General features: G+C 73.6%; 54 protein-coding genes (2 of these 54 cut by a window edge). 28 read left to right on the top strand and 26 right to left on the bottom strand.

Features of this window, described 5'->3' with window-relative positions; genetic code table 11:
- A protein-coding gene (locus LCN96_RS38435; RefSeq protein ID WP_225267339.1) for a S8 family serine peptidase crosses the window boundary here: on the top strand, positions 1-1,163 show its 3' portion. Its footprint begins 313 nt before the window's first position; the window shows 1,163 of its 1,476 coding nt (coding positions 314-1,476); its start codon lies beyond the left edge, outside the window; its stop codon occupies positions 1,161-1,163.
- Between the two features lie 72 nt (positions 1,164-1,235).
- Here LCN96_RS38435 and LCN96_RS38440 read toward each other — a convergent pair whose 3' ends face one another.
- Positions 1,236-2,432 carry an SGNH/GDSL hydrolase family protein gene (locus LCN96_RS38440; protein WP_225267340.1) on the bottom strand — a complete coding sequence of 399 codons (1,197 nt, stop codon included), beginning with the start codon at positions 2,430-2,432 and terminating at the stop codon, positions 1,236-1,238.
- Between the two features lie 140 nt (positions 2,433-2,572).
- On the opposite strand from LCN96_RS38440, the gene LCN96_RS38445 reads away from it, so the two are divergent.
- The 3 genes from LCN96_RS38445 (at position 2,573) to LCN96_RS38455 (ending at position 6,517) form a co-directional block, all read left to right on the top strand.
- Positions 2,573-3,220: a TetR/AcrR family transcriptional regulator gene (locus tag LCN96_RS38445; protein ID WP_225267341.1), complete on the top strand. Its 648-nt coding sequence runs from the start codon at positions 2,573-2,575 to the stop codon at positions 3,218-3,220.
- 50 nt (positions 3,221-3,270) lie between these two features.
- Positions 3,271-5,373 (top strand): SpoIIE family protein phosphatase, encoded by a 2,103-nt coding sequence (locus LCN96_RS38450; protein WP_225267342.1) that lies wholly within the window; start codon positions 3,271-3,273, stop codon positions 5,371-5,373.
- A 91-nt stretch (positions 5,374-5,464) separates the two neighbouring features.
- Complete coding sequence (locus LCN96_RS38455) at positions 5,465-6,517, top strand: DUF3558 domain-containing protein (protein WP_225267343.1); 1,053 nt, start codon at positions 5,465-5,467, stop codon at positions 6,515-6,517.
- A gap of 142 nt (positions 6,518-6,659) precedes the next feature.
- Here the strand turns inward: LCN96_RS38455 and LCN96_RS38460 are convergent, their stop codons facing one another.
- The 6 genes from LCN96_RS38460 to LCN96_RS38485 form a co-directional block, all read right to left on the bottom strand.
- Complete coding sequence (locus LCN96_RS38460) at positions 6,660-7,052, bottom strand: VOC family protein (protein ID WP_225267344.1); 393 nt, start codon at positions 7,050-7,052, stop codon at positions 6,660-6,662.
- A 176-nt stretch (positions 7,053-7,228) separates the two neighbouring features.
- The gene (gene secD / locus LCN96_RS38465) at positions 7,229-9,475 is read right to left on the bottom strand and encodes a protein translocase subunit SecD (protein ID WP_225267345.1); all 2,247 of its coding nucleotides are present in this window, start codon (positions 9,473-9,475) and stop codon (positions 7,229-7,231) included.
- 40 nt (positions 9,476-9,515) lie between these two features.
- On the bottom strand, positions 9,516-9,920 hold the full coding sequence (locus tag LCN96_RS38470) for a hypothetical protein (protein WP_225267346.1): 405 nt from the start codon (positions 9,918-9,920) through the stop codon (positions 9,516-9,518).
- A 59-nt stretch (positions 9,921-9,979) separates the two neighbouring features.
- On the bottom strand, positions 9,980-11,275 hold the full coding sequence (locus LCN96_RS38475) for a BtrH N-terminal domain-containing protein (RefSeq protein WP_225267347.1): 1,296 nt from the start codon (positions 11,273-11,275) through the stop codon (positions 9,980-9,982).
- A gap of 223 nt (positions 11,276-11,498) precedes the next feature.
- Positions 11,499-12,038, bottom strand: a complete 540-nt coding sequence (locus LCN96_RS38480; protein ID WP_225267348.1) for a dihydrofolate reductase family protein — start codon at positions 12,036-12,038, stop codon at positions 11,499-11,501.
- A 79-nt stretch (positions 12,039-12,117) separates the two neighbouring features.
- Positions 12,118-12,843, bottom strand: a complete 726-nt coding sequence (locus LCN96_RS38485) for a class I SAM-dependent methyltransferase (protein ID WP_225267349.1) — start codon at positions 12,841-12,843, stop codon at positions 12,118-12,120.
- Between the two features lie 110 nt (positions 12,844-12,953).
- On the opposite strand from LCN96_RS38485, the gene LCN96_RS38490 reads away from it, so the two are divergent.
- The gene (locus LCN96_RS38490; protein ID WP_225267350.1) at positions 12,954-13,841 is read left to right on the top strand and encodes a sigma-70 family RNA polymerase sigma factor; all 888 of its coding nucleotides are present in this window, start codon (positions 12,954-12,956) and stop codon (positions 13,839-13,841) included.
- Positions 13,842-13,850: 9 nt separating this feature from the next.
- Here the strand turns inward: LCN96_RS38490 and LCN96_RS38495 are convergent, their stop codons facing one another.
- Together LCN96_RS38495 and LCN96_RS38500 are read right to left on the bottom strand one after the other, a co-directional pair.
- Positions 13,851-14,552 (bottom strand): response regulator, encoded by a 702-nt coding sequence (locus tag LCN96_RS38495; protein ID WP_225267351.1) that lies wholly within the window; start codon positions 14,550-14,552, stop codon positions 13,851-13,853.
- Complete coding sequence (locus LCN96_RS38500) at positions 14,549-15,781, bottom strand: sensor histidine kinase (protein ID WP_225267352.1); 1,233 nt, start codon at positions 15,779-15,781, stop codon at positions 14,549-14,551. Before LCN96_RS38500 ends, LCN96_RS38495 begins: the two co-directional genes overlap by 4 nt.
- A gap of 160 nt (positions 15,782-15,941) precedes the next feature.
- Here LCN96_RS38500 and LCN96_RS38505 point away from each other — a divergent pair, with 160 nt between their 5' ends.
- The 3 genes from LCN96_RS38505 (at position 15,942) to LCN96_RS38515 (ending at position 19,173) form a co-directional block, all read left to right on the top strand.
- Entirely contained in the window at positions 15,942-16,589 is a 648-nt protein-coding gene (locus LCN96_RS38505; RefSeq protein ID WP_225267353.1) for a hypothetical protein, read from the top strand.
- A gap of 403 nt (positions 16,590-16,992) precedes the next feature.
- Positions 16,993-18,489, top strand: coding sequence for a PhoX family protein (locus LCN96_RS38510; protein ID WP_225267354.1), 1,497 nt, complete (start codon positions 16,993-16,995; stop codon positions 18,487-18,489).
- A 258-nt stretch (positions 18,490-18,747) separates the two neighbouring features.
- Complete coding sequence (locus LCN96_RS38515) at positions 18,748-19,173, top strand: hypothetical protein (RefSeq protein WP_225267355.1); 426 nt, start codon at positions 18,748-18,750, stop codon at positions 19,171-19,173.
- Between the two features lie 7 nt (positions 19,174-19,180).
- On the opposite strand, the gene LCN96_RS38520 is transcribed toward LCN96_RS38515, so the two are convergent.
- Both LCN96_RS38520 and LCN96_RS38525 read right to left on the bottom strand, forming a co-directional pair.
- A complete protein-coding gene (locus LCN96_RS38520; RefSeq protein WP_225267356.1) occupies positions 19,181-19,825 on the bottom strand; it encodes a nucleoside/nucleotide kinase family protein in 645 nt (214 codons plus the stop codon).
- Between the two features lie 42 nt (positions 19,826-19,867).
- Positions 19,868-20,068, bottom strand: a complete 201-nt coding sequence (locus LCN96_RS38525; protein WP_225267357.1) for a ferredoxin — start codon at positions 20,066-20,068, stop codon at positions 19,868-19,870.
- 22 nt (positions 20,069-20,090) lie between these two features.
- Here LCN96_RS38525 and argG point away from each other — a divergent pair, with 22 nt between their 5' ends.
- The 3 genes from argG to LCN96_RS38540 all read left to right on the top strand — a co-directional run bounded on the left by argG (position 20,091) and on the right by LCN96_RS38540 (position 23,166).
- Entirely contained in the window at positions 20,091-21,542 is a 1,452-nt protein-coding gene (argG, locus tag LCN96_RS38530) for an argininosuccinate synthase (protein ID WP_225267358.1), read from the top strand.
- Positions 21,543-21,845: 303 nt separating this feature from the next.
- Complete coding sequence (locus LCN96_RS38535; RefSeq protein ID WP_225267359.1) at positions 21,846-22,652, top strand: SAM-dependent methyltransferase; 807 nt, start codon at positions 21,846-21,848, stop codon at positions 22,650-22,652.
- 85 nt (positions 22,653-22,737) lie between these two features.
- A complete protein-coding gene (locus tag LCN96_RS38540) occupies positions 22,738-23,166 on the top strand; it encodes an ATP-binding protein (RefSeq protein ID WP_225267360.1) in 429 nt (142 codons plus the stop codon).
- A gap of 32 nt (positions 23,167-23,198) precedes the next feature.
- Here LCN96_RS38540 and LCN96_RS38545 read toward each other — a convergent pair whose 3' ends face one another.
- Complete coding sequence (locus tag LCN96_RS38545) at positions 23,199-23,729, bottom strand: MarR family winged helix-turn-helix transcriptional regulator (protein WP_225267361.1); 531 nt, start codon at positions 23,727-23,729, stop codon at positions 23,199-23,201.
- 71 nt (positions 23,730-23,800) lie between these two features.
- Between LCN96_RS38545 and LCN96_RS38550 the strand changes: the two genes are divergently transcribed.
- The 5 genes from LCN96_RS38550 (at position 23,801) to LCN96_RS38570 (ending at position 29,146) form a co-directional block, all read left to right on the top strand.
- Positions 23,801-24,967 (top strand): flavin-dependent oxidoreductase, encoded by a 1,167-nt coding sequence (locus LCN96_RS38550; protein WP_225267362.1) that lies wholly within the window; start codon positions 23,801-23,803, stop codon positions 24,965-24,967.
- Positions 24,964-25,416, top strand: coding sequence for a DUF3237 domain-containing protein (locus tag LCN96_RS38555; RefSeq protein ID WP_225267363.1), 453 nt, complete (start codon positions 24,964-24,966; stop codon positions 25,414-25,416). Before LCN96_RS38550 ends, LCN96_RS38555 begins: the two co-directional genes overlap by 4 nt.
- A gap of 19 nt (positions 25,417-25,435) precedes the next feature.
- Positions 25,436-27,037 (top strand): CocE/NonD family hydrolase, encoded by a 1,602-nt coding sequence (locus LCN96_RS38560; RefSeq protein ID WP_225267364.1) that lies wholly within the window; start codon positions 25,436-25,438, stop codon positions 27,035-27,037.
- Positions 27,038-27,260: 223 nt separating this feature from the next.
- Positions 27,261-27,971, top strand: coding sequence for a sulfotransferase family protein (locus tag LCN96_RS38565; RefSeq protein WP_225267365.1), 711 nt, complete (start codon positions 27,261-27,263; stop codon positions 27,969-27,971).
- The gene (locus tag LCN96_RS38570; protein WP_225267366.1) at positions 27,968-29,146 is read left to right on the top strand and encodes a glycosyltransferase family 4 protein; all 1,179 of its coding nucleotides are present in this window, start codon (positions 27,968-27,970) and stop codon (positions 29,144-29,146) included. The genes LCN96_RS38565 and LCN96_RS38570 overlap by 4 nt, the downstream gene beginning before the upstream one ends.
- Positions 29,147-29,197: 51 nt before the next feature.
- Here the strand turns inward: LCN96_RS38570 and LCN96_RS38575 are convergent, their stop codons facing one another.
- The 4 genes from LCN96_RS38575 to LCN96_RS38590 are packed head-to-tail and all read right to left on the bottom strand — an operon-like array spanning position 29,198 to position 33,232.
- A complete protein-coding gene (locus LCN96_RS38575) occupies positions 29,198-30,472 on the bottom strand; it encodes an FAD-dependent oxidoreductase (protein ID WP_225267367.1) in 1,275 nt (424 codons plus the stop codon).
- 29 nt (positions 30,473-30,501) lie between these two features.
- Positions 30,502-31,245, bottom strand: coding sequence for a maleylpyruvate isomerase family mycothiol-dependent enzyme (locus LCN96_RS38580; protein WP_225267368.1), 744 nt, complete (start codon positions 31,243-31,245; stop codon positions 30,502-30,504).
- A complete protein-coding gene (locus LCN96_RS38585; RefSeq protein WP_225267369.1) occupies positions 31,245-32,087 on the bottom strand; it encodes a fumarylacetoacetate hydrolase family protein in 843 nt (280 codons plus the stop codon). The genes LCN96_RS38580 and LCN96_RS38585 overlap by 1 nt, the downstream gene beginning before the upstream one ends.
- Complete coding sequence (locus LCN96_RS38590; protein WP_225267370.1) at positions 32,084-33,232, bottom strand: cupin domain-containing protein; 1,149 nt, start codon at positions 33,230-33,232, stop codon at positions 32,084-32,086. Before LCN96_RS38590 ends, LCN96_RS38585 begins: the two co-directional genes overlap by 4 nt.
- A gap of 75 nt (positions 33,233-33,307) precedes the next feature.
- Here LCN96_RS38590 and LCN96_RS38595 point away from each other — a divergent pair, with 75 nt between their 5' ends.
- Positions 33,308-34,075, top strand: a complete 768-nt coding sequence (locus tag LCN96_RS38595; RefSeq protein WP_225267371.1) for an IclR family transcriptional regulator — start codon at positions 33,308-33,310, stop codon at positions 34,073-34,075.
- An 89-nt stretch (positions 34,076-34,164) separates the two neighbouring features.
- Complete coding sequence (locus LCN96_RS38600; RefSeq protein WP_225267372.1) at positions 34,165-34,443, top strand: hypothetical protein; 279 nt, start codon at positions 34,165-34,167, stop codon at positions 34,441-34,443.
- Positions 34,444-34,512: 69 nt separating this feature from the next.
- On the opposite strand, the gene LCN96_RS38605 is transcribed toward LCN96_RS38600, so the two are convergent.
- The gene (locus LCN96_RS38605) at positions 34,513-35,070 is read right to left on the bottom strand and encodes a CGNR zinc finger domain-containing protein (RefSeq protein ID WP_225267373.1); all 558 of its coding nucleotides are present in this window, start codon (positions 35,068-35,070) and stop codon (positions 34,513-34,515) included.
- A gap of 120 nt (positions 35,071-35,190) precedes the next feature.
- Here LCN96_RS38605 and LCN96_RS38610 point away from each other — a divergent pair, with 120 nt between their 5' ends.
- Entirely contained in the window at positions 35,191-36,189 is a 999-nt protein-coding gene (locus LCN96_RS38610) for a nucleoside hydrolase (RefSeq protein ID WP_225267374.1), read from the top strand.
- Between the two features lie 98 nt (positions 36,190-36,287).
- Here the strand turns inward: LCN96_RS38610 and pip are convergent, their stop codons facing one another.
- The gene (gene pip / locus LCN96_RS38615; RefSeq protein WP_225267375.1) at positions 36,288-37,238 is read right to left on the bottom strand and encodes a prolyl aminopeptidase; all 951 of its coding nucleotides are present in this window, start codon (positions 37,236-37,238) and stop codon (positions 36,288-36,290) included.
- Positions 37,239-37,768: 530 nt separating this feature from the next.
- On the opposite strand from pip, the gene LCN96_RS38620 reads away from it, so the two are divergent.
- Positions 37,769-38,698, top strand: coding sequence for a helix-turn-helix transcriptional regulator (locus tag LCN96_RS38620; protein ID WP_225267376.1), 930 nt, complete (start codon positions 37,769-37,771; stop codon positions 38,696-38,698).
- 11 nt (positions 38,699-38,709) lie between these two features.
- Positions 38,710-40,032, top strand: coding sequence for an NADH-quinone oxidoreductase subunit NuoH (nuoH, locus tag LCN96_RS38625; RefSeq protein ID WP_225267377.1), 1,323 nt, complete (start codon positions 38,710-38,712; stop codon positions 40,030-40,032).
- A gap of 10 nt (positions 40,033-40,042) precedes the next feature.
- On the opposite strand, the gene LCN96_RS38630 is transcribed toward nuoH, so the two are convergent.
- Both LCN96_RS38630 and LCN96_RS38635 read right to left on the bottom strand, forming a co-directional pair.
- Positions 40,043-40,759 (bottom strand): phosphonatase-like hydrolase, encoded by a 717-nt coding sequence (locus LCN96_RS38630; protein ID WP_225267378.1) that lies wholly within the window; start codon positions 40,757-40,759, stop codon positions 40,043-40,045.
- Positions 40,756-41,535 (bottom strand): GntR family transcriptional regulator, encoded by a 780-nt coding sequence (locus tag LCN96_RS38635; protein ID WP_225267379.1) that lies wholly within the window; start codon positions 41,533-41,535, stop codon positions 40,756-40,758. Before LCN96_RS38635 ends, LCN96_RS38630 begins: the two co-directional genes overlap by 4 nt.
- A gap of 154 nt (positions 41,536-41,689) precedes the next feature.
- Here LCN96_RS38635 and LCN96_RS38640 point away from each other — a divergent pair, with 154 nt between their 5' ends.
- From LCN96_RS38640 to phnE, 4 genes are read left to right on the top strand one after another with little or no spacing between them, the layout of a single operon-like run.
- On the top strand, positions 41,690-42,823 hold the full coding sequence (locus tag LCN96_RS38640) for a TIGR03364 family FAD-dependent oxidoreductase (protein ID WP_225267380.1): 1,134 nt from the start codon (positions 41,690-41,692) through the stop codon (positions 42,821-42,823).
- Between the two features lie 37 nt (positions 42,824-42,860).
- Complete coding sequence (locus LCN96_RS38645; protein WP_225267381.1) at positions 42,861-43,769, top strand: phosphate/phosphite/phosphonate ABC transporter substrate-binding protein; 909 nt, start codon at positions 42,861-42,863, stop codon at positions 43,767-43,769.
- Between the two features lie 2 nt (positions 43,770-43,771).
- Positions 43,772-44,704 carry a phosphonate ABC transporter ATP-binding protein gene (locus LCN96_RS38650; protein WP_225267382.1) on the top strand — a complete coding sequence of 311 codons (933 nt, stop codon included), beginning with the start codon at positions 43,772-43,774 and terminating at the stop codon, positions 44,702-44,704.
- Positions 44,701-45,531: a phosphonate ABC transporter, permease protein PhnE gene (gene phnE, locus LCN96_RS38655; RefSeq protein ID WP_225267383.1), complete on the top strand. Its 831-nt coding sequence runs from the start codon at positions 44,701-44,703 to the stop codon at positions 45,529-45,531. Before LCN96_RS38650 ends, phnE begins: the two co-directional genes overlap by 4 nt.
- Positions 45,532-45,535: 4 nt before the next feature.
- Here the strand turns inward: phnE and LCN96_RS38660 are convergent, their stop codons facing one another.
- Complete coding sequence (locus LCN96_RS38660; protein WP_225267384.1) at positions 45,536-46,534, bottom strand: LysR family transcriptional regulator; 999 nt, start codon at positions 46,532-46,534, stop codon at positions 45,536-45,538.
- Positions 46,535-46,655: 121 nt separating this feature from the next.
- Between LCN96_RS38660 and LCN96_RS38665 the strand changes: the two genes are divergently transcribed.
- The gene (locus LCN96_RS38665; protein ID WP_225267385.1) at positions 46,656-47,342 is read left to right on the top strand and encodes an MBL fold metallo-hydrolase; all 687 of its coding nucleotides are present in this window, start codon (positions 46,656-46,658) and stop codon (positions 47,340-47,342) included.
- Positions 47,339-47,749 carry a helix-turn-helix domain-containing protein gene (locus LCN96_RS38670; protein WP_225267386.1) on the top strand — a complete coding sequence of 137 codons (411 nt, stop codon included), beginning with the start codon at positions 47,339-47,341 and terminating at the stop codon, positions 47,747-47,749. The genes LCN96_RS38665 and LCN96_RS38670 overlap by 4 nt, the downstream gene beginning before the upstream one ends.
- Here LCN96_RS38670 and LCN96_RS38675 read toward each other — a convergent pair.
- From LCN96_RS38675 to LCN96_RS38695, 4 genes are all read right to left on the bottom strand, one after another.
- A complete protein-coding gene (locus LCN96_RS38675) occupies positions 47,716-50,496 on the bottom strand; it encodes a helix-turn-helix transcriptional regulator (protein WP_225267387.1) in 2,781 nt (926 codons plus the stop codon). The genes LCN96_RS38670 and LCN96_RS38675 overlap by 34 nt on opposite strands.
- A gap of 462 nt (positions 50,497-50,958) precedes the next feature.
- A complete protein-coding gene (locus LCN96_RS38685) occupies positions 50,959-51,624 on the bottom strand; it encodes a response regulator transcription factor (RefSeq protein WP_225267388.1) in 666 nt (221 codons plus the stop codon).
- Positions 51,621-52,796 (bottom strand): sensor histidine kinase, encoded by a 1,176-nt coding sequence (locus LCN96_RS38690; RefSeq protein ID WP_225267389.1) that lies wholly within the window; start codon positions 52,794-52,796, stop codon positions 51,621-51,623. Before LCN96_RS38690 ends, LCN96_RS38685 begins: the two co-directional genes overlap by 4 nt.
- Positions 52,797-52,856: 60 nt before the next feature.
- On the bottom strand, positions 52,857-53,267 hold the full coding sequence (locus LCN96_RS38695) for a hypothetical protein (RefSeq protein WP_225267390.1): 411 nt from the start codon (positions 53,265-53,267) through the stop codon (positions 52,857-52,859).
- 308 nt (positions 53,268-53,575) lie between these two features.
- Between LCN96_RS38695 and LCN96_RS38700 the strand changes: the two genes are divergently transcribed.
- Positions 53,576-55,003 carry an MFS transporter gene (locus LCN96_RS38700; protein WP_225267391.1) on the top strand — a complete coding sequence of 476 codons (1,428 nt, stop codon included), beginning with the start codon at positions 53,576-53,578 and terminating at the stop codon, positions 55,001-55,003.
- Positions 55,004-55,007: 4 nt separating this feature from the next.
- Here LCN96_RS38700 and LCN96_RS38705 read toward each other — a convergent pair whose 3' ends face one another.
- Positions 55,008-55,747, bottom strand: partial view of an ABC transporter substrate-binding protein gene (locus tag LCN96_RS38705; RefSeq protein ID WP_225267392.1) — the 3' portion only. The gene runs 340 nt beyond the window's last position; the window shows 740 of its 1,080 coding nt (coding positions 341-1,080); the start codon falls outside the window, past its right edge; it ends in the stop codon at positions 55,008-55,010.

The raw sequence follows: 55,747 nt of genomic DNA on the forward strand, positions 1-55,747 counted from the left end.
CGGGCGCCCAGGTGCCCTATCTCGCGCACGTCAGCGGCGAGCCGTTCACGATGCCGCAGGACCTGGAGCCCTACATCGAGCGCGCCTACCCGCAGCCTCCCCCGCGCTTCTTCGCCTCGCCCATCCCGCCCCGGGTGAGCTACCACCACCTGCGCGTCCCCGACGACGTGGCGCTCCTGCTGCGCGCGCACCCGCTGCACGACCGCGGCGTCACCGGCAGGGGCGTGCTGGTCGCGATGCCGGACACCGGCTTCTACCGGCACCCCTTCTACGACCACCACGGCTACAACTACAACGCCACCCTCGCCCCCGACGCGACCCGGGTGCAGCACGACGAGCACGGGCACGGCACCGCCGAGGCGGCCAACATCTTCGCCTGTGCCCGCGACATCGACTTCGTCGGCGTCAAGATGGGCGCCAACGCCACGCTCGCGTTCAAGGCCGCCTCCGACCTCGCGCCGGCCGTCATCACGAACAGCTGGGGCTACCACCTGCCCGGCCTGGACACGCTGCCGAACTTCCTGCGCCCGCTGGAGCTGGCGGTCATCGAGGCGGTCCGCGAGCGCGGCATCACCGTCTGCTTCTCCGCGGGCAACGGGCACGTCGCCTTCCCCGGCATGATGCCGGACGTGATCTCCGTCGGCGGGGTCTTCGTGGACGAGACGCCGGTCAACGGGGAGTTCAGGCTGGAGGCCTCCGACTACGCCAGCAGCTTCGACAGCCTCATCTACGCCGGGCGGCACGTGCCCGACGTGTGCGGCCTGGTGGGCAAGGCGCCGCGGGCGATCTACATCATGCTGCCCGTCGAGCCGGGTGACGAGATCGACACCAGCCTGGCGGGGCCCGGCTACCCGGCCAAGGACGGCACGGCGCCCGACGACGGGTGGAGCGTGATCAGCGGCACCAGCGCCGCCTCGCCGCAGGTGGCCGGGGTGTGCGCGCTGCTCAAGCAGGTCCAGCCGGGGCTCTCGCCCGCCCTGGTCAAGGCCGTGCTCAAGGCGTCGGCCCGCGACTGCGCCGAGGGCAAGAGCGCGATGGGGCAGGTGGCCGGCGACGGCTACGACGGGCCCACCGGGGCGGGGCTGGTGAACGCCGAGGCGGCCTACCGGCTGGCCCGCTCGGTCGCCCCGCGCAACCCGCACCCCTTCCCGCCGCTGCGCTGACCGGCGGCCCCGGCCCCGCGCCCGTCCCGGCGGGCGCGCGGCCGGGCCAGCCGAACAGGGTGAGCGGCCCGGCTAGCCGAACAGGGTGAGCGGGACGGCCTCGGCCAGCACCCGGTACCCGGCCGGGCTCAGGTGCAGGTGGTCGCCCTCGTCGTAGGCCCCCGCCAGCCGCCGGGGCGCGGCGGGGTCACGGACCGCCCGGTCGAAGTCGATCACCGCGTCGTACGTGCCCGACTCGCGGATCCACGCGTTGACCGCCTGCCTGGCCGCCTCCCGGTGCCCCTCGGGGTCGTCGTAGGGATCGTTCCCGCCGAACGGCGTCAGCGTGGCCCCGTACACGACCAGGTCACGGGCGCGGGCGCGGACGGCGATCTGCTCGTAGCCGGCGAGCAGCCGCTCCACCACCTCCCGCTGGCCCGCCGGGGTGGCCGGCGCGGTGCCGAGGTCGTTCACGCCCTCGAAGACGAGCAGCCAGCGAACGGCGCTCTGGGCCAGCACGTCGCGGTCCAGCCGGGCCAGCGCGCTCGGGCCGAGCCCGTCGTTCAGCACCCGGTTGCCGCCGGCGCCCTGGTTGGCGACGGCGATGCCCGGCGGGAGCCGGTCGAAGAGCCGGTCGGGCCAGCGGTCGTTGCCGTTGGTGGTGGAGCCCCGGCCGTCGGTGAGCGAGTCGCCCAGCAGGACGAGCGTCGCCGCGCCGGGCTCGGCCCACACCTCGGCGCCGCTGAGGAGGTACCAGTGGTCGACCGGGGTGGCGGCGGGCAGGTCGGCGGCGTGCACGTGGTCGCCGGTGGCCAGGTGGGAGGTGGTCCTGGAGCCGGGGTGCGAGGTGAGCGCGGAGGAGGTCAGGCCGTCGGCGAGGTGGACGGTCACCGTCAGCACCGTGCCGGGGGCCACGTCCAGCTCCAGGGGGTCCGACACGACGTGCGCCCCGGCCGGCACGACGGTGGCGGCACGGCCGGAGAACGTCACAGGCCGGGAGGTCTCCGGCCGGATGCCGCTCACCCCCGCCGCCCCGTCGCGCGGGAGCGCCACGGCCATCCGGGTGATCGGCAGCGGCACGTCCCCGAACGCGTTCGACAGGCGCAGCCGCAGCCGCCGGCCGCCCAGCGTCACGCGCAGCGTCTGCCGCAGCGTGGTGTCCGCCAGGACCAGCCCCTCCTTGGTGTACGGCGGGGGCGGCATGTTGTCCGGCTCGGTGAGCTGCGGCATCGCCGTCCACGTGGTGACCCAGCGGCCGATCGGAGTGCTGGACGGAGGGGACACGGGCATGAGGGCGGCTCCACGGATAGGCGAAACTTTCGGCACGATAGCGAACGTTTCGCACCTCCTTTTCGGCGGGTCGCGGTTTTTACCGGCGCTTGTCGATCAAGTCATAGGTCCGGCGCCCCTTCCCGCCTAGGGTCGCCACCATGGACTCTGCAGACGGCGACGGGCGGGAGCTGATACTGCGGACCGCCACCAGGCTGTTCGCCGCGCTCGGCTACGACAGCTCCTCCGTCGTGCAGGTCGCCGAGGCGGCCGGGGTGAGCCAGGAGAAGCTCGCCGCCCACTTCGCCACCAAGCGTGAGCTGTACCTGGCGGTCATGGAGCAGTCGCGCCACCTGCTGGCGGAGGCCATCACACCGCGCGTGGACGCGCTGATGGCGGCCCCGGTGGAGCGGCGGGCCCGCGCGCTGCACGACTTCATCGACGGCTATCTCGACTTCTGCGTGGACCATCCGGAGATGCCCGCGCTGTGGATGCACCGCTGGCTGTCCGACGCGAGCGACATCGTGGACCTGGAGGCCGAGAACGCCCAGCCGCTGACGCAGTACGTCGTGGAGGGCGTGGACACGCTGGCGGAGCCGGCCGGCATGGACCCGCTGCACACCACGTACACGATGATCTACTGCATCCACGGCTTCGTGCTCGGCGGGGTGCTGGGCGGCGGCGGCCACCGGTGCGGCGCCGAGGACCAGCGCCAGTTGCGGCGCTTCCGCGCGCACCTGCACCAGCTGCTCGGGCGCGCGCTGGGCCTGCCCGACGAGCGGGCCGAGGAGCCCGCACCCAGCCGGTAAATTGGCGGAACGTAACCAAATCACTACACTTCTGCGTGTAATCTGCCCGTATGGGAGGTTTCGGCTCGTCCCGTCTGGACGAGCTGCTGATCGACACCGTCACCGCCACCGGCGCGCACATCGGCGCCACCTACCTCCTGGACGACAGCGGCCAGGTCCTGCAGATGGCCGCCGAGGTCGGGCTGCCCGCGCCGATCGCCCGCGCGTGGGCCAGGGTCAGGACCAAGGACCCGGTGCCGATCGCCGTGGCGGTCCGCGAGCGGCGGCTCATCTGGATCAGCGGGCGCCAGCACCTGGCCCGCGAGTTCCCGGCGGCGGCGCTGGCCCTGCCGTACCCGTTCGCCGCCGCCCTGTCCCCCATCTGCGCCGACGGAGAGGTGCGCGGCGGGTTCATGCTGCTGTGGCCCGCCGGGCGTACGCCCGAGCTGACCCCGCGCCGCCGCGACCTGCTCGACAGGACCTGCGCCACGATCGGCGAGCTGCTGCGTGCGGCGGACCGGCGGGGGCGGCCGATCAGGGCGGACAACCAGCCGCGCCTGCTCGGCCCCCGGCCCGTGCGCGAGACGGACCCGCGGGCCGACCTGGTCGCGCTGGAGTGCCTGAACCGGCTGCCCGAGGGCTACTGCATGCTGGACGTGGAGGGCCGCGCGACGCTGGTCAGCGCGCCGGCCGCCGACCTGCTCGGGGTGGCGCCGGCCGAGCTGCTCGGCAAGCGCCTGTGGGAGGTGCTGCCGTGGCTGGCCAGCCCCGAGTACGAGGACCGCTACCGCGCCGCGGTCATCGGCCGGCAGATCACCCAGTTCGTCGGCCGCAACCCGGCCGGGCGGCGGCTGTCGTTCTGGTTGTATCCCGGCCTGTCCGGCATCACCCTGCGCATCACCCCCGGCGCCGTGTCGCGCGGCCTCGCGCCCGACCCCGTCACCGGCGGCGACCGGACGCTGCGGGTCATCGCCGTGCACGAGATCCTGAACCTGGCCACCGCGCTCGCCCGGGCGGTCACCGCGCAGGAGGTGCTCGACCTGGTCGCCGACCACGTCATGCCCGTCTACGACGTGCAGGCGCTGGCCATCCTCACCGAGGCGGGCGGGCGGCTGCGGGTGGCCGCCTCACGCGGCTACAGCCGGCAGGCCGTCGACGAGTTCGACGGCCGCCCCGTCATCCCGGCCGCGCCCGCCGACCGGCTGTCCGACGCGGCCGAGCCGGCCTTCTTCTCCACCTGGGACCAGCTGCGCGCCGCCTACCCCGACGCGATCCGCTCCGACGGCATGTCCGCCTGGGCGTTCCTGCCCCTGGTCACCTCAGGACAGCCGATCGGCACCTGCATCCTCGCCTACGACCGGCCGCACCGGTTCGGCACCGACGAGCGGGCCACGCTCACCGCGCTCACCGGGCTGATCGCCCAGGCCTTCGAGCGCGCCCGGCTCTACGACGTCAAGCACCAGCTCGCCCAGTGCCTGCAGTCCAGCCTGCTGCCGCACACGCTGCCACGGATCCCCGGCCTGGAGGTGGCCGCCCGTTACGTGCCCGCCACCCCCGGCATGGACATCGGCGGCGACTTCTACGACCTGATCCGCGTCGGCGACACCCTGGCCGCGGCCGTCATCGGCGACGTGCAGGGCCACGACGTGACCGCCGCCGCGCTCATGGGCCAGGTGCGCACCGCCGTCCGCGCGCACGCCGCGGCCGGCGGCAGCGCCGGCGACGTGCTGGCGCACACCAACCGGCTGCTCGTCGAGCTGGCGCCCGACCGCTTCACCAGTTGCCTGTACGTCAGCTTCGACCTGCGCCGGCACACCGCCTGCGTGGCCAGCGCGGGGCACCCGCCACCGGTGCTGGGCAGGCCGGGCGCCCCGGCCAGGATCGTGGCCACCTCGCCCGGCCTGCTGCTCGGCATCGACCCGGACGCCGAGTACGCCACCACGGACCTGCCCATGGAGCCCGGCTCGGTGCTGGCCCTCTACACCGACGGGCTCATCGAGGAGCCGGGCCGCGACCTGGGCGACGCCATCGCCGCCCTGGCCGCCCGCTTCGACCCCGCGCCCGGCCAGTCCCTTGACGACCTGGCGGAGGCGCTCGTCGAGCCGGCCGCGATCGAACGGCGCACGGACGACATCGCGGTCCTGCTCCTGCGCGACACGTCCGGCGGTCCCTGATCAGCGCCGGGCCGCCGGACGACAGCGACGCCATGCAGACAGTCCCGGCGAAACGCTGCGTGTTCGACCCGTCACTCACTAGATTCGGGTGGTGCTCTTCCTGCGACCCAGGTGGCGACGGCCCGTAGGCGAGCGCGGCCGGCGGGCGCGGGTCGTCATGGTGGCCGCGCTCGCCGCCATGCTGACGACCGTGGTCGCGGCCGTGCCGGTCATCGCGCTGTGGGCCTGGAACGGTGACCGGTCACCGCAAGCGCAGGGTGCGCGGAGCGTACGCACCGCGAAGGGCACGCCACCTGCCACCCGCGATCCGATCGGCGACCGGCGCACCGCCGACCCCTGCGCGCTGCTGCGCCCCGCCGCGCTCGGCCGGTTCGGCCGCACGGAGCTGGACCCCGACTACGGCAACTTCGACCGCTGCGACGTCCTCGTCACGCCCCCGTCCGACCCGGTCGTGGACGTGAAGGTGGACCTCGACCTCGACCCCCCGCCGGAGCAGGCGAAGCCGGCCAGGACCACGGGCGTCGTCGCGGTGGTCGAGGAGCCGGTCGAGAGCCACGCCTGCGACCGCACGCTGATCATCGACGGCGTCACCGACATGACGATCACGGTCACGGCCAAGCGCGACGACGACGGCCGGACCCCGCTGTGCCCCATCGCCGACGCCGCCACCGCTGAGGCCGTGCGCACGCTGAACCGGGGCCCGCTGGCCCGCCGCTCCCCCGGCCCGCACGCCGAGTCGCTGGCGCAGGAGGACGCGTGCACACTGCTGCCCGCCAGGGCGCTGGAGACCGTGCCCGGCATCGACGCCGCCGACCCCGATCGCGGCTACGGCGGCTGGGGTTGTGAGTGGGGCAGCACCACCAGCGACCTGTGGCTGGACCTGTGGTTCGACCGGGGTGAGCCACCGGACGCGGCGGGCGGGACGGCCACGCGGCTCAACGGCTTGCCCGCCTTCGTCCGGCCGGAGGCGGAGGGCGAGGAGACGTGCCTGGTGGAGGTGGTGCACCGCACCTACCCCGCCGGGCGCGGCCGGACCGCCGAGACCCTGCGGCTCCTGGTGGGCGGGTCCCGCCCGCCGGATCCGCTGTGCCGGATGGCCACCCGGCTCGCCGGCTTCGCCACGGCCGAGCTGACCCGCGCGTGAGGGCGCCCGAGGTCGGCTGCGGCGAGCATCGCCGTGGGGCCCGCACCGCCGTGGGGCCCGCAGGCCGCGCCAGAGGGCGCGCAGGATCGCCCAGTCGTGGTCCACGGCCAGGATGCGGTGAGCGCTCATGGGCGGGCTCCGGTCAGCGGGGGTCGCGGCGCAGCGGGTGGTCGGCCGGGACCTGGACCAGCACGATGCGGTGGCCGTCTGGGTCGGCGATCCACGCCTCGATCAACCCCCACGGCTCCTGGCGGGCCTCGCGCAGCACGGTGACGCCCGCCCTGCGCAACCGCTCCTCCTCGTACGCCACGTCGCGCACCTGCATCCACAACCGGATCCCCGGCGCGGCCCGCTCCTGCTCGGGGGCGGACCCGGACAGCTCCAGGAACCCCTGGCCCAGGAAGAAGACGACACCGGGGTGGTCGGGCGGGCCGAACTCGCGGTAGACGGCCAGCCCGAGGGTCTCCGCGTAGAAACGGCGGCTGCGCGTGGGGTCACGGGGACGCAACAGCACGCGGCTGCTCAGCACCTCCATGCCGGACCTGTTCCCCGCGCCGGGTGGCGGAAGCCCTCGGATCGGAAAAGCCCGGGATCCGAAAGATCGACCGACCGGATGGCGGTGCCCGGCCCCCCCGCCGCAGGGTGGCAGGAGGCCGGGCCGCCGTCACCCGACGACTTCCCGGTCGCGCGGCCCGCGGGCGGGAGCCGCCGTCACACGACGGCTCCCGAGCCGCGCGGCTCGCGGACGGGCCGGCGTGGCTCGGCCGGTTCGGGGGCCGGGCGGCGGTCGAAGCGGCCGAGCTGGATCGCCGCGGGCCCGGCCACGAACGCGGACGACAGGGTGCCGGTCACGATCCCGGCGACCAGCGCGATCGCGAAGTCCCGCAGCGAGTCGCCGCCGAAGGCCATGAGCGCGAGCAGGATGAACAGCGCGCCGAGGCCGGTGTTCACGGTGCGCGGCATGGTCTGCAGGATCGCGCCGTTCACGGCCGCCGCGAGCGGCTCGCCGCGCCGGGCCGCCCACAGCTCCCTGACCCGGTCGAACACCACCACCTTGTCGTTCACCGAGTAGCCGACGATGGTCAGCATCGCGGCCAGGAACACGCCGTCGATCGGCTTGCCGAGCCAGGCGAACATGCCCGCCACCACGACCACGTCCACCAGCAGCGCCAGCACCGTCGCGGCGCCGAACGTCCACCGGAACCGGATCGCGAGGTAGAGCAGTTGCAGGGCCACGGCCACGCCGAGCGCGACGAGCGCGTTGCGGCGCAGCTCCTCGCCCAGGCTGGGGCCGATGAACTCCTCGCTGCGCTTGGTCACCTCGCCCGCCTCGGCCTCCAGGGCCTGCTCGATCCTGGCGACCTCGTCGAGGCCGAGCCGCGCGGCGCGGACGGAGACGCCGTCGTCGCCCGCCTGCACCACCGCCGTGGGGAACCCGGCCCGCGCGACCGCCTCCCCCGCCGCCTCGGCGGAGACCGGCCTGGAGGTGGCGAACTCGACGAGCCGGCCGCCGGTGAACTCGACGCCGAAGTTCAGCCCGCGCGTCACGAGCCCGGCGGCGGCGACCACCGCCAGCCCGCCAGCGACGGCCAGCCACAGCTTCGGCCGCCGCATCAGCCGCGGGTTCCTACGGGTCAGCCAGGTCCTGACCGAGCCGGCGGAGCCGAGCCCCGACAGGCGCGGCCCGACCCGGCCCATGACGGCCTGGGTGAGCACGCGGGTGATGAGCATGGCCGAGACGAGCGAGGCCAGCACGCCGACGGCCAGCGTCACGCCGAAGCCCTTGACCGGCCCGGAGGCCAGCCAGAACAGCAGGCCCGCGGCGATCAGGGTGGTGACGTTGGAGTCGGCGATCGCGCTCCAGGCGTGCTTGAACCCCCGGTCGAGCGCCCTGCGCAGGCCCCGGCCCGGCGCCTGCTGGTACTCCTCCCTGGCCCGCTCGAAGACCAGCACGTTGGCGTCGATGGCCATGCCGATGGCCAGCACGAACCCGGCCAGCCCCGGCAGCGTGAAGGTCGCGCCCATCGCCACCAGCGCCGCGTACGAGATGACGCCGTAGCACAGCAGGGCGAGCACAGACAGCAGCCCGGCCAGCCGGTAGACGGCCACGATGAACACCGCGGTCAGGATCAGCCCGGCGATCGCGGCCTTGGCGCTGGCGTCGATGGCCGCCGCGCCGAGCGTCGGGCCGACCGTGCGCTGCTCGACCAGGTCGAGCGGGACCGGCAGCGCGCCGCCCTTGATCAGCACGGCCAGGTCGCGCGCCTCCTCGTGCGTGTAGGAGCCGGTGATCTGGGCGCTGCCGCCGGGGATCCCGGCCCCGCACGCGATCGAGGGGTCCACCGGCGGCGAGGAGATGACCTGCCCGTCGAGGGCGATGGCGATCCGGCGCCGGGGGTCGTCCTGCGGGTGGCAGGCCGCGTCCGCCGTGAGCTTGCGCCAGGGCGCCTCCTCGCGGAAGTCGAGGCTCACCCACCAGCCGGGGCCGCGCTGGGGGTCGCTCTGCTCGGCGGCGTCCCGCACGCCGTCGCCGGTGATGACGGCGGGGCCCAGCTTGAGCAGCCCGCCGTTCTCGTCGCGCACCGCCGACGTGTCGCCGGGCTCGGCGGCGCCGAGCACGGAATGGAAGGCGAGCTGCGCGGTACGGCCGATGACCTCGGCGGCCTGCCTCGGGTCGAGCACGCCGGGCAGCTCGACGATGATCCGCCGCTCGCCGGAGCGGACCAGGGTGGGATCGACGACGCCGAGCGCGTCCGCCCGCTGGCGCAGCACGTCCAGCGCGCGGTCGGTGGCGGCGGCGTCGGCCTGGACGGTGGGCGAGCTCTTGGACTCGAAGACGAGCTGGGTGCCGCCGCGCAGGTCCAGCCCCAGGCGGGGCGCGGTGGCGAGGGTGACGATTAAGGAGATGACGATGACGGCGCACGCCGTCACCGCACGCCAGAACGGCGCACGGAACATGGAAGCCTCCACAGGCTTGAGAAATCAGGAAAAGGGATCTTCAGTGCCCTGTGGAGGGAGGGGCCCGGGCCGCCGACGCCAGCGGGCGGCGTGCCACGGGGGCGTCGAGGGGCGGCTCGGGGACGACGGCGGCCCACGCGGGCCGCGCGCCTGGCGGCTCGGCCGCGAGCGCGGCGGCCGTGCCCGTCGCGCCGCCCTGGCCGGGCCAGGCCCGCATCTCCGGGGCGGGCAGCGGGAGCTGCCTGGCCCCGGAGTGGTGCTGCTCGGCCCGCCAGACGGCGGCGTGAACGGCGGTTACCTGCTGGGCGGCGGCCTGCGCGGGCGCGCTGACGGGCAGGAACCACGACAGCAGAAGCAGCAGGACGGCAGGCAACCCTGCTCGCGATGCGGCGGGGAGCCGGGAGGGCAGCGGTGCGGGCGGCCCGGCGGGCAGCCTTGCGCGCATGTCGCCCCCTCCCCTTCGAGCCTCCCACCCTACTAGCGGCCCGGCGGCGCAGGGGCCGGTCAGGTGACGAGGGCGGCGAGCCGGGCGATCGACGCGCGCTCGGCCTCATGGATGGCGGCCACCCGCTCGCTGAGCGCGGCGAACAGCGGCCCCGTGTCGCCGGAGGCCGCCAGGCGGGAGTTGGCCGCGGCACGCGCCGCCCACAGCTCCCCGGCCGCCCGCGCCGCCTCCGCCTCGCCTGCGCTGCCGTCCGCCATGACGCTCTCCTTGATCGCGGCGGTCAGCTCCCGGATCCGGCCCAGCTCCGGCACGTCCGCCGGCAGCGCCGCCTCGGCCAGGTCGTGCCACAGGCCGTGGATCTCCCTGAACCGCCCGGCCAGCTCCGCCAGCGCGGGCCGGTCCAGCAGGGCGGCGGCCTCGTCGAGCGCGTCGGCGAACAGGTCGCGCAGGTTCCCGCCGTCCATGCCCACCGGCTCGGCCCCCTCCCAGATCGACAGGAGGGCGTCCGCCAGCCCGCGCCCGTCGGCGAACACCTTCGGCCACGCCTTGGCGTTGCGCGGGTCCACCAGCAGCCGCGCCCACTTGCGCCAGGCCGGCAGCGAGAAGGAGTCGGAGGCGGCCGACAGGTGCGCGGCGCAGTCACGAAGCCCGTCGAGGGCGGCCGCGGCCAGCGTCGCCTCGCCCGGCTTGGCGTCGCCGAGCACGTGCAGCGCGTTGCGGTAGGAGCCCACCCTGGCCCGCGCGGCGTCGAACCGCTCGCGGGGCACGCTGATCGGCGCCCTGCCGCGGTCGTCCACCAGCACCGCGTCCCCGTCGCGCCGGTAGGCGACCACCGGATGGCCGCCGTGCCCGTCCAGCGCCTGCGGCAGGTGCCAGTAGCCCAGGTGGTAGCGGTCGGGCAGGACCACGCACGGCCGCCCCGCGTCCAGCTCGGCGGCCAGCCGGTCGCTGGCGCCGCGCGTGCCGGACGTGCGGTGCTCCGCGTACGGCACCCCGAGCCGGCCGAGCGTCTTGGCCATCCACCGGTCGTGGTACTGCCACTGGTTGCGGAACCCGAGCACCACGCACCGGGAGCCGTCGTGCTGGAACTCCCACAGGATGTACCCGGCGCCGATCCCGCCGCCCGCCAGGAACACCATCGGCTCGGAGACGTCCAGCCCCTGGTTGGCGAGCACCGCGGCGATGGCGGCGCTGGACGGGTGCCGCCCGCCGGTGAAGCGCCAGCCGCCGTCGGCGGGCTGCTCGGGGCCTCCCGCGACGGGGCCGACGACGTGGTGGCGGGCCGTGGTGTAGCTCTCGCCCGTCTTGGCCATGCGGGCCCTGATGCGGGTCTTGAGCTGCTTCTTGCTGGTCATGTACGGCTCTTCCCGCGGCCATCGCCACGACCCCGGCCCACGCCCGCGGCCCGTGGCGGCCGCGCGGGGATCGCCGGCCGGTCGACTACGGGCTCCCGAGGCGCGAGCTGTCCCCTTTGCCTCCGCGTGCGGCGGGCCGCGTGGGGACCCGCTCTGGAGGTTCGGCGGGAGAGTGCCGCCGGTGCTGCGGATGCTAGTACACCGGCGCCCCCCGGCGGAATCCCTACGCCTTGGGCCCGTAGGTCAGGACGATGATGCCCGACTTGAAGCGGGTGGTCTCCAGCAGCTCGAAGTGGGTGAGGTCGAGGCCGTCGAGCAGCCGGCCGCCGCCGCCCGCGACGACGGGGAACACCCACAGGTGCAGCTCGTCGATCAGCTTGTTCGCGATCAGCGTGCGGTCGAGCGTGCCGCTGCCGTACTTGAGGATGCTCTGGCCCGGCTGCCGCTTCAGCTCCGCGACGGCGGTGGCCACGTCACCCTCGATCAGGTTGCCGTTCCACGCGCCGGCCTCCTTGAGCGTGGTGGAGGCGACGTACTTGGGCAGGCCGTTGATGCGGTCGGTGTACTCGTCGCCGGAGCGGGAGCCCCACGCCTCGGCGAAGCCCTCGTACGTCTCGCGCCCCAGCAGCAGCGCGTCGGCGCCGAACAGCAGCTTGGCGGAGTAGGCGTTGTGCTCCTCGTCCCAGTACGGCGGGCCCCAGACGTGCGGGTCGCTGATGACGCCGTCCAGCGTGACGAAAGTCGATTCGACAAGCTTCCTCATCGGGTGCTCCTTCAGGTCGTTCCTCGTTGCCGATGAGTAAACCCTGGCAGCCGCCGCTTAACGAATCCTGCCGATATTCTTACGGCCGCCCGGCGAGGAACACGAACTCCTTGCCCGGCCGGTCGGGCGCGTCCCTGACCTCGCGCAGCACGTACCCGGCGGCGGCCAGGTCCGCCTCGACCTCCGCGCGCTCGCGGAAGCGCAGCGTGGAGTGCGAGGTGAGCCGCTGCCCGTCGGCGGCGAAGACGACCGTCGTACGGAAGGTCACCAGCGGCCCGCTGACGTCGAGCAGGTCGTGCCACTGCGTCACCCGGCCCACCCCGGGGATCTCGGCCACCTGGCGGGTCTCCTGCTCGGTCCAGCCGAGCCAGGCCCGCCTGGCGGGGTCGCGGGTCTCGAACACCAGGTGCCCGCCGGGGCGCAGCGCCGCGTGCACGGCGCCCAGCGTGGCCCGCCAGTCCTGCGGCTCGACGATGGCCTGGGCGGCGTTCCCCGTTATCGTGGCGAGGTCGGCGGCCTGCGGCGGCACGTCGGTGGCGACGCCGTGGATCCAGCGCACGCGCTCGGCGCCCGGCTTGGCCCTGGCCACGTCGAGCGAGGCCGCGGCCGGGTCCACGCCCGTCACCTCGAATCCGCGGGCGGCCAGCAGCACCGCGAACGTGCCCGTGCCGCAGCCCACGTCGAGCACGCGGCGCGCGCCCAGCTCCACGGCGATGGCGGCGTAGGCGTCCAGGTCGCTCCTGTCGGGGTCCAGCGGGTCGTAGACGGCGGCCAGCCGTGGATGGTCGAAGATCGCGTCAGGCATGCGGCCACGATAGGCACGCGGGGACGAGCGGCGCGAGCGGGAAACGGGCCGGTCACCTTCCGCGGGCCCCGTCCGTCAGAGAGGTGGAGGACCTGATGAAGGATGTGACCGTGGATACTGCTGACGACTTCCTGGCCGGCCGGTTCGAGGAGCACCGCGCTCATCTGAAGGCGGTGGCCTACCGGATGCTCGGCTCCCTGGCAGAGGCCGACGACGCCGTGCAGGAGGCCTGGCTGCGGCTCTCCCGCGCCGGCGGCGACGAGATCGGCAACCTGGGCGGCTGGCTGACCACGGTCGTCGGGCGGGTGTGTCTGGACATGCTGCGCTCCAGGACCGCGCGCCGGGAGGATCCGCTGGAGCAGCGGCTGCCCGACCCGGTCGTCACGCCGGAGGGCGGCGGCGACCCGGAGCAGGAGGCGATGATCGCCGACTCGGTGGGGCTGGCGCTGCTGGTCGTGCTGGAGTCGCTGAGCCCGGCGGAGCGGCTGGCGTTCGTGCTGCACGACATGTTCGCGGTGCCGTTCGAACAGATCGCGGTGATCGTGGACCGCACGCCGGTGGCCGCCAAGAAGCTGGCCAGCCGGGCGCGGCAGCGGGTGCGCGGCACGGTGCCGCCCGCCGAGCCCGACCCGGGGCGCCGGCGCAAGGTGGTCGAGGCGTTCCTGGCGGCGGCCCGTGGCGGGGACTTCGAGGCGCTGCTCGCCATCCTCGACCCCGACGTGGTGATGCGGGTGGACACGGGCGGCGGCCTGTGGACGATCAGCGGCGCGAGCGCGGTGGCCGGCCAGGCGTCCGGTTTCCAGCGCTTCACCACCAGCCACGTCGTGGAGGCGGTGCTGGTCAACGGGGTCATCGGGCTCGTCGGCATGGAGAACGGCCGTCCTCGGTCGGTCATGAGCTTCACGATCACCGACGGCCGGATCGCCGCGCTCGACCTGCTCAGCGACCCGCCCCGGGTCGCCGCGCTGCGGCTCACCACGCCGGGAGAGCCCCTGTGAGCGTGCCCCCTATCTCCGGTCGGCGTGCCTGGACACCCAGACCGCGAGCTGGGTGCGGTCGCGCAGGCCGAGCTTGCGCAGGCAGCTGGAGATGTGGTTCTTGGCCGTGCCCTCGGTGATGTGCAGGCGGCGCGCGATCTCCCTGTTGGCCGCGCCGGCGCCGATGAGCAGCGCGATCTCGTACTCGCGCTCGGACAGCCCGCCGGGCGGTTCCTGGGACGCCCGCGCCACCGGCGGCGCGGGCGCGGCGCGCAGCAGGCTGACGAGCCGTTCGCCGGCGGCGCCGCCGAGCACCATCTCCCCGCGGGCGGCCCGCCGGATCGCCGCCACCAGCTCGTCCGGCGGGATGTCCTTGAGCAGGTAGCCCTTGGCCCCGGCGCGCAGCCCGCCGAAGATGTAGTCGTCGTCGTCGAACGTGGTGAGGATGACCGGCGCGACCCCGGGGAACCGCTCGCGCATGCGGCCCACCAGCTCCACGCCGTCCATGCCGGGCATGCGGGCGTCCACGAGGGCCACCTGCGGCCTCGCGCGGTCCGGGGTGCCGGCCAGCCAGCTCAGGGCCTCCTCGCCGCCGGCGGCGGAGGCGGCGATCTCGATGCCGGGCTCGATCTCCAGCAGCTTGCGCAGGCCCTCCCGCATGAGGATCTGGTCGTCCACGAGCAGCACGCGGATCACCTCCGCGTCCTCGCCGACCGGTTGCGCGCCCGTCATACCGGCACCGTCGCGCGCAGCGTGAAGCCCCTGCCTCGGCCGCCGGTCACGTCCAGCTCGCCGCCGACGCCGCGCAGGCGCTCGCGCAGGCCGTGCAGGCCGAAGCCGTTGTGGGTCGCGTCGGGCTCGGCGCCGGAGCCGTCGTCGGAGACCGTCACCTCCACGCGTTCGTCCGTGCAGTCGAGCGCGACCTCGACGTGCCGGGCGCCCGAGTGGCGCAGGGCGTTGGTGAGCCCCTCCTGGACGACCCGGTAGCAGACCAGCTCGCGGCCCTCGTCCACGTCGGGCCAGGCGCCGGTGAGCCTGAAGGCGACGCCGGTGTCGGCCGAGCCGAACGACTCGGCCAGGGCCCGCAGCGCGTCGGGGCCCGTGCGGCCGTCCATGCGCAGCGGTTTGAGCGCGCGTACCCAGCGGCGGGTGTCGGTCAGCGCCTCCAGGGTCAGCTCCTGGGCCTGGCGGACCTCGTCCCAGGCGGCCTCGGGGCGGGCGGTGCGGTACCGCTGGGCGTTCTGCAGGCCCACGTTGATGACGGTCAGGTAGTGGCCGACGGAGTCGTGCATGTCGCGGGCGATGCGGGCGCGTTCCTCGGCGACGGCCAGCTCGCGGGAGCGGGCCGCGTACTTGGCCAGCTCGGCGTGGGCCTGTTCGAGGTCGGCGAGCAGGCGGCTGGTCTCCTCCGCGCGCGAGCTGTAGGCGAACAGGGCGAGCACGAGGACGAGCAGCACCAGGCACAGCACGGCGGTGAGCGTGCCGTTGATGAGCGCGCCGAGCACGTCCTGGCCGGGGTTGAGCAGCCCGACCGCGAAGCCCGCCAGGCCGGTGACGACGCAGTAGGCCACCGCGCCGCGCCCGCCGAGCACGACCAGCGCGTTCCCCACCGCGATGCCCACCATGAGCAGGCCCGCGAGCCCGCCTCCGCCGGCCACGACGAGGGCCGCGGCCAGGAAGGCCACGGTGAGCGCCTTGCGCGACGGGGGCGCGCCGCGCTGCCAGGGGAGCAGCGGCCACAGCACGACCACCGGCAGCAGGGCGGCGCCTCCCGCGTAGAAGAGCCCCTCCAGCAGCGGCCAGCGCACCACCACGGCGTCGAGCGTGCGCAGGGCCGCGACGAAGTTCACGGCGAGCAGCCCGGCGGAGCCCCAGAAGAAGACGCTGAACACCAGGGGCGGGCGGCCGTCGGCGAACCGCACCCAGTCGTCCAAGTTCCGGATCGATCGTGGCTGCCGCATATGTCGGAGCATAACCACCGCCGTCGGCGCGGGGCAGAGTGCCGATAGTCATGTGTCTCCGGTCATGGTGGGACATGACCGGCACGTGCCGCACGCTGGATGTGCGCCCCGATCGCCCGATCCTACGATCGCAGCACCTCACAACTGAAAGGGGATCGGCATGCGGGTGACGGAGCGGAGAGCGAGCGGCGTGCCCTGGGCGGGCGTCGTGGTGACCGTGCTCAGCGTGCTCGCGATGGCCGCGATCTCCAGAGCCGTGTACGACTCGCTGCCGGAGCTGGTGACCACCCGGCAGCCCCGGCCGGGACGGGCGGGAGTCCAGGTGCCGAGGATCGTCCTGGCGTCGGCGATCCCGGCGACGACGGTCCTCCTCGGCACGTTGATGATCGGCGTCACCATGGTCGCGGAACGCGTGCGCCGCCTGGTGCCGCCCGCGCTCGCCGGGTCGCGCGGGTCGGCGGGCCTGGTCCTGGTGCTGCTGCCGCCGTTCTTCGTGGTCCTGCACGGCGGCCTGCTGTTCAGGACGGCGGGCCACGACTTCCCGCTGGAGGTGAGCGTCACCGTGGCGCTGGGCCTGCTGATCGCGGGGCTCGGCAGGGCGCGCCCGCTGGTGGATCCGCTGCGGTTCGTGCCCGGTGTGGAGCGGGCGCGGCGGTTCGGCGGGCACGCCCTGGCGGCGGTGGGCGGGTGCTGCGTCGTGGGGGCCTTCTTCCTGCCGCCCATGTTCGTGTCGGTGGCGGCCACGTTCGCGGCCGGGGCCGTCTTCCTGCTCGTCGTGCTGGTGCCGCTGGTCAGGCTGCGTTCCTGACGGGCGGGGCGGGCTTCGGGCCTTCGCCGTCCCGGGCTCCCGCGTGACAATGGGAGTTCCCGGCTCTGACGAGGCGCAGGGCCGTGCCGCGCCGGTTCGGGCCGCTGGTGAGCCCGTACGGGATCGACTGGGTGACGTTGCCGGACGGGATGCTGGACCTCCAGGACCGCGGCCGTGCTGCGCGCGGGGGTGCCGCAGGCCGTGCGGCCGTTCATCGGCGACCAGCCGTTCTGGGCGGAGCGCCTGCACCGGGCCGGGGTCGCGCCGCCGTCGCCCGCCTGGAGGGCTCCGCCGTCTCCGGACGAACGCTATAAATGGGCCCTCTCGCCACGCAAACCGCCGTTTACTCTGACGACATCACTCGTTCATCGAACGTTCATGCCCTTGTCCCGAGGGGAGCACCATGACCGAGCTCGACCGCCGTTCCTTCCTCGGCCGCGGCCTGGCCACCACCGGCGGGGTGCTGGCCAGCGGCATCGCCATCGACACCCTGACCGCCCACGCCGCGTGGGCGGGCGCGGGCCGTCCCGCCACCGGCCCCGGCGAGACGGGCTACGGCCCCCTGCGCCGCACGCCCGCCAGGAACACCGGCGAGGAGTTCCTCGCGCTGCCCGCGGGCTTCTCCTACGTCGTGCTGAGCAAGAGCGGCGACCCCATGACGGACGGCGTCGCCACCCCCATCGCCCACGACGGCATGGCCGCCTTCCCCGGCACCCGCCGCCACACCGTCCGCCTGATCCGCAACCACGAAGTGCGCACCACCCCCGGCTCCCCGATCGGCCGCGTGCACGTCGAGGGCTCCGAGCGCTACGACGAGCTGGGCGTGGGCGGCACCACCACGCTGGAGGTGGACCTGCGCAGCGGCGAGGTGGTACGCGACTTCGTCAGCCTCAACGGCACGATCATCAACTGCGCGGGCGGCCGCATGCTGCACGACCGCGGCTGGCTGACCTGCGAGGAGACGACCGCGGGCCCGGCGCAGGGCTGGCAGCGCAAGCACGGCTACATCTTCGAGGTGCCGCTCGACGGCCCCCGGCCCGGCACGCCCGCGCCGTCGCAGCCGCTCACGGCGATGGGCCGCTTCTCGCACGAGGCCGTCGCGGTGGACCCGCGCACCGGCTACGTCTACGAGACCGAGGACGAGTCGGGCAGAGCCGACGGCTTCTACCGCTTCCGCCCCAGGAACCCGCGCGACCTGGCCGCCGGCGGCGTGCTGGAGATGCTCAAGATCAGGGGCGTGGACGGCTACGACTGCCGCGAGGGCCAGACCATGGGCGCCCGGCTGCCCGTGGAGTGGGTGCGCATCGACGACCCCGACCCGGACCTGGAGAACGGCGCCACCCCCTGCACCCTGCAGGGCCTGGCCAAGGGCGGCGCCAAGTTCAACCGCCTGGAAGGCTGCTGGTACGGCGACGGCAGCGTCTTCTTCAACTCCACCAGCGGCGGCGACGCCAAGAACGGCGACCCGCCGAACGCGGACGGCTACCGGGAGGGTTACGGCCAGGTCTGGCAGTACGTCCCCGGCCGCCGCGACGGCGGCACCCTGGTGCTGGTCTACGAGTCGCCCGGCCGCAAGGAGCTCGACTCGCCCGACAACCTGACCTTCACCCCCAGGGGCGGCATCGTGCTCTGTGAGGACGACGCCGGCTCGGCCGACGCCGACCCGCACCCGCTGGCGCCGGGCCTGGTCAACGTGAACCGGCTGATCGGGCTGGACCCGCGCAGGGGGCAGCCGTTCGAGTTCGCGGTCAACGTGGCCGACGACTGCGAGTTCGCGGGGGCGTGCTTCAGCCCGGACGGCTCGGTGCTCTTCGTCAACAACTTCGGCGACGCGGTCTCGCTGGACCCGCCGGGCCGCACGTACGCGATCCGCGGCCCCTGGCACCGCGGGCCCCTCTGACAGGTCGCTGGACGAGCCTCTGCGGCCCGGCGAGGATGGGCGCATGTCCATGGGCGGACGGCCGCCGCCTCTGGAAACGGCGCTTGAGTGGGCGCTGCATTCATCGATGACCGTTCTTCGAGCTTCGGGGCGCCTAACATCACACCGGGCGAGCATTCTGTGGCGGTCAGTGTCACAACTGCCCGCTTGCGCGGAGGTACGGGCCCGGGCGGACACTCGGAGAGCACACACTTCCACCCGGCCAGGGGGTGATCCCTCGTGCGCGACGGGTTCGAGTCCCGTGAGTCATGGCCCTTCGAGTGCCTGCGATGCCTTCACGTCTGGGAGGAGGACTACGTCGTCCGTCACCTGACCGACGACCACGGCAACGAGGTGGACATCTGGCTCACCTCCGGCGTACCCGTGCAGCCTCCCTGGTCGGGGACGAGCTGCCCGGCCTGCGGCGCCTTCCATCTCACCGCGTTCCCCACCGGTTACCTGGCGCGCCATCCCGAGCTGACGGCGGCGCCCGACCCGGTGCCGCTGGCCGAGGTGCCGATCGTGCCCGTCGGCGAGATCGAGGTGGTGGCCGCCCGGCCGCCGCTGCCGCGCCGCCTGCTCATCGCGGTCGGCCTGCCGGTGGTCGCCTTCGTGGGATACGAGCTGTACCAGTACGTGCTGGCGCCGGCCGTGGCGCACCACTGAGCCCCGGTCAGGGCCGCAGCGCCAGGGCGTCGACGTCCACCAGGAGGTCGGCGCGCGGGCGGGTGGCGCGGATCGCGGCGGCGTTGGGCTCGTCCACCTCCGCGACCCACCGGGCCGCGTGCTCGGGGCTCTTGCCGAACTCCACGTGCCGCCTGGTCAGGCGCTCCAGGCGGACGCGGTCGTCGAGGTCGGCGTACCAGACCTCGGTCATGGCCGCCCGCACCCGCCGCCACGGCTCCTCGGGGCACAGCAGGTAGTTGCCCTCGCTGACGACGACCCTGGCCTGCGGGGGCACCGCGATGGCGCCCGCGATCGGCTGCTCGAGGTCGCGGTCGAAGGAGGGCGCGTACACGACGGTGCCGGTCTCGGCGCGCAGGCGGCGCAGCAGGGCGAGGTAGCCGTGCCCGTCGAAGGTGTCGACGGCGCCCTTGCGGCCCAGCCGCCCGAGGCGTTCGAGGGCGACGTCGGCCAGGTGGAAGCCGTCCATCGGCACCCACACGGCGGGCAGCCCGTCGGCGGTGAGCGCGGTGGCCAGCCAGCCCGCGAGCGTGGACTTGCCCGCGCCGGGGCAGCCGGCGACGCCGATCAGCACCCGCCCGCCGCCGGTGGCCAGCTTGCGCACCCGCTCGACCAGCCCCGCCCCGCCGCTCACGCGATCTCCCGTTGACGCACGCGAACACCCTAGCGGCGCGGGTCACCAGGTGACGGGCCGCTCGTAGACCCCGCGCACCTGGCCGTCGTGCTCGCACGGGACCCGCAGGAGCACGATGCCGTCGTCGTCGCGCCGGTCGAACACCTCGGGCGCGAGCAGCACGCAGTCGCCCGCGCCGCAACACTCGCTGTCGCCGGACCGGCCGACACGCCCGTCGAGAGGGTGGATTGAATGGTCATGCATTCGTGTGTATATACTTCTACTCGTGTCCAAGATGCTCACCTCCCTCCCTGTAGGCGAACGCGTCGGGATCGCCTTCTCCGGCGGCCTCGACACCTCCGTGGCTGTCGCGTGGATGCGCGAGAAGGGTGCGGTGCCCTGCACCTACACCGCCGACATCGGCCAGTACGACGAGCCCGACATCGCGTCGGTGCCCGGCCGCGCCACGGCGTACGGCGCGGAGATCGCCCGGCTGGTCGACTGCCGGGAGGCCCTCGTGGAGGAGGGTCTGGCGGCGCTGGCCTGCGGGGCGTTCCACATCCGCTCCGGCGGCCGCACCTACTTCAACACGACCCCGCTCGGCCGCGCCGTCACCGGCACCCTGCTGGTGCGCGCGATGCTCGACGACGGCGTGCTGATCTGGGGAGACGGCTCCACCTTCAAGGGCAACGACATCGAGCGGTTCTACCGCTACGGCCTGCTCGCCAACCCGTCCCTGCGCATCTACAAGCCGTGGCTGGACGCCGACTTCGTCAGCGAGCTCGGCGGCCGTACGGAGATGTCGCAGTGGCTGCTGGCCCGTGACCTGCCCTACCGGGCGAGCACGGAGAAGGCCTACTCCACCGACGCGAACATCTGGGGCGCCACCCACGAGGCCAAGCGGCTGGAGCATCTGGACGCCGGCATCGAGATCGTCGAGCCGATCATGGGCGTGCGGTTCTGGGACCCCGAGGTGGAGATCCCGGCCGAGGACGTCACGATCGGGTTCGAGCGGGGCCGCCCCGTCACGATCAACGGCAAGGAGTTCGCCTCCGCCGTCGATCTGGTGCTGGAGGCCAACGCCATCGGCGGCCGCCACGGCCTCGGCATGTCCGACCAGATCGAGAACCGCGTCATCGAGGCCAAGAGCCGGGGCGTCTACGAGGCGCCCGGCATGGCGCTGCTGCACGCCGCCTACGAGCGGCTGGTCAACGCCATCCACAACGAGGACACCCTGGCCAGCTACCACACCGAGGGCAGGAAGCTGGGCCGGCTGCTCTACGAGGGCCGCTGGCTCGACCCGCAGTCGCTGATGCTGCGCGAGTCGCTGCAGCGCTGGGTCGGCATGGCGATCACCGGCGAGGTCACGCTGCGGCTGCGGCGCGGCGAGGACTACTCGGTCCTCGACACGACGGGCCCCGCCTTCAGCTACCACCCCGAGAAGCTGTCGATGGAGCGCACCGAGGACTCCGCGTTCGGCCCGCTCGACCGCATCGGCCAGCTCACCATGCGCAACCTCGACATCGCCGACTCCCGCGCCAAGCTGGAGCAGTACGCCGGGCTCGGCATGGTCGGCCACCAGACGCTGCTGGGCACCAACCAGGTCACGGCGACCGGGCTGATCGGCGCGATGTCCGAGGGCGGCGCCGAGGCGATCGCCTCGCGCGGCGAGGTCGTCGAGGTGCCGGACGACGACCACCTCGTCGACCAGGCGGCCATCGAGGTCGGCACCGACTGACGGTCAGCGACGGCACCGACTGACGGTCAGCGACGGCGCCGGCCGACGATCGAGACCGGTACCGGCTGACGCACGAGTAACTCCACCCTCTGCCGGGTATGTCCCGCCCGGCAGAGGTGCCTTGCCACATCGATGCACCGGCCAAACATTTCCAAGACAACCGGTCTAGCGTGTTGTCATTGACTGGAATTGTTGGAACATATGGTTCGAGTCATCGAGTGAGGTCCAAAGATCGCTTACCGGAACAAAGGTAGCGGCGAGGGGAAAGGGGCAACGCTCATGCACCAGCGTGCCGTCCGGAACTTGGCCAACCTCGAGACGACGCAGGCCAGGATCACCCGCATCTTCGACGCGGCGGCCGGCGGGAAGAATCATTTCCTCGCCGACAAGGACGCGGTACGCCATTTCGACCAAGCCGCTCCAGCCCTGACCACGGCGGCCCGCGCGGTGCTCGACTTCCTCGCCCGGGTGATCCGCCACCTGGCGGCGGAGGGCGTCGACCAGTATCTGATCGTGGGCAGCGGCATCCCCGGCGGCCCGTCCGCCGGGCACGGCCTGCACGACGTGGCCCGCCAGTCCTGCGGCGCCGCCCCGCGCGTCCTGTACGTCGAGAACAACCCGATGGTCGTCACCATGGCGCAGGCCACCATCGAGCCGTTCACCGACCTGGTGCGGGTGGTGGAGGGCGACGTACGCGAGATCGACGAGGTGCTCAGGGACCACGTGGTCCGGACGTTCATCGACTGGGACCGGCCGGTGGCCGTGCTGCTGCTGTCGACCTACAGCCTGCACGACGACGAGTACGCCCACTACGTCATCAAGCGGCTGCGGCACACCGCGCCGGGCGGCAGCTACCTCTGCCTGCTGCACACCACCTTCGACGGCATCCCGCCGGAGCTGCTGCCGGCCATCCGCGACCTGCTCGCGATGACCCTGCCGCACCTGGCGATCCGGTCGAGGGACGAGGTCACGGCGCTGCTGGAGGGGCTCGACCTGGTGGCGCCGGGGCTGGTCTGGGTGCCGCGGTGGCGCCCGGGCGACGACGACCACGCCTGTCGCGATGAGCCCGCCTCGTCGGGCAACTACGGCGCCGTCGCTCGCATCCCTTGAGGAAACTTCTCTGCCACGCATTCACAAAAGTGAAGACATACGCTTATCGTGGATGTGGGAGCGCTCCCAATTCCCGAGAGACGTGATGCGTATGGCCCCCCACCTGGCCGCTCAAGGCGGTTCACTGACCGCCTCGCAGGCCCGCGCGGTGGAGTACCTGCTGCCGTCCGCACCCGCCGGTGTCGCCGAGGCCCGTTCCCTGGTCAGGGCGGAGCTCGCCCGCTGGGGCCTGACCCACCTCACCGACGACTGCCTGATCATCGTCAGCGAGCTCGTCACCAACGTCGTCCGGCACGGCGGCTCCGCCTACACGCTGCGGCTGGAGGAGCGGGCGGGGCGGTTGTACGGCGAGGTGTTCGATCCAGGCGACGGCGTGCCCTTCCAGCGCTCGCCCGGCGTGGACGCGCTGTCCGGGCGCGGGCTGCAGATCGTCGCGGCGCTCGCCGACGAGTGGGGCGTGACGCCGTCGGACAACGGCAAGCTCGTGTGGTTCGCGGTCAGCCAGCCCGGCTGAGCCCCAGTCGACCCGGCTGAGCCCCGTCGTGGTCAGTCGCCCCGGGTGAAGCCCATCGCGGGCCGTTCGCGCAGGATGCGCACCAGCAGCTGCGTGAGCCGCTCGCGCTCGGCCTCGCCGAGCGGCGCGAACCACTGCCCCTCCCGCCGGGCCTGCTCGGCGAACGCCTCCCGCACCGCCTCCTCCCCCGCCCCGGTCAGCGCGACCACCACGGCCCGCCCGTCGCCCGGCACCGGCCTGCGCTCGACCAGCCCGCCGCGCACCAGCGTGTTGACCGCGTTCGTGACCGCCGAGCGGGACATCGCGGAGATCTCGGCGAGCCGCACCGGCTGGGTGGGCCCCAGCAGCCACAGCTTGAACATCAGCCGGAACCCCGGCAGCGTCCAGCCGCGCGGCCGGTGGATGCGCGTCTCCAGGTCCGTCACGAGCAGGTAGGCGAGCTGCAGCAGGTGGTAGGCCAGCGCGAACGCCTCCGGGTCGGCCGGGGGCGGCATCGCGGCCAGGCGCTCCCGCGCGTACGCGGCGTACTCGAGGTCGGGCGGTCCGGCGTGGGAACGGTTCACCGGTCAAGTCTTGCGTAGCCGGACACGTACCCGGAATATTGTTTCGGCCATAACAATCTCAGGGAGGGCCTGTGCGCATCGTCATCGCCGGGGCCGGCATCGGCGGGCTGACCGCCGCACTCAGCCTGCACGCGGCCGGCTTCTCCGACGTGACCGTGCACGAGGCGGCCGGTGAGCTGAAGCCGCTCGGCGTCGGCATCAACCTGCTCCCGCACGCCGTCCGCGAGCTGACCGAGCTGGGCCTGGCCGACCGGCTGGCCGGGATCGGCGTCGCCACGGCCGAGCTGGCCTACTTCAACCGCTACGGCACGCCGATCTGGTCGGAGCCGCGCGGGATCGGCGCCGGCTACGCCTGGCCGCAGTACTCCGTGCACCGCGGCCGCCTGCAGCTGCTCCTGCTGGAGGCGGTGATCGAGCGGCTCGGGCCCGGCAGCGTGCGGACCGGCAGCCGGATCACCGGGCCGGGCGAGGAGGACCTGCTCATCGGCGCCGACGGCATCAACTCAGCCGTGCGCGCGCACCTGTACCCGGGTGAGGGGCCGCCGCCGTGGAACGGCCTGGTGCTGTGGCGCGGCACCACTTACGGCGAGCCGTTCCTGACCGGCCGATCGATGATCATGGCGGGGGACGGGACACAGAAGTTCGTCGCGTACCCGATCGAGACCGGCGAGCGCACCCTGATCAACTGGATCGCCGAACGCCCGCTCGACGGCGAGCCCCCGGAGCGCGGCAACTGGAACCGTCCGTGCGACCTGGCCGAGGTCGGCAGGCACTTCGCGGACTGGCGCTTCGACTGGCTGGACGTGCCCGGCCTCATCGCCGGGGCCGAGACGGCGTACGAGTACCCGATGGTGGACCGCGACCCGCTGCCCCGCTGGACGATCGGGAAGGTCACGCTGCTCGGTGACGCCGCCCACGCGATGTACCCGATCGGCTCGAACGGCGCCTCCCAGGCCATCATCGACGCCCGGGTGCTGGCGTACGCGCTGGCCCGCGGCGAGCTGGACGCGTACGAGCGGCTGCGGCGGCCCGCCACGACGGCGCTGCAGCTGTCGAACAGGGAGATGGGCCCCGAGGTGGTCATGAAGCTGGCGCACGAGCGCGCGCCCGGCGGGTTCGACGACATCGAGGCGGTGATCCCGCTGGCGGAACGCGCCGAGATCGCCGCCTCCTACAAGCGCACGGCGGGCTTCGACCCGGCCTCGCTGAGCGAGCGGCCCTCCTGGAGCGTCACATGATGGGCCTGGAACCGCTCGCCGCCTTCCACGTCGAGCTGGACCCCGTCCTCGACCTCGGCGACTCGCCGTGGGGCCGCCGCCGGGTGATCAACATCGTGGGCGGCTCGTTCGACGGGCCCCGGTTGTCGGGCGTGGTGCTGCCCGGCGGCGCCGACTGGCAGGTCGTCCACGCCGACGGCGCGATCAGCATCGACACCCGCTACACACTGCGCACCCACGACGGGGCGCTGCTCTACATCGCCACCAGCGGCGTGCGGCACGGCCCGCCCGAGGTGCTCGGGCGGCTCGCGCGGGGCGAGGCGGTGGACCCTGCCGAGTACTACTTCCGGCTGTTCTGCCGTTTCGAGACCGGTGACGAGCGCTACGGATGGCTGAACCGTACGCTGGCCGTGGCCTCAGCGGCCCGCGCCGCCTCCGCGGTCCGATACGACGCCTACGCCTTGACCTGACCGACGCTGGAGGCCCTCGATGCCGAAGCTCGACCGCTCGCCGATGCGCGTCACCGCCGAGTACGACACCCCGATGCCGATGCGTGACGGCACCGTGCTGCGCGGCTCGGTGCACCGACGCGCGGAGGGCGGGCCGTTCCCCGCGTTGCTGGCGCGCAGCCCGTACGGCGAGGGGCCCTTCCGGGCGATCCCGCTGACCGCGGCGCTGGAGGCGGGCTTCGCGGTGGTGCTGCAGCACTGCCGGGGGCGCGGCACCAGCGACGGCGAGTTCCGGCCGTGGCTGGACGAGGGCGACGACGGGCACGACACGATCGCCTGGATCACCGCCCAGCCGTGGTCGAACGGCGAGGTGGTGATGACCGGCATGTCGTACCTGGCCGGCTGCGCCCTGCAGGCGGCGGCCACCCGCCCGCCGGGCCTCAAGGCGGTCTACGCCGCCATGACGCCGCACGACTTCCACGACGGTCTGAAGTACCACGGCGGCGCGCTGGCCCTGGGCTCGGCGCTCAACTGGGGCGCGATGCAGGCGGCGCTCGGCCTGATGCACGCCGCCGAGGCGGGCGAGGACGTCGGCGCGGCGTTCGGCCCGCTGCTGCCGGCCATGACCGACCCGGCCGCGGCGGTGCGCACGCTGCCGCTGGACGCGGTCGAGGGCATCCCGTGGTGGCACGACTGGATCTCCCACCCCGAGCGCGACGCGTACTGGCAGGGCCTGGCCGAGACGCTGCGGCACGACCGCATCGAGGCGCCGGTCATGCACGTGGCCGGCTGGTTCGACCTGTTCCTGTCCGGCACGCTGGAGAACCACCGCCGCCTGGGCGGCCCGCTGGTCATCGGCCCCTGGTCGCACCTGACCTCGGCCTCCTCCGGCACCGGGCGGCTGGACTTCGGCTTCTCCGCCTCGGCCCAGGCGATCCAGCTGGAGCAGCGGCAGCTCGCCTTCCTCCAGGGCCGTGACACCGGGCCGGCCGTGAAGATCTTCGTGATGGGCGACGACGTGTGGCGCGACGAGGAGTCCTGGCCCCTGGCCCGCGCCGTCGAGACCCGCTACCACCTGCACCCCGGCGGCCTGCTCTCCCCCGACCCGCCCGCGCCGGGCGCGGAGCCCGCGACGTTCACGTTCGACCCGCGCGACCCGGTGCCCACGACCGGCGGCCCGACCCTGCTGGCCGACCCCACGAACGTCGGCCCGCAGGACCAGCGCGACGTGGAGCGCCGCGCCGACGTGCTCTGCTACACCAGCGAGGCGCTCGGCTCGGACCTGGAGGTGACCGGCCCCGTGACGGTGACGCTGCGCGCCGGGACCTCGGCCGCCTGCACCGACTGGACGGCCAAGCTGGTGAACGTCCACCCGGACGGCCGGGCGATGAGCGTGACCGACGGCATCGTGCGCACCACCACGGCGGCCGGGACGTACACCGTCGATCTGGTGGCCACCAGCCAGGTCTTCAAGGCGGGCCACCGGATCAGGGTGCAGATCTCCAGCTCGAACTTCCCCCGCTTCGACCGTAATCCGGGCACCGGCCGCCCCGCCGCGCTGGCCACGGAGGCCGAGCTGGTCGTCCAGCGGCAGCGCGTCTTCCCTGATTCCTTCATCACCCTGCCCGTGGTGCCGCGTTAAGCCGTCGTTCTTCTTCAGGCAATTTCCAGGTAGGGCGGGTACTCTCCCCGGCATGAAATGGCAGCGCACAATCAACGGGGCGCTGGCGAGGTACACCGGATTCCAGTTCAACCGAGTAGGTAAAGCAGGGCAAGCGGCTACGACGACGGTGCAGGAAAGGACCCCGGTCAAACGGCCGGAGACGCCTTTCCGGCCGCCGGCGGATCCGAAGACCGACCGTCTCGTGCAGGCGCCGGTCTTCATCATCTCGCCGGTCCGTTCGGGCTCGACGCTGCTGCGGGCGATGCTCAACGCTCACCCGGACCTGCATGCTCCGCACGAGCTGCACGTACGCCGGTTGAGAGTGGAATTCGACACCTCGCTGGCGGAGAAGGCCATGGAGGCACTCGGGCACAACAAGGCCGACCTGGAGCACCTGCTGTGGGACCGGGTGCTGCACCGGGAGCTGGTCCGCAGCGGCAAGCGGTTCATTGTGGAGAAGACGCCTGCCAACGCGTTCGCCTACGAGCGCCTGTCCACCTGCTGGCCGGACGCGCGGTTCGTGTTCCTGCTGCGCCACCCCGCCTCCATCGCCTCCTCCTGGTACGAGGCCAGCCCCGGCAAGCGCACCCCCGACGAGGCCGCCGCCGACGCGCTGCGGTACATGAAGGCCGTGCAGCGGGCCCGCAAGGCCCTGCCCGGCCTGACCGTGCGCTACGAGGAGCTGACCGAGGACCCGGAGCGGATCAGCCGCGACATCTGCGACTTCCTGGGCGTCCCGTGGGCCCCCGAGCTGCTCTCCTACGGCACCCCCGACGTGGTGACCAAGGGCCTGGGCGACTGGAAGGACAAGATCCGCTCAGGAACGGTGCAACGCGGCCGCGACCTGCCCAGGCCCGAGCAGGTCCCTGATGTGCTGAAGGACATGTGCAGGCACTGGGAGTACCTGACGTGAAGATCCGCTACATGCTGCTGCACGCCTACGGCATGGGCGGCACCATCCGCACCGTGGTCAACCAGGCCAACGCCATGGCCGCGGCCGGCCACGACGTCGAGATCGTCAGCGTGGTCCGGCGCAGGAACGAGCCACAGTTCGCAATCGACCCGCTGGTGCGCCTGTCGGCGCTGGTGGACCAGCGCGAGGGCATCACCGCCGACTCCCTGGCGCGCAAGGTGTGGCGCCGGGCCCGCGGCAAGATCGTCCCCTACGGGGAGTTCGCGGCCGAGTACTTCACCGAGCGCGTCGAGGCGGCGGTCATCGACTACGTCTCCGGCCTGCGTGACGGCATCCTGGTCACCACCCGGCCCGCGCTCAACCTGATCGCGGCCCGCCGCGCCTCCTCCAGCGTGATCCGCGTCGCCCAGGAGCACATGAACCTGGCCTCCTACCACGAGCGGGTCCGCGAGCAGATCGCCCGGCACTACGGCCGCTTCGACGCGGTGGCGGTGCTGACGGAGACCAGCCGCCGCGAGTACCGCAAGCTGCTGAAGGACACGCCCGTGGTGCGCATCCCCAACGCGGTGCACATGGACGAGCGCAAGCACTCCGACCAGAGCAACAAGATCGTGATCGCCGTGGGGAGGCTGGTGCCGCAGAAGGGCTTCGACATGCTCATCCCGGCCTTCGCCGCCACCGCGGAGGAGCACCCGGAGTGGAAGCTGCGCATCTTCGGCACCGGGCCGTCGAAGGAGCGGCTGCAGAAGCGCATCGACGAGGTCGGCGCGGGCGGCCGGATCAAGCTCATGGGCCGCAGCAACCGCATCCACGAGGAGCTGGCCAAGGCGTCGGTCTACGCGCTCAGCTCCCGGATCGAGGGGCTGCCGATGGCCATGATCGAGGCGATGGGCCACGCCCTGCCGATCGTCGCCTTCGACTGCCCGACGGGGCCCGCCGACGTGCTCACGCCCGGCAAGGACGGGCTGCTGGTGCCGCCACGCAACGTGCCCGCGCTGACCGAGGCGCTGAGCCGGGTGATGGGCGATCGCGAGCTGCGGCTGCGCCTGGGCGCCACCGCGGCGGAGACGGCCTTCGGCTACACCCCGCACGTCGTGATGCCGCTGTGGGAGAAGCTGTTCACCGCGCTGTCCAACGGCGAGCCGATCGACACCGACGTGCGCGCGGCCCGCTGAGCCGTGCGCTTGCCCGGCCCCTCTTCCGGGGGCCGGGCCCGCTCCCTCCGCTCAGGCCGCCGGGAACATCGGCGGCTCCTGGCCGGGGGTGAGCGCGGTCGGCCCGAACAGCCAGTCCACGTAGGTGTAGTCGTGCACGTCGCGCCCGCGCAGCACGCCGTTGCGCCACAGCCGCTTGTCGCCGTCGTGGTGCCACAGCTCGCCCCAGGCGCGCGCGGTGGTCAGCACGCGGCGGCAGTGCTCGGGGCGGACGGCGTTGTACGCCGCCAGCGCCGCGTCCCAGTCACCCCGCGCGCCGTCCACCTGCTCCGACAGCACCCAGGCGTCCTCGATGGCCATGACCGCGCCCTGCGCGAGGTACTGCAGCGGCGGGTGCGCCGCGTCCCCGGACAGGACGATCCTGCCGCTGACCCAGTTCATGATCGGGTCGCGGTCGAACATCCGCCACCAGCGATCGCGCCACATCAGCGGCAGCCCGGCCCGCACCTGGTCGCAGGTGTGCTCGAAGGCCGCGTCGAGCTCGTCGGGCGTGCCCCAGTCGGCCTCGCCGGCCAGCGCCTTCGGCGACTCGAACACCGCGACCTGGTTGAACATCTCCCCCTGGCGCAGCGGGTACTGCACGAAGTGGCAGCGGGGGCCGACGTAGACGACCACGTCCTTGGTGTGCACGTCGAGGTCGGCCACCCGGTCGATCGGCACGGCGCCCCGGTAGGCGACGTAGGCGGAGTTGACCGGCTCGTCGTCGCTGAGGAGGCGGCGGGCCACGGAGTGCAGGCCGTCGGCCGCGATGACGACCGCGCCGCGCTCACGCCCTCCGGCATGCACGGCCACCGCGCCGCGCTCCCGTCTGCCGTCGTGCGTCGCCGCCGCGCCATCCTCGTCCCCGCCGTGCGCCGCCGCCGCGCCGTCCTCGGCCTGCTCGTACCCGGTCACCGTGACGTCGGTGACCAGGTCCACGCCCGCCCGCCGGCAGGCGCGCAGCAGCGTGCCGTGCAGGTCGCTGCGGTGGATCACCATGTACGGGAAGCCGTAGCGCCGCTCCACGTCGTGCAGGTCGAGCCTGGTCAGGACGCTGCCGTCAAGGGCGTCCTTCATCACGATGTGCTCGGGGAGCACGCCGAGCGAGACGATCTCGTCGAGCAGGCCCCAGCGGTCGAGGATGCGGGTGCAGTTGGGCGCGATCTGCAGCCCGGCGCCGACCTCGCCGAACTCCTGCGCCCGCTCCAGCACCCGCACCCGCAGCCCCTTGCGGCTGAGCGCCAGGGCGTTGGACAGGCCGCCGATGCCGCCGCCCACCACGACCACGTCCACGTCGTCACTGCTCACCTGAGTGGTTCCTTCCATCGTCGCGCCGCCTACAGCCACCGCGGCAGCGCGGGCGCGGGCCGGCCGCCCGGCCCCGCCGCACGGCCGGACAGGTAGGCCGCCAGCTCGGCGAGGGTGCCGGTGACGTCCGCCGGGTCACCGGCGCCCGCGACCCGCCACGTACCGCCGGAGCCCGCCGCCGTGAGGACGAGCGCGGGGCCGTCGCCCGCGCCGGACCGCTTGGCCGCGATGTCGTCGATCAGGCAGGTCAGGAAGTCCGCGGGCAGGTCGCCGAAGCCCACCCCGGCGCCGAGGTCCACGGCGTGCACCATGACCTCCCGCGCGCGCAGCCAGGCGATCTCGCTCGCCGGGACGGTGCGGCCCTGGGCGGTGCGCACCGGGTGGGCCCACTGCCGCTCGTCCAGCTCGGACAGCCGCCGGTCGAGCTGCTCCGCCGAGCTCGCGGCCCAGGAGCGCAGCTCGGCCGGGGAGCGCACGGCGCCCGCCCGGATGTCGGCGTCACGCTGCTCGAACGAGGTGTACATCGGGCGTTCCTCGCCGGTGCGCGCCCAGTGCGCCAGGTTGACCAGCGCGTCGGCGTTCGCGGCGACGTGGGCCACGAGGTGCCTGCCCGTCCAGCCGGTCAGCGCCGTGGGCCGGTCCAGCTCGTCGTCCGGCAGGACGGCCAGCGCGCCGAAGAACGTCCTGCTGCCCTCGGCCATCCAGCGCAGGCTGTCGGCCAGGCTCCGCCGGGCGGCCTCCGGGCGGCCCGGATCGGTGATCTCGGCGGCCATTAGGATGCTCGCTCCGGCTCAGCCACGGCCTTCGACTCCGAGCGGCCCAGACCGGTGATCTCGGTGGCCAGGACGCTGCCCTCGGCGAGGTAGCGGGCCGGCTTGCGGGCGTGGCCCACCCCGCCGGGGGTGCCCGTCGCGATGACGTCGCCCGGGTTCAGGGTGAGGATCGTGGAGACGTACCGGACCAGCGCGACGGGGTCGAAGACCAGGTCCGAGGTGTCGGCCCGCTGCACCACCTCGCCGTCCACCGCCCCGGTGAGGGTGAGCGAGGGACGGGTGCCGCCGGGCAGGTCGTCCGGCGTGACCAGGTACGGGCCGAACGGCGTGCTGGCCTCCCAGGTCTTGCCCTGCAGCCAGACCGGCGAGCGGTACTGCCAGTCGCGCATGGTGACGTCGTTGAGCACGGCGAACCCGGCGATGGCCGCGTCGGCCTCGGCCTCGGTGGCGCGGCGCACGCGGCTGCCGATCACGACGGCCAGCTCGGCCTCCCAGTCCACCTGCGCGGACTCGGGCGGGAGCTGGATCTCGTCGAAGGCGCCGATGAGCGCCTCGGGGTACTTGGCGAACAACGTCGGGTGCTCCGGCAGCTCCCGGCCCATCTCCAGGATGTGCTTGCGGTAGTTCAGGCCGATGCAGACGATCTTGCCGGGCCGGGGGACGACGGGCGCGAACCCGGCGCTCGCGACCGCCTCGCCGTCCGCGCGGGCGGCGTGCTCGGCCCAGTCCGGCCGGGCCAGCAGCTCCCCCACGTCGGCGAGGCCGAGGTCCACGAGGGTGTCCCCGTCCACGCGCACGGCCCTGGTGCGGCCGTCGGCGGTGCGGATGGTGGCGAGCTTCATGCGTGGTCTCCTTCCACTGCGACGCGGTCGAGGTGCAGTGCCTCGAAGACCGGCCCGTCGCTGAACCTGAACAGATCGAGCGCGCCCGAGTCGGAGTCGGACGCCGAGGACTCCGACTTGGCCGAGAACGGCTGCCACGACGGCACCACGAACAGGTCGCCGCGGGTCACCGACCACGACGTGCCGCCGACCGTGACCCGCCCGCTGCCGTCGAAGACCTGGTACACCGAGGAGCCGGCCTCGCGGCGCGGCGCGGTCTCGGCGCCGGACCTGATCCGGTGCATCTCGGCCCGGATGGTCGGCAGCACGTCGCCGCCCGTGGTGGGGTTGGTGTAGCGCACGGCCGCGTGGCCCGGCTCGACCGTCCCCGCGTACCCCTCTGCCTCCAGGTCGAGCTGGTCGGCCAGGGCGCGGTCCGTGTCGGCCCACCGGTAGGCCAGCAGCGGGGTGCCGGGCTGCGGGCCGGGCGCGGAGACGGGGCGCAGGCCCGGGTGCCCCCACAGCCGCTCGGAGCGGGAACGGTCCGGCGTGATGCGCTCGGCCTCGGAGATCCGGTCCCGGCCGAACTCGAAGAACTGGGCGTCCACGGCGTACTGGAACGGGATGTCCAGGCCGTCGATCCAGGCCATCGGCTCGGCGGCGCCGTTGTGGTGGGCGTGCCAGGCCCAGCCGGCCTGGGGCAGGAAGTCGCCGCGCCGCATCGGCACCGGATCGCGCCCGACGACGGTCCACACGCCCTCACCCTCAACGACGAAGCGGAACGCGTGCTGGGTGTGCCGGTGCTCGGGAGCGTCCTCGCCCGGCATCAGGTACTGGATCGCCGCCCACAACGTCGGCGTGGCGAACGGCCGGCCGCCGAGCGACGGGTTGGCCAGCGCGATCGCCCGCCGCTCGCCGCCCCGCCCGACGGGCACCAGGTGACCGGCCTGGTCGGCCAGGGCCAGCAGGCTCTGCCAGCGCCACAGGTGCGGGACCGCCTTGGAGCGCGGATGCGGGGGCATCAGGTCGCCGATCTCGGTCCAGAGCGGGATCAGCAGCTCCTTCTCGAAGCCGCGGTAGAGCTCTTCCAGCGCGGGCGACGGCGGCGGCTGGTCCGGGGCGTCGACCACGGCGAGGCGCACGGGGTGGTTCGCGGTCTCGGTCATTCTCCTGGCTCCTTCTCGGTGACACGCGTTGCCAGCTTGTAGCCTGGGCGTACGAGAAGAACAGGACATTCTGCTGTGAAGAATCCGCCCAACTACGCGATCCGCAGCGTCGACCACGCGCTGCACCTCGCCGTGCTGCTCCAGGTGGAGGGTCCGCTCAGCGTCGGCGAGGCCGCCGAGCGGCTCGGCGTGGCCCCGTCCACCGCGCACCGGCTGCTGGCCATGCTGGTGTACCGGGACTTCGCGGTGCAGCAGGAGGACCGCCGGTACGCGGCCGGGCCCGTCCTCTCGCTGGGCGCCAGCTCGCTGTCCCACACCTCGCGGCTGCGCGCGGTCGCCATGCCGCACCTGTCGGCGCTGGTCGAGCGGGTGCGCGAGAGCGCCAACCTGGTGATCCTGTCCGGCGACCACGTACGGTTCATCGGCACGGTGGAGTGCAGCCAGGCGCTGCGGGTGGGCAACCGCGAGGGCATGGTCTTCCCCGCCCACCTGGCCTCCGGGGGCAAGGTGCTGCTCGCCGACCTGCCGTCCGAGCGGCTCGACGTGTTGTTCAGCGAGGAGAAGTGGGCCGACCGGCCCGATCAGAGGCCCAACCTGGTGGCGCTGCGGCGGGAGCTGCGTACGACGCGGGAGCGCGGGTTCGCCATCAACGCGGGCAGGACCGAGGCGGGCGTCACCGCCATCGGCCGCGCCGTGCGCGGCCAGGACGGCACGGCCCAGGCCGCCGTGTCGGTGTCGATGCCGACCACGCGCTTCTCGCGGGACCGGCTGCCCACCCTGGTGGGCGCCCTGGCCGTGACCGCCCGCGACATCGAGGAGGAGATGCGCGGCGCCGCCGGCTGAGCCCGTCGCGGGGGCCGAGGTGAGGAACGCACATCAGCCGATGACAACCGCATCTGGATCGTCCCCGCGCCCGCTCCTACGGTCGGGGTATGTCTCTCCGCCGCATCGCCGCCGCGGCCGGCGCCGCGCTCCTGGCCCTCTCCCTCATCGCCGTCCCCGCCCGCGCGGACGGCTCGCACGAGTGCTTCTCCGGTGTGCGCACCCCGGACGGCGAGCACTACGACCTGTCCGCCGGGGGCTGTGCGGGGGCGGGCTACTACCAGGTGACCGTCGTCATCCTGGTCGGTGACGCCCGCGGCACCTACTCCTGCGCGAGCGTCTTCTCCTGGAACGGGAGCCTGACCGGGGAGCGGTGCCTGCTTCTCTGAGCAGACCGGTGCGCCGTGACCACCTGCTGCTCGATCAGGTCGAGTGCGCCGTGACCACCTGCTGCTCGATCAGGTCGAGTGCGCCGTGACCGCCTGCTTCTTGCGGGCGCGGTAGGCCGCCGCCTTGATCTTGTTGCCGCACGACTCCATGCCGCACCACTCCCGCCGCCCGCCACGCGAGCGGTCGATGAAGACCTTGGTGCACTCGGGGTTCGCGCACTCCTTCATCAGCGGCACGTCAGGCCCGCTGAGCAGCTCGATGGCGTGCCGGGCCACCGTGGACAGCGCCTGCGCGGGGGTCGCCTCCGTCCACCGGCCGCCGGCGGTGAGCTGGGGTGTCGCGGGCGGCGTGCGGGCCGCCTCGTTCACCAGCGCGAGCGCCTGGTCGTCGTAGCCGTCGCCCGCGAGCCTGGCGGTGATCAGCGCATAGATGGCCTCCCGCACCGCCACGGCCCGCGCCAGGTCGCTGTCCTGGCAGGAGGGCGCCGCGTCGACCAGGCCGCCCTCCACGTACCAGGCGTCGAGGGTGGCCGGGGCGTCCAGCGTCTCGAAGCGCGCCGTGCGACGGGCGCGCATCGTGCAGGCGAAGTCGAGCGCGGGGTTCCCGCACAGGAAGACATGTTTCACATCACCAGTTTGACAGGTGACGCGGGGATCGCGCAATCGCACGGCCGATGAGGGCGAAATGAAACAGCCCGGGGTTTGACTGGAGCGCGTCCGGCTCATCCGCACTCACCCGGGAATCTGATGAGAAAACTCCTCCTTGCTCTCCTCCTCGTCCTGGCCGCGCTCCCCGCGGCCCCGGCCCACGCCCGTCCCCCCGCCGTCGTCTTCGACACCGACATGGACTTCGACGACGCCGCGACCCTGGCCTACCTCGCCCAGGAGCACCGGGCGGGCCGCATCGACCTGCGCGCCATCACCGTCACGAACAGCGGCGCCGGCTTACCCGGGCGGGCCGTCCGCCACGCCAGATGCCTGGCCGAGCGGCTCGGCCTGCGCGGCGTGCGGATCGCCGACGGCTCCGGCACCGGGCCGAACTCCTTCCCCGCCGAGCTGAGGCAGCTCTTCGACCGGGTGCTCACGGCCGCCACCCCCGGCTGCGCGGGCGACGAGACCCCGTCGGCGGTCCGGGCGCCCGAGCTGATCAGGAAACTGCTGCGGGACGACCCCTCGACCCAGATCATCGCCACCGGCCCGCTCACCAACCCGGCCGCCGCCCTGCCGTACTCCGCCTCGCGGCTGACCACGATGGGCGGCGCCGTGCACGTGCCGGGGAACCTGTGCTGCGGCACGCCGCCCGAGTTCGACGGCACGCAGGAGTTCAACTACTGGCTCGACCCCGCCGCGGCGCGGGCGGTGCTGACCGGGAGCCGGGGCACCGTGCGCATGGTGTCGCTGGACGCCGCCAACGAGGTGCCGATCACCGATGCCTTCCTGGACCGGCTGGCCGCCGACCACCGCACCCCGGCCGCCGACACCGTGCTGGAGATCGTCACCCATCCCGAGGTGCGGCCGCTGATCGACCAGGCGCTGCTCTACTGGTGGGACCCGCTCGCCGCGATGAGCGCCGTCCGCCCCGGGCACGTGGAGTTCACCTACGGCCGCGTGGACGTGGTGCCGAGCGGCCCGTCGGCCGGGCGCACGGTCCTGTCGCCGTCGGGCGGCCCGCTCTGGTACGGCACGGCGGCCGACACCGCCGCGTTCGAGCAGCGCTTCCTCGACACCCTGAACGGCCGCCCCTAGCCGCGCGGCCACCGGGCCGGGTGCCCGGTCGGCGCGGCCACCGGGCCGGGTGCCCCCGGTGGCCGTCCGGCCCGGCGGCCACCGGGACGGGCGCCGCGTCACGGCCGGAAACGGTCGGTGGCCTGGATCAGCAGGCTGCGGATGCCCGGCTCCGAGCCGCCGTGACCGGCGTCCTCGACGAGGTGGAACTCGGCCTCCGGCCAGGCCTGATGCAGGTCCCACGCCTGGCCGGGCGGCGTCTTGACGTCGTAGCGGCCGTTGACGATGACGGCCGGGAGGTGCCGGATGCGGTCGATGCCCGCCAGCAGGCCCTCCTCCGGCAGGAAGGCGCCGTTGGCGATGTAGTGGTGGGTGATGCGGGCGAACCCGACCAGCATGGCGTCGCCCAGGTCGGGCGGGGGCACGGGCAGCAGCGTGTTCGCCGCCAGCTCCCAGCCCATCCAGGCGCGCGCCGCCGGCACGTGCACGGCGGGATCGGGGTGCGTGATGCGGCGGCCGTAGGCGGCGAGCAGGTCGTGCCGCTCGTCGCCGGGGATCGGCGCGACGAAGGCCGCCCACTCGGCCGGGAACAGGTGCGCCGCCCCCGACGGCGTGAAGGACCACGCCTCGTCCTGCGGTCGGACCAGCCACACGCCGCGCAGCACGAGCTCGGTGACGCGATCGGGGTGCGCCTGCGCGTACGCGAGCGCGAGGGTCGTGCCCCAGCTCCCGCCGAGGACCAGCCAGCGCTCCACGCCCAGCCGCTCCCGCAGCCGCTCGATGTCGGCGACGAGGTGCGGCGTGGTGTTGTGCGCGAGCGAGACCGCCGGGTCGCCGGCGTAGGGCCGGCTGCGGCCGCAGTTGCGCTGGTCGAACAGCACGATCCGGTACGCGTCCGGGTCGAAGAAGCGCCGGTGGTCGGGCAGCAGGCCGCCACCGGGACCGCCGTGCAGGAACAGCGCGGGCTTGCCCGCCGGATCGCCGCAGGTCTCCCAGTAGATCTCCTGGCCGTCGCCGACGGCGAGCATGCCGGATTCGTACGGTTCCGTCTTCGGGTACCAGTCGCTCACGACATCCGAAGATAGATCACCGTACGTCCCCGGGCCGAGCAGGCCAGGACGCCGGTGACCGGCTCGTCGTCCGCGAGACCGATCACCCGGCGCCGAGGCCCGCCGTGCCGGTCCCGCGGAGGCCGACCCGGAGTCCCGTGTACGCCCGTGGCCCAGCCGATCCCGGCGCATGGCGGCATCGCCACGTCCGAGGAGGTCGGCATCGACACTCTCACCGATCGATCGGCTCCGTGCCGGGTCTCGCGAGCACGGCTCTGTGCTCTACCCGCCGGCGCCTGGGCTCGCGTACCGGGGTGAGGGGATCAGGAGTTGCAGCCGCAGCTACAGCCGCTGGCGCAGGAGCAGGAGGATCCGTGTCCGCATGAGCAGGATTTCTTCGTCTTCGCCGTCATACCCGGATACGTTGCACGGAACGGGGTCTCTCGAACTCGCTGCGAAGCAACAAACCCCCCGCCCGCGCGGCAGGAAAGTGCCGCGCCCGGTGCTCCCCGAGGTCCCGCCCGGGCCGTGGACACCGCAAGATGGGTGACGTGCGGTCCATCCACTCACTGCCCGAGCACCCGCGGCCCGAGCCCTACCAGTCCGTCGCCCGCGCGTCGGGGCCCCGCCTGCGCCCCTACGTGCTGGGGTGGGCGGGCTTCCGTGCCCCGGCCGGGGCGGAGCAGCCCACCAGGATGTTGCCGCTCAACGCGGCCACCCTGATCGTCGACTTCACCGCCATGCGCGCGATCGTCACCGGGCCGCGCGCCGCCGCGACGCTGTGGCCGTACTCGCTGTGGCGTCATGGGGTGGCGGTGGGGCTCACGCCCGCGGGGATGTCGGCGCTGCTCGGGGTGCCCATGCGGGAGGTGGCCGGAACGGCCGTGCCCCTGGAGGACCTGCTCGGGGGCGTGCGGGCGGAGGAGCTGACCGGGCGGCTGGTGGAGACGGCGAGCTGGGCGGGGCGCTTCGGTGCGCTGGAGCGGTGGCTGGCGGCGAGCCTGGCGGCAGAGCCTGTGGCCACGCTGGCGCTGGGACCGACGGCAGCGCCCGCTCCAGCACTCCCGGCCGTGCCCCTGACAGCGCCGGCCGAGGCGCCGGCGGCGCCGACGGCATGGTCGCGCGGCGGTGCGGGCGCCGGGATCGCCGACGGGCTGGTCATGTACGCGTGGTGGCGGCTGCAGGAGCCGGCGGGGCCGCGCACGGTCGAGGCGCTGGCCGGCGAGCTGGGGGTCAGCCGCCGTTACCTGGAGCTGGGGTTCCGCCGGGTGGTGGGCCTGTCACCCAAGACGGTCGCCAGGGTCGCCCGTTTCCAGCGGGCGGTGCGCACGCTGAGCCGGCCGTCGGCCATGCTGTCGGAGGCGGTCGCCTGCGGCTACGCCGACCAGCCCCATCTCACGCGGGAGATCCGCGCGATGACGGCGATGACGCCGAAACAGCTGTTCGCATTCGTTCAAGACACCGAACGGCTCGCGCACTAACGTGCCCGTCCATGACGCACCACGGCACGACGGCACTTCTGACCACGGCTCACGCGGCCGACCCCACCCTCGCCGACTTCGGCCGCGACCCGCTCTGGATCACCATCGTCAAGGCCGTGATGCTCTTCGCCTTCCTCGGGCTCGGGGTCGTCCTCGGCGTCTGGTTCGAGCGCAAGCTCATCTCGCGGATGCAGCACCGCTACGGCCCCAACCGGGCCGGCAGGTTCGGCCTGCTGCAGTCGGTCGCCGACGCGATCAAGATGGGGCTCAAGGAGGACCTCTTTCCCCGGAACGTGGACAGGGTCCTCTACCTGCTCGCGCCCGTGATCATGGTGGTGCCGGCCTTCCTGGCCTTCTCCATCGTGCCGTTCGGGCCGGTGGTCAACCTGTTCGGTGTCGAGACGCCGCTGCAGCTGGTGGACCTGCCGGTGGCGGTGCTGTTCATGCTGGCCATGGGTGCGGTGTCGGTGTACGGCGTGGTGCTGGCCGGGTGGTCGTCGCGCTCGCCGTACGCGCTGCTGGGCGGGCTGCGCTCGGCGGCCCAGGTGGTCTCCTACGAGATCGCGATGGGCCTGTCGTTCGTGGCGATCTTCCTGTTCGCCGGCACGCTGTCCACCTCCGAGATCGTCAAGGCGCAGGAGCAGACCTGGTTCGCGGTGCTGCTCATCCCGTCCTTCCTGGTCTACGTGATCTGCATGTTCGGCGAGGCCGCGCGCATCCCGTTCGACCTGCCCGAGGGCGAGGGCGAGCTGGTCGGCGGGTTCCAGACCGAATACTCCTCGTCGCTGAAGTTCGCGCTCATCATGATGGGCGAGTACCTGCACACCTTCACCGCCTCGGGCATCGCGGTCACCCTGTTCCTGGGCGGCTGGCGGGCGCCGTTCCCGATCTCGTTGTGGGAGGGGGCCAACCAGGGCTGGTGGCCGGTGCTGTGGTTCTTCATCAAGTTCGTGCTCACGTTCTGCTTCATCGTGTGGGTGCGCGCCTCGCTGCCGCGGGTGCGTTACGACCAGCTCATGTCGCTGGGCTGGAAGGTGCTCATCCCGGTCAACCTGGCCTGGATCCTGCTGGTGGCCGCGGTGCGCAACATCGTGGTCAACGAGGGCGACCGGACGCTCGGCATCGGGCTCGGCGTGGTCATCGTGATCGGCGCGCTGGCCATCTGGATGCGCTTCGACACCGTCGACCAGCGGCGCAAGGAAGCGAAGAAGGCGCAGGTGGAGGCCGAGTTCGAGCAACTGTCCGAGGAGCCGGCGGCCGGTGGCTTCCCTGTGCCGCCGCTCGACCTGCCGCACTACCACGGGGTGGGCCGGCCTTCACCCGATCACCGCTGACGGCTGCCGCTCAGCTCAGGGAGAGCAGGCCCGGGATGCTCGCCACGCCCGGCAGGAGGTGGGTGTGGCGGACGGCGCCGAGGGTGGCGGCGTCCTGGCTGCCGGTGAGCACCCCGGCGACGATGCGGGCGCCGGCGTTGGTGCCCGCCTGGAGGTCGCGGACGGTGTCGCCGGCGGTCAGGACGCGGCCGACCTCGTGCACGCCGGTCGCCTCCATCGCCCGGAAGATCATGTACGGCGCCGGGCGGCCCGCGGCGACGTCGTCCACGCACACCACCGCGTCCAGCACGCCGTGCTCCCAGCCGATCGCCGCCAGCAGCGCCGTCGTCACCTCCCGGTCGAACCCGGTGGTGAGCGCCACCTTGACGCCCGCCGCCCGCAGCGCGCGGATCGCCTCGGGGACGCCGGGCAGCGGCGCGGGCGGCCGGGCGGCGTAGGCCGCGCGCAGCCGGGCACGGAAGTCGGCGAACGCGGCGTCCACGGTGTCATCGGACGGCACACCGCCCACCGCCCCGGCCGCGCGGCTTTCCGGCGCCGCGCCACCGGTCGGTGGTGAGGTCAGCAGGGCGGTGATGGCCTCGCGTTTGTCGGCGCCCATCCAGCGCCGGATGTCGGCGGCCGACGGGTTGCCGCCCGCCGCCCGCACGGCCTCCTCCAACGCGAGGTAGACGGCACCGTGCTCTTCCACGGTGGTGCCGGCGATGTCCAGGACCGCCAGTTCGATCACGGGGTCTCTCCTTGCGGGGCTCGGGCGGGAAGCAGGTCGTTGGGGCTGCGCAGCAGCGCCGGATGGGCCTGCTGCGAGTTGTCGATGGTGAACGAGACGAGGTCGGGCCGGTAGCGGTCGTCGGAGAACTCGACGGGCTCGCCGGAGGCGGAGGAGGTCTGGCGCCGCTCGCGCAGCAGGGGCGCGCCGACCGGGATGCCGAGCAGCTCGGAGTCGGCACGGTCGGCGCCGACGGCGTCGATGGTGTGCCGGGCCCTGCTCAGGTCCACGCCGCACCGGCTCAGATACGCGAAGACCGACCCGGAGTCGCAGTCGAAGTCGAACAGCAGCCGCCCCACCGGCCAGACGAACGTGGTGCGCTCGACCATGGCGGGCAGGTCGTCCATCAGCCGCAGCCGCACCATCTGCACGACGTGCTCGCCCTCCTCCAGCCCGAGCGCGTCGCACGCCTCCGGGCCGGCCGGGCGGCGGGCGATCTCGAGCGTGCGCTGCCCGGGCGTGCGGCCCATCAGCTCCACCCAGCGCGAGAAGGACAGGAAGGTCTCGAACGGCTGCGGCATGCTCTGGCTGCGGACCACGGGCGGCTTGCCGCGCCCGCCGCCGATGAGGCCCTCGGCGCGCAACGTGGCCAGCGCCTGGCGGATCGGGCCCCGCGAGATGCCCCACTGCTCGCACAGGTGGGACTCGGAGGGGATGGCCGAGCCCACCGGCAGCTCGCCCGAGCTGATGCGGCGGCGCAGATCCGACGCGACGCGTTCGTGGAGAGGTGCGTCCATGTGACTTGACCATACAGGAGTGCGGACATTTCACGGAAGCCTTCCGATCTCCGCAATACCCATGTCACCTGCGTAAATGACGTGACGCAAACGCAAGATGACATGTCCGGTTCGGGATTGACGGCACCCGGCCGCGAACGGCAGCGTACTTATCATGACAAGTCACCTGCCGTGGGACACGTCCCTCGACGCGGCCGATCTCGTGGTCGTCGGCGCGGGCATCGTGGGGTTGGCCCACGCCGTGGACGCCGTGGCCCGAGGGCTGTCCGTCGTGGTCGTCGAGCGGGACGAGCGCGCTGTCGGCGCCTCGGTACGCAACTTCGGCCACGGCTGCTTCACCGCCCAGGACGGCCGGGCCCTGCGGTACGCGATGGCCGCCAGGACCGCCTGGCTGCGCCTGGCCAAGGAGGCCGGGCTCTGGCTGGACGAGAGCGGCACGGTCGTGGTCGCCCGCGCCGACGACGAGTACGCGGTCCTGAGCGAGTTCGCCGCCGCCCGCGACGGGCAGGCGGTGCTGCTCGACGCGCGTCAGGTGGCCGGGCGGATCCCCGTGGGCCCCGGCGTGGTCGGCGGCGCCTGGCTGCCGCTGGACGTGCGCGTGGACCCGCGCCAGGCCGTGCACGCCATCGCCGCCTGGCTGGCAGGTCAGGGCGTGCGCTTCCACTGGGCCACCTCCGCGCACCTCGTCGAGCCCGGCCTGGTGACCACCAGCCGGGGCCGGATCAGGGCCGGGCACGTGGTCATGGCCGTCGGGCACGACGTCGACCGGCACTTCCCCGCCCTCGCCGAGAGCGCCGGGCTGCGCCGCTGCGTGCTGCGCATGCTGCGCGTGGCCGACCCGCACGGGCGCCGGGTCGATCCCGCGGTGTTGTCCGGCTTCTCGCTGCTGCGTTACGGCGGCTTCGCGGCCTGCCCGTCGGAGCCCGCCCTGCGCGCCCGCCTGGAGAGCGAGCGGCCGGAGCTGACCGGCATCGGCCTGAACCTCATGTTCACCCAGCGCCCCGACGGCGACCTCGTCGTCGGCGACACCCACGCCTACGCCGTGACCCCGGAGCCGTTCGGCGACGACGAGCTGGACCGGCACGTCCTGGCCGAGAGCGCCCGCCTGCTCGGGACCGGCCGGCTCACGGTGCGCGAGCGCTGGCGCGGCGTCTACGCCTCCGCGCCGGAGCCGTTCCTGGTCGCCGCCCCCATGCCGGGCGTGCGCGTCGTGTCGGTCACCTCCGGCATCGGCATGACCACCGCCCTGGGCCTGGCCCCCGAGGTCCTCGACGACCTGCTGGCCTGACCACCCCTGCGAACCACCCCTTCCGAGGAGAGACCCCATGCGCGCACGACCTGCCCTGGCCGCCCTGGCCGTGCTTCCCGCGCTGCTGCTGACCGGCTGCGGCGGCGGTGGTGCCGAGGCGACCGGCTCGGCCGCCACCTGCCCCGACGGGAAGATCCGCTTCGGCGTCGAGCCGTACGAGGATCCGGCCAAGCTCAAGCCGGCCTACGAGACCCTCGCCGCCGCGCTGCAGAAGAGCCTGAACTGCCCGGTCGAGCTGAAGATCGTCGAGGACTACTCGGCCGAGGTGCTGGCCATGCGCAACGGCCGGCTGGAGATGGCCCAGTTCGGCCCGCTCGGCTACGTCTTCGCCAGCACCAAGGCCGACGCCCAGCCCGTCGCCTCCTTCGCCGACGCCGAGGGCGCGCTGACCACGTACACGGCCGGCATCTGGGTGCCCGCGGACTCGCCGATCACCTCGGTCAAGGACCTGAAGGGCAAGTCCCTGGCGCTGTCCAGCCCCGGCTCGACCTCGGGTGACGCGCTGCCCCGCTACGCGCTCAAGACGCAGGGCCTGGCCGAGGCCGACGTGAAGATCGACTACGCGGGCGGTCACCCGGAGGCGCTGCTGGCCCTGGCCAACGGCAAGGTGGACGCCGCCGAGATCAACAGCCAGCAGCTCGCCACCGCGCAGGCGGAAGGCAGCCTCGACCCCGCGAAGTACCGCCAGGTGTGGACCTCCGAGCCCATCCCGAACGACCCGATCACCGTGTCAGGCAAGCTCGACCCGGCTCTGCGCGCCGCGATCACCTCGGCGCTGCTGAAGCTGGGGCCGTCCGACGTCGCCAAGGTCGGCGCGTTCCTGGACGTGAACCCGCCCGGGCCGCTGGTGGCCGTCACCAAGGACACCTACCAGCCGCTGTTCGACCTGGCCACCGCGCTCGGCCTGACCGAGAAGGACGTATGACGATGACCTCGCCACAGGCGGTGGGCGTGCGCGCGGCGCCCGCGCTCGCCGTGCGCGGGCTGCGCAAGTCGTTCGCCGGCAGGACGGTGCTGGACGGGCTCGACCTGAGCCTGGCGCCCGGCGAGTTCGTCGCCCTGCTCGGCGCGAACGGCAGCGGCAAGTCCACCGCGCTGCGTTGCGTCGTCGGGCTGGAGCGCCCGGACGGCGGCGAGATCCTGGTCCACGGCCGGCCCGCCGACACGGCCTCGCTGCGCCGTCGGATGGCGATGATCTTCCAGCAGATCCACCTCGTGCACCGCCGCAGCGCGCTCGACAACGTCTGCGCGGGCGCCCTGGGACGGTTGCCGCTGCGGCGCTCGCTCACCCCGATCCTGTTCCCCCGCGAGCTGCGCGAGGAGGCCATGGTCTGCCTGGACCGGGTCGGCATGGCCGATCGGGCCGCCGAGCCGGCCGGGCGGCTGTCGGGCGGCCAGCGGCAGCGGGTCGCCATCGCGCGGGCGCTGTGCCAGCGGGCGGAGATCATCCTGGCCGACGAGCCGGTCTCCGCGCTCGACCCGGCCGCGGCCGAGCAGGTGGTCGCCCTCCTCGCCGACCTCGCCCACGACCAGGGCCTGGCCGTCGCCGCCGTGCTCCACCAGCCCGACCTGGCCCGCCGCCACGCCGACCGCGTGGCCGGCCTGCTGCACGGCCGCGCCACGCTCGACGCCCCGGCCGCGACCCTCACCGCCACCGACCTCGCCACCCTGTACGCCCCGGACCACCGCCGGCCGGACCCCACCACCCCCGGCCCCACCGCCCCGGACCGCGCCGCCCCGCACCTCGCCGCGCCGCACCCCACCACCCCGCACCCCACCACCCCGGACTGCGCCGCCCCGCATCTCGTCGCGCCGGAGCGCGCCCCGGCGCACCATCACGCCGATCAGGAGCCCCGATGAGCAGCACCACCGCGGGCACGCTTCCCCCCGACGACCGCCTCACCCCGCCCCGCCGGCGCCCCGTCACCACGGCCACCGCCACCGTCACCGTGGCCGTCGTGCTCGCCCACGTGCTGGCCTGGAACGGCACCGAGTTCTCCCCCGCCGCCCTCATCCAGGGCTGGCGCGGCATGGCGGACTTCGCCGGCCAGGCCCTGCCACCGGACCTGTCCTGGGACGGGGTGCTGCTGCCCGGCCTCACGGCGGCGCTCGTCACGCTGGGCATCGGCCTGCTGGGCACCACGTTCTCGGTCCCGTTCGCACTCGTCCTCGCCCTGCTGGCAGCCCGTACGACGGCGCCGAACCGCTGGGCCTACCAGGCGGCCCGCTCGGTGCTGTCGTTCCTGCGCGCCGTGCCCGACGTCGTCTTCGCGCTGGTCTTCGTCACCGCCGTGGGCCTCGGCCCGTTCGCCGGCGTACTGGCGCTGATCTTCCACAACACGGGCGTGATGGGCAAGCTGTGGGCCGAGGCCATGGAGGAGATCGACCTCGGCCCGCGTGACGCGCTGCGCGTCGGCGGCGCGTCGGGCGTGCAGGCCGCCGCGCACGCGGTGCTGCCCGCGGTGGTGCCGCAGTTCGTCGGGCTGCTGCTCTACCGCTTCGACGTGAACGTACGCTCGTCGCTCGTGCTCGGCCTCGTGGGAGCCGGCGGCATCGGCTTCCTCGTCAACCAGTCGATCAAGCTGTTCCGGTTCGACGAGCTGGTCACGCACCTGGCGATCGTCATGGTGCTGGTGGTCGCCGTGGACCAGCTCTCCGCGTACGTGCGCCGCCGCATCGGCGGTTGAGCGGTCAGCCACGACGGCGGCCACTCCTCTCCCGCCCGGACAGCCCGCTGGAGGCCGAGCCGACGCCCCGAGGGGCCCGGTCGGGATCGGGCACCCAGGAGCGCGGGTCGGCCGGATCCGGCAGGCGGGCGGGCCGCAGCTGGGCGAGCAGTGAGCGCAGGAGCGGGCGCGGGTTGCGCCGGGACCAGACCACCGACCACGGCAGGAGCGGCACCGGATCGACGATCGGGATCCGGCGCAGCCCGCTCCCCGCGGCCTCGATGCTCATCTCGCCCAGCCCCACGGCGCTCTTCTCGGCCAGGAACTGCTCCACCAGGTGCCGCACCCCGATCGCGGGCGCGTTGAAGCGCAGCGGCGCGCCGAACCGGGCGGCGAGGCGTTCCAGGTAGCCGCGCCACTCGGCGGCGCCCGCCGGGTCCGGCATGGCGATGCCGCCCGCCCGCAGGTCCGCCGGCCGCAGCTCGGTCCTGCCGGCGAGCGGATGGTCCTCCGGGACGAACGCGGCCAGCGGCTCCAGGTGCACGAGCCGGTGCGCCAGCTCGGACGGCCAGGGCCCCGGCAGGTCGTGCGCCCGGCCGAAGGCGGCGTCGATCTCCTGCCTGCGCAGCGCGGGCAGCGCGACCGCGAGCCCCTGCCGCATGCTCAGCTCCACCCGCAGCCGCGGATCGCGCTCGCTGGCCTCGCGCACCAGGCGCAGCGGCGTGAAGCGCTCGTCGTAGACGTCCACCCGGATCGGGTCGCCGGGCGCGCGCACGACCTCCACGGCCCGGTCGAAGGCCGCCACCGCCTCGGCCGCCGCGGGCAGGAAGCGCCGCCCGGCGGTCGTCAGCTCGATGGACCGGGTGGTGCGCTCGAACAGCGCGGCGCCCAGCGCGTCCTCCAGCCTGCGGATGCGCTTCGACAACGCCTGCTGGGTGATGAACAGCCGCGCGCCGGCCCTGCCGAAGTGCAGCTCCTCCGCGGTCACCACGAAGGCACGCATGCCCGAGATGTCCGCGTCCACGGCAGGAGGATGGACTGACAACGAACGGTTGTCAATCCGGCCGGGATCGCTGTTGGACGCGGGCGTCCGGGACCGGGTTTCCTGGTCGTCGCAGCGAGGGGAAGGCGGAACAGTGGAGATCGTGGAGATTCGCCGGGAGTTGCACCTGGTGCGGCTGGCGTTCGGGCAGGCGTACCTGTGGCACGAGGCGGGGGCGCTCACGCTGGTGGACACGGGCATCGCCACCAGCGGTGACGAGATCGCCGAGGCGATCGGCCGGCTCGGCCTGCGCACGCAGGACGTACGCCGGGTCGTGCTCACCCACTACCACGAGGACCACTGCGGCGGCGCGGCGGCGGTCGCGGCGTGGGGCGAGGCAGAGGTGCTGGCCCACCGGGCGGAGGCGCCGGTGATCAGGGGCGAGGTGCCGGCGCCGCCGCCTGCCTTCACCGAGGAGGAGCGGGCGCTGCACCGCAGCCTCGGCGCCCACCTGCTGCCGCCCGCCCCGCCGTGCCGGGTGGACCGGGAGCTGGAGGACGGTGACCTGATCGCGTTCGGGGGCGGGGCGCGGGTGGTCGCCACCCCCGGGCACACGCCCGGCAGCATCGCCGTGCACCTGCCGCGGGCGGGGGTGCTGTTCACCGGTGACACCGTGGCGCACGTCGGCGGGCAGGTCATGCCGGGGGTGTTCAACCTGGACCGCGAAGAGCTGCTGCGCTCGTTCCGGCGGCTCGCGGAGCTGGACGCGCAGGTCGCCTGCGTGGGGCACGGCGACCCGATCACGGACGCGCGCGCCGCGCTCCAGAAGGCGGCCCAGGCGACTTTGTGACAACGCCCGCGGTAGACGGTTCGGCTGCCGCCTCCTCGCCGACCAAGACGCCGCCCGGGCTCATCGGGCTGCGGGCCGGCGGCACCGGGTTCGCGCTGACCGTCGCGCGGGCGCTGTCCCACGACCCCGGCGACGAGGCGGGGCTGGCGGAGTGGGCCGAGCGGCTGCACGTCAGCGTCAAGACGCTGCAGCGCGACTTCGAGCGCGAGTTCGGCATGCCGTACTCGAAGGTGCGCACCAAGCTGCGGCTGAGCACGTCGCGGGTGCTGCTGGAGACCCGCCCGGTGGCCGAGGTGGCGCACCGCGTCGGCTACTCCAGCCCGTCGGCGTTCATCACGGCCTTCACCAAGGAGTACGGCTGCACGCCCGGCCGCTACGCCGAGCGCGAGTACGACAGCGCCGGCTGAGCCGACTGCAACAGCTTGGCGCTGATCTGCTTGCGGGAGACGATGCCAAGCTTGGCGAAGACCTTGCGCAGGTGCCACTCGACGGTGTGCGGGCTGATGAAGAGCTGGGCTCCGATCTCGGGGTTGGTCAGCCCGTCGCCGGCCAGGCGGGCGATCTGCGCCTCCTGGGCGGTGAGCGCGGCGCGCTCGTCCGGCGTGCGTCTGCGCACCGTCTCGCCGGTGGCCTGCAGCTCGCGCCTGGCCCGCTCCGCGAACGCCTCCGCCCCCATCGCGCTGAGCGCCTCGTAGGCCAGGCCCAGCTGCTCGCGCGCGTCGACGCGGCGGTTCTCCCTGCGCAGCCACTCGCCGTAGAGCAGCCGGGCGCGGGCCAGCGACGTGCGCACCTCGGTGCGGCCGAGCCGCTCGATCGCCTCCTCGTAGCGGGACTCGGCGGCCGGGCCCTGGCTCACCTGGGCCAGCAGCATGGCCGAGGTGCCCAGCGCCCAGTCGGTGCCGCCGGCCCTGGCCAGCTCGTCCAGCTTGCCGGCGGCCTCGGCGGCGCGGGCCGGCCTGCCGCTCCTGGCGGCGGCCTCGACCAGCTCGATCATCGAACGCATGTACGTGCCGCCGAGCTCCTGGGGGTGCTCCGCGCCGCGCTCGGCCGCGACGTAGGCCTCCTCGTAGCGGCCGAGGCCGTTGCCGAGCACCGCGGCGGCCCACTGGGTGGCGGTCAGCACCTTACCCTCCCCCTGGATGGCCGGGTCGCGCATGATCGCCTCGCTCACCTCGCGGGTCACGGCCTCCCGGCCCGTCCACGCCGCGAGCACCAGGGCCGCGTACTGGGCCAGGTGGCGGCTGCCCGTCACCTCGCCGATCGTCGCCGCCTCCGCGACCAGCTCGCCTGCGGTGTCGAGCTCGCCGGCCAGGACCCGGTTGGCCACCAGCATGTGCAGCGCCGACGGCAGCACGGCCAGCGCGCCCGTCTCGCGGGCCAGGCCGACGAGCCGGGTCGAGAGCGCCGTCCAGGTCTCGAAGTCCCACACGTTGTGCGCCATGCGGGCGGCGAACGGAAGCCAGCCGAGCCCCTCCTCCTTGGCCACGCCGCCGGTGCGGAAGGCGTCCAGGGCCTGGCGGACCAGCGGCACGCCCGCCGCGTACCCCTCGGTCGTCGCCCTGGCCACGCCGTTCAGCAGCAGGTCGTTGCGCTCCGGCGGCGGGCCGGGCGGCGCGGCGAGCGTCGCCTCGGCGATGTCCGCCGCCTGCGCGCCACTGGGCAGGCGGCCGGCGGCCATGGCCGCGTTCAGCGCGTCGCGGTAGGTCTCGCGGGCCAGCCCCGCGTCCAGCGGCTCCAGCCGCTTGGCGGCCTTGAGCAGCAGCGGCAGGGCGGCTCCCGCGCTGGTCGCGGCGAAGGTGATCCGGCCGCGCAGCAGGTCGGCCTGGGCGCGGTCGCGATCGTCCAGCGGGCTCAGCTCGGCCGCGTCCAGCAGCTCGAACGCGGCGTCGTAGCCGCCGGCCCGGTACTTGGCCGTGGCCGCCGCCAGCCCTCTGACGCCGCGCTGCCGGGGGTCGGGGGTCAGCTCGGCCGCCCGCTCCAGGAACGCGGCCGCCGCCGCCACGCCGCCGCGCGCCTGCGCCCGGCCGGCCGAGCGCTCCAGCTCGGCGGCCACGCCCTCGTCGGCGGAAGGCGCGGCGTTGGCCAGGTGCCACGCCCGGCGGTCGGGGTCCGTCTGCGGGTCGGTCGCCTCGGCCAGCGCGCGGTGCACCCGCTGCCTGTCCTCCAGGGGCGCCGCCCGGTAGGCCATCGACCGGACGAGGGGGTGGCGGAACCGTACGCGGGTGCCGATCGTGATCAGGCCCTCCGCCTCGGCCGGGGCCGCGGCGGCCGGCTCGATGTCCAGCAGCTCCGCCGCCTGGGTCAGCAGGGTCACGTCGCCCACCGGCTCGGCCGCCGCGACGAGCAGCAGCAGCCTGGTGTCGGCGGGCAGCGCGCGGACGCGCCGCAGGAAGCTCTGCTCGATCTGACCGGCCAGCGGCCGCGCGTCTGGCCGCCCGAACCCGCCCGCCAGCTCCGCGGGCGTCAGCCCGCGCGGCAGCTCCAGCAGGGCCAGCGGGTTGCCCTGCGCCTCGGCCACGATGCGGTCCCTGACCCGCTCGTCCAGCCGCCCGGGGGTGACGGAGTCCAGCAGGGCGCGGGCGTCGCCGTCGCTGAGCCGGCCCACTTCGAGCTGCGGCAGCCCGGCCAGCTCGGGCTCCAGGCACGGCTCGCGTACCGCCAGCACCAGCCCGACCCGCTCGGCGAGCAGGCGCCGCGCCACGAAGGCGAGGGTCTGCGCGGAGACCCGGTCCAGCCACTGCGCGTCGTCGACCAGGCAGATCAGCGGCTCCCTGTCGGAGGCGTCGGCGAGCAGGCTGAGCACCGCCAGGCCCACCAGGAACCGGTCAGGGGGCGTGCCCGCGCACAGGCCGAACGCCGTCCCCAGCGCCTCGCGCTGCGGCTCGGGCAGCCGGTCGAGCCGGTCGAGGAACGGGGCGCACAGCTGGTGCAACCCGCCGTAGGCCAGCTCCATCTCCGACTCCACGCCCGCCGCCCTGGCGATCCGGCAGCCGGCCGCGCTGCCGCGCGAGTACTCCAGCAGCGCCGACTTGCCGATGCCTGCCTCGCCCCGCAGGACCAGCACCGCGCTGCGGCCACCCTGGACGGTCGCCACCAGCCCGTCGAGCGCCTCGCACTCGCCCTGCCGGCCACGCAACCTGGCTTCCCTGCTCACGCTGGCCCCCGCTCTCGACCGATCGATCGCGAGAGGCGACCGACCTTCGATTTTATGGTGGCCTCACACCCCGGCCGTTCGCCCTCCGGCCCCCGCCCCAGGTTCTGCATCAGCGACCCGAACCCCACGCCCAGCACCCCGATCCCGGCGGAGCCGTGGCAGTAGGGGCAGTGGAAGGCGGAGCGGCCCCACAGCTCCGCCACCCCGCGCGGGCCGGGCAGGTCGTCGGTCAGGCCGGTGGCCAGCAGCAGCAGCAGCCGCTGCGCCCGCGCCGTCGGGGGCGTTGCGGCCCTCCCCGGCGTCGATCAACAGCACCGTGCGATGGACCCGTTCCAGGGTCAGCGCGGCGGCCGTCCCGGCCGGGCCGCCGCCGACGGCGTCGTACATGTCTGCCTCCATGAGCGGTGATCGCTGGACGGGGAGGCAAGTCTGCACGTTGATGTCAACATGAAGTCAAGCGGATCAGCCGCCGGGGCGCACCAGGCCGCTCTCGTAGGCCAGGATGACGAGCTGCACCCTGTCGCGCACCTCCAGCTTGGCGATCGCCCTGGTGATGTGGGTCTTGGCGGTGAGCGGGCTGATGACCAGGCGTTCGGCGATCTCGGCGTTCGACAGGCCGAGCGCGACGAGCTTGACCGCCTCCAGCTCCCGCGAGGTCAGGGCCGCCAGCCGCTGCCCCGCGCCGGGCGAGAGGTCCTGCCGGTGGGCGAACTGCTCGACGACGCGGCGGGTGACGCCCGGCGACAGCAGCGCGTCCCCGGCCGCGACGGCGGCGACCGCCCTGCGCAGCTCGGCGGGCTCGACCTCCTTGGTGAGGAAGCCGCTGGCGCCGGCGCGCAGGGCGGCGAAGACGTGCTCGTCGCTGTCGAACGTGGTCAGGATGATGACGCGGCAGCCGGGCACCCCCGGGCCGGTGACGATCCGGCGGGTGGCGGCGATGCCGTCGGTGCCCGGCATGCGGATGTCCATGAGGACGACGTCGGGCCGGGTGCTCGCGGCCAGCCGGACGGCCTCGTCGCCGTCCTGGGCCTCGCCGACGACCGTGATGTCCCGCGAACGCGCCAGCAGGCTGCGGAAGCCGGCCCGTACGAGTGCCTGGTCGTCGGCGAGGAGCACCTTGATCGTCATACCGCCGAGCCTGCCACAGGGATCTCGGCCCGCACCGCGAAGCCGCCGGGAACCGGCCCGGCGGTGAGCGTGCCCCCGAGCGCGCTCACCCGCTCCCGCATACCGGCCAGGCCGTGGCCGTCGATGATCTCGGTGGCGCCGCGCCCGTCGTCGGTGACCTCGACCATGACCCAGCCAGGCCGGTAGTCGATCGTCACCCCGGCCCGGCTCGCGCCCGCGTGCTTGAGCGTGTTGGCGAGCGACTCCTGGACGACGCGGTACAGGGCGATGGCCGGCATGGCGGGGACGGCGGCGGGGTCGCCGCGCTCGTCCAGCGTCACCTCCAGCCCGGCGGCGCGGGCGTCGGCGATCAGCGTGCCCACGTCGGACAGCCCCGGCTGCGGCGCGGTGTCCCCGGAGTCGTCGCGCAGGGTCGCGATGAGGGAGCGCAGGTCGGTCATCGCGCGGTTGCGCACGTCCTTGGCCACGCGCAGCGCGGTGGCCGCCGCCGCCGGGTCCTGGTCGTCCAGGGCGTCGGCGGCGACGTTGAGCTGGACGCCGACGAGGGCCAGCGTGTGCGCGATGACGTCGTGCACCTCGTGCGAGACGCGCAGCCGTTCCTCCGCCACACGGGCCCGCTCGTCGCTCTCGCGCAGCCGCTCCCGCCAGCGCATCGCGGCGGCGTAGGTGAGGCCGCCGGCGATGAGGACCGCCAGCAGCAGCCCCTCCCCCGCGACGTGGAAGACGTAGCGGAAGACGTTGTTGTCGATGATGGGGTAGGCGTCGATCGCGGAGTGGACGAGCTGGGCCACCCCGACGACGGCCACCCAGCGCACGTGGCGCGTGGTGGCGGCGGTGAAGTAGGCCACCGCGATGGGCCAGATCCAGCCGGCCGGGGACCACATCCCCAACACGTTGTGATAGACCACCATCCCGGCGACCGACAGCAGCAGCACCGTCATCGGCCGGCGACGCCTGACCAGCAGGAGCGCCCCAAGGTACAGGCCGACCTGGATCGGCCCGTCCCAGGGGCTGAGGGAGATCGGGCCCACCCACCGGTTGTAGATGCCGGTGGCCAGGGCGACCGCGACGAAGAAGACGAAGGTGATGACGGCCAGCGCGACGTCGGTGATCCCGGCGAGGTGCCGGACGGGAGCGGGAGCGGGAGCGCGTCGTGGCAGCACTTCGGCCATGCGCGGGCGCCCTTTCTGAGGAGGGGACGGGGCCGGGGCCCCGTCCGGTGGACGTTCGGATCAGACGTGGGTGACCAGCAGGGTCACGCCCGCCTCGCCGCCGCAGTCGACGAAGACGGGCCCGACGCCGTTGCCGATCCTGGGCGAGAGGGTGCCCTTGGCCACGAACCCCTTCGGGTCATCCTTGACGATGCGGAGGTTCTCCAGGACCGGGCGCTCCCTGTCGATGCCGGCGATCACGGCCTTGAGCCCCTTGCCGCCCCCGCAGTGGCCGGTGATCGTCACCTCCTGGCCCCGCTCGGCCGTGGGGTTGGGGCTGACCTGGACCACCGCCCTGGCGCCCTTCGGCGGCTTCGGCGCTGACGCCGGAGCCGAGGTGTCCGTGACCGCACCGGCCTGCGCACCGGCCGATCCGATCAGTCCCGCCGTCAGACCCAGCGCGGCGATCGTGGTGACGACTCTCTTGACCATGGTGAGTTCCTCCCGATGCGTTCTGCTCGGGGAGCCACGCTAGGGCGGGCCGCTCCACGGGCGCGTCGTCCGCCGGCCGTCACTGGGGCTTGCACCGATCGCCGTACGGCCTGCACCAGAAGGAGTAGGCGCGGTCGCGCACGACGGCCGAGGCCGTCGTGTCAGAAGTTTCACCTGACGGCACTCGGCACTGGTGAAACGCAGTGTGATGTACGACACTCTTCCTAGAACTCTGTTTTAGAACAGGGTTCTGGGGGTTTCCCACGTCCGACGCACCACGGGGGACACCAGAACGCGAGGAGAAAGTCATGGTGAAGGCCGCCGCCCGCGAACGCCGCAAACTCGGATCACCGCCGCGAGGCGGCATCACCGCCACCGATCCCAACCCCTTCGGCTGGGGACCGTTCGTCGTGCTGTTCATCGTCGGCATGGTCGATCGCATCGAAGCCAACCTCATGTCCGGCGTGCTGCCCCTGATCCAGGCCGAATGGGGGTTCAGCGACACGGCCGCCGGATCCATCCCGACCGCCGCCGCGCTGGCCGCCGCCGCCGTCGCGCTGCCCGCCGGCTACCTCGCCGACCGGTACAACCGCACCAGGATCATCGCGGTCGTCGTCCTCTGCTGGGCCCTGGCCACCCTGGGCAGCGGCCTGGCCACCGGCTTCGCCGCCTTCTACCTCATGCGGGTCCTGCTCGCCGCCGCCGAGAACATCGACAACCCCGCCGCCAGCAGCCTGCTCGCGGACTTCTACCCCGCCGCCACCCGCATGCAGGTGTACGGCTGGACCCGGATGACCACCTACCTCGGCGGCGTGGGCACGCTGCTGGGCGGCCTCATCGGGCAGGCCTTCGGCTGGCGGGCCGCGTTCCTGCTGATGGCCGTCCCGGGAGCGCTGACCGCCGTCCTCGTCTGGCGGCTGCGCGAGCCGGAGCGCGGCCAGATCGACAAGATCATGGCCACCGCGACCCCCGCGACCGCCACCGTGCCCCGGCAGGCGCCGCCGCCCGGCGCGCTGGAGCCGCCGCAGGCCGGCCCGCCGCAGGCCGGCCCGCCGCAGGCCGACCCGGCGCCCATCGGCACCGTGAAGCCGCCCTTCTGGCCCCAGGTACGCCAGGTCCTGGCCACCCGTACCCTGGTCCTCGTCTCTCTCGGCGTGATGATCCTGACCCTCGGCCTCGGCGGCGTCTACTTCTGGCTGCCGTCCCTCATGGTCCGGGCCTTCGGCATGGAGACCGGCGTGGCCAGCAGCATCAGCGGCGGCGTCACCATCGTGGGCGTGCTCGGCGGCACCCTGCTCGGCTCCCACCTCGGCAAGCGGGTGCACGGCCGGGTCAAGGGCGGCCGGCTGCTCGTCGGCGGCTCCGGCATCACCCTCGGCTCGTCCCTGCTCGGCGCCGCCCTGCTGATGAGCGATTCCGTGGCGCTGGTGATCCTGCTGCTGCTCGCCGTGACGATCTCCTCCACCGCGATCCCGACCTGCACGGCCTGCATCGCCGACGTGGTGGGAGCCGGGTCGAGGGGCGTCGGCTTCGCCGTCCTGCAGTTCCTGCTGACGATCGGCGTCGCCTTCGGCCCGCTCATCGTCGGCATGGCCTCCGACGCCTCCGGCTCCCTCCTCACCGCCATGTACGCGCTGATCGTGCCGATGGTGCTGGGCGGCCTGGTGGTGCTGACCTCGCGTGGCTCGTACGAACGGGAGGCGGCCCGCGTCCTCGACGAGGCCCGCGACTGCTGATCGCTCAGCGGGAGGCCAGGACGGCCTCCCGCACGTCGAACCGGCCTTTCAGGAACCCGTGCCGCCGCCCCAGCTCGGCCAGCCGCCGCAGCCCCGGCAGGTCGATCGCGGTGGGGTAGCCGCCCTGCTTGATCGCCGCGGTCTGCGCGCGGGGAATCTTGACGTAGTACGGCAGGACCGCCTCCACCTCCCGGGGGTCATCCGCGATCACGCGGTGCGCCTTGCCGAGCGCGCGCTGGAAGGCCGCCAGCGTGGCGGGGTTGCGCTGGATCCACGTGTCGGCGGCCATCCACCCCTGCCCCGGCAGCCCCGCGAACTCGCCGGTCATCAGGTCCTTCAGCACCCGCATCTGGCCCTGCTGGACCCCCTGCGTGATGTGCGGCTCGGTCGCCAGCGCGGCGTCGAACCGGCGGCGGTCCATCGCCATGCCCATGTCGGGCAGCGGGGTCTCGACCAGCTTGACGTCGTCCAGGCTCAGCCCGGCCTGCTCCAGCAGGCCGGCGAGCGCGAACTCCTCCGTGCTGCGCAGGTACGGGACGCCGATCTTCTTCCCCTTGAGCCCGGCCACGCTCCTGATCCCGGACCCGGGCCTGACGACGAGCGCGGAGGTCCCGGCCCTCGCCTGGTACAGCCCTGAGACGAGCTTGAGCGGATGGCCCTGCTCGACCGCCTTCATGGTGGTCAGGTAGTCGGTCTGGGAGAGGTCCAGCTCGCCGCTGAGCACCTTGGGCACGCCGGCGGGGC

This window comes from Nonomuraea gerenzanensis (genome assembly GCF_020215645.1).
Classification (GTDB): Bacteria; Actinomycetota; Actinomycetes; order Streptosporangiales; family Streptosporangiaceae; genus Nonomuraea; species Nonomuraea gerenzanensis.

Coding starts and splice junctions, on each gene's coding strand:
- LCN96_RS38440 (WP_225267340.1), bottom strand. CDS start 2,432: ATGCCCGTGTCCCCTCCGTCCAGCACTCCGATCGGCCGCTGGGTCACC.
- LCN96_RS38445 (WP_225267341.1), top strand. CDS start 2,573: ATGGACTCTGCAGACGGCGACGGGCGGGAGCTGATACTGCGGACCGCC.
- LCN96_RS38450 (WP_225267342.1), top strand. CDS start 3,271: ATGGGAGGTTTCGGCTCGTCCCGTCTGGACGAGCTGCTGATCGACACC.
- LCN96_RS38460 (WP_225267344.1), bottom strand. CDS start 7,052: ATGGAGGTGCTGAGCAGCCGCGTGCTGTTGCGTCCCCGTGACCCCACG.
- secD (WP_225267345.1), bottom strand. CDS start 9,475: ATGTTCCGTGCGCCGTTCTGGCGTGCGGTGACGGCGTGCGCCGTCATC.
- LCN96_RS38470 (WP_225267346.1), bottom strand. CDS start 9,920: ATGCGCGCAAGGCTGCCCGCCGGGCCGCCCGCACCGCTGCCCTCCCGG.
- LCN96_RS38475 (WP_225267347.1), bottom strand. CDS start 11,275: ATGACCAGCAAGAAGCAGCTCAAGACCCGCATCAGGGCCCGCATGGCC.
- LCN96_RS38480 (WP_225267348.1), bottom strand. CDS start 12,038: ATGAGGAAGCTTGTCGAATCGACTTTCGTCACGCTGGACGGCGTCATC.
- LCN96_RS38485 (WP_225267349.1), bottom strand. CDS start 12,843: ATGCCTGACGCGATCTTCGACCATCCACGGCTGGCCGCCGTCTACGAC.
- LCN96_RS38495 (WP_225267351.1), bottom strand. CDS start 14,552: ATGACGGGCGCGCAACCGGTCGGCGAGGACGCGGAGGTGATCCGCGTG.
- LCN96_RS38500 (WP_225267352.1), bottom strand. CDS start 15,781: ATGCGGCAGCCACGATCGATCCGGAACTTGGACGACTGGGTGCGGTTC.
- LCN96_RS38505 (WP_225267353.1), top strand. CDS start 15,942: ATGCGGGTGACGGAGCGGAGAGCGAGCGGCGTGCCCTGGGCGGGCGTC.
- LCN96_RS38510 (WP_225267354.1), top strand. CDS start 16,993: ATGACCGAGCTCGACCGCCGTTCCTTCCTCGGCCGCGGCCTGGCCACC.
- LCN96_RS38525 (WP_225267357.1), bottom strand. CDS start 20,068: ATGCATGACCATTCAATCCACCCTCTCGACGGGCGTGTCGGCCGGTCC.
- LCN96_RS38540 (WP_225267360.1), top strand. CDS start 22,738: ATGCGTATGGCCCCCCACCTGGCCGCTCAAGGCGGTTCACTGACCGCC.
- LCN96_RS38555 (WP_225267363.1), top strand. CDS start 24,964: ATGATGGGCCTGGAACCGCTCGCCGCCTTCCACGTCGAGCTGGACCCC.
- LCN96_RS38560 (WP_225267364.1), top strand. CDS start 25,436: ATGCCGAAGCTCGACCGCTCGCCGATGCGCGTCACCGCCGAGTACGAC.
- LCN96_RS38580 (WP_225267368.1), bottom strand. CDS start 31,245: ATGGCCGCCGAGATCACCGATCCGGGCCGCCCGGAGGCCGCCCGGCGG.
- LCN96_RS38585 (WP_225267369.1), bottom strand. CDS start 32,087: ATGAAGCTCGCCACCATCCGCACCGCCGACGGCCGCACCAGGGCCGTG.
- LCN96_RS38590 (WP_225267370.1), bottom strand. CDS start 33,232: ATGACCGAGACCGCGAACCACCCCGTGCGCCTCGCCGTGGTCGACGCC.
- LCN96_RS38600 (WP_225267372.1), top strand. CDS start 34,165: ATGTCTCTCCGCCGCATCGCCGCCGCGGCCGGCGCCGCGCTCCTGGCC.
- LCN96_RS38610 (WP_225267374.1), top strand. CDS start 35,191: ATGAGAAAACTCCTCCTTGCTCTCCTCCTCGTCCTGGCCGCGCTCCCC.
- nuoH (WP_225267377.1), top strand. CDS start 38,710: ATGACGCACCACGGCACGACGGCACTTCTGACCACGGCTCACGCGGCC.
- LCN96_RS38635 (WP_225267379.1), bottom strand. CDS start 41,535: ATGGACGCACCTCTCCACGAACGCGTCGCGTCGGATCTGCGCCGCCGC.
- LCN96_RS38640 (WP_225267380.1), top strand. CDS start 41,690: ATGACAAGTCACCTGCCGTGGGACACGTCCCTCGACGCGGCCGATCTC.
- LCN96_RS38645 (WP_225267381.1), top strand. CDS start 42,861: ATGCGCGCACGACCTGCCCTGGCCGCCCTGGCCGTGCTTCCCGCGCTG.
- LCN96_RS38650 (WP_225267382.1), top strand. CDS start 43,772: ATGACCTCGCCACAGGCGGTGGGCGTGCGCGCGGCGCCCGCGCTCGCC.
- phnE (WP_225267383.1), top strand. CDS start 44,701: ATGAGCAGCACCACCGCGGGCACGCTTCCCCCCGACGACCGCCTCACC.
- LCN96_RS38685 (WP_225267388.1), bottom strand. CDS start 51,624: ATGACGATCAAGGTGCTCCTCGCCGACGACCAGGCACTCGTACGGGCC.
- LCN96_RS38690 (WP_225267389.1), bottom strand. CDS start 52,796: ATGGCCGAAGTGCTGCCACGACGCGCTCCCGCTCCCGCTCCCGTCCGG.
- LCN96_RS38695 (WP_225267390.1), bottom strand. CDS start 53,267: ATGGTCAAGAGAGTCGTCACCACGATCGCCGCGCTGGGTCTGACGGCG.
- LCN96_RS38700 (WP_225267391.1), top strand. CDS start 53,576: ATGGTGAAGGCCGCCGCCCGCGAACGCCGCAAACTCGGATCACCGCCG.